The 53881-nt window shown below is 61.9% G+C and carries 59 protein-coding genes, 1 tRNA gene and 1 pseudogene (1 of these 61 cut by a window edge); 35 read left to right on the top strand and 26 right to left on the bottom strand.

Annotation, left to right across the window (positions count from 1 at the left end):
• The 21 genes from AC1D11_RS15785 to AC1D11_RS15685 all read left to right on the top strand — a co-directional run.
• Positions 1-1622, top strand: partial view of an ABC transporter substrate-binding protein gene (locus tag AC1D11_RS15785; RefSeq protein WP_477646617.1) — the 3' portion only. 109 nt of this gene lie to the left of the window's left edge; only the last 1622 of its 1731 coding nucleotides appear in the window; the start codon falls outside the window, past its left edge; the stop codon is at positions 1620-1622.
• Positions 1623-1753: 131 nt separating this feature from the next.
• Positions 1754-3340 carry a glycerol-3-phosphate dehydrogenase/oxidase gene (locus AC1D11_RS15780; RefSeq protein ID WP_477646616.1) on the top strand — a complete coding sequence of 529 codons (1587 nt, stop codon included), beginning with the start codon at positions 1754-1756 and terminating at the stop codon, positions 3338-3340.
• 407 nt (positions 3341-3747) lie between these two features.
• Positions 3748-4116 carry a 50S ribosomal protein L14 gene (gene rplN / locus AC1D11_RS15775; RefSeq protein ID WP_007869247.1) on the top strand — a complete coding sequence of 123 codons (369 nt, stop codon included), beginning with the start codon at positions 3748-3750 and terminating at the stop codon, positions 4114-4116.
• Positions 4117-4125: 9 nt separating this feature from the next.
• Positions 4126-4446: a 50S ribosomal protein L24 gene (rplX, locus tag AC1D11_RS15770; protein ID WP_348045257.1), complete on the top strand. Its 321-nt coding sequence runs from the start codon at positions 4126-4128 to the stop codon at positions 4444-4446.
• A 1-nt stretch (position 4447) separates the two neighbouring features.
• Positions 4448-5020 (top strand): 50S ribosomal protein L5, encoded by a 573-nt coding sequence (gene rplE / locus AC1D11_RS15765; RefSeq protein WP_092130238.1) that lies wholly within the window; start codon positions 4448-4450, stop codon positions 5018-5020.
• An 8-nt stretch (positions 5021-5028) separates the two neighbouring features.
• Positions 5029-5334, top strand: a complete 306-nt coding sequence (gene rpsN, locus AC1D11_RS15760) for a 30S ribosomal protein S14 (RefSeq protein ID WP_188709725.1) — start codon at positions 5029-5031, stop codon at positions 5332-5334.
• A 17-nt stretch (positions 5335-5351) separates the two neighbouring features.
• Positions 5352-5747 (top strand): 30S ribosomal protein S8, encoded by a 396-nt coding sequence (gene rpsH, locus AC1D11_RS15755; protein WP_371436766.1) that lies wholly within the window; start codon positions 5352-5354, stop codon positions 5745-5747.
• Positions 5748-5771: 24 nt separating this feature from the next.
• The gene (gene rplF / locus AC1D11_RS15750; protein ID WP_457281396.1) at positions 5772-6305 is read left to right on the top strand and encodes a 50S ribosomal protein L6; all 534 of its coding nucleotides are present in this window, start codon (positions 5772-5774) and stop codon (positions 6303-6305) included.
• Between the two features lie 11 nt (positions 6306-6316).
• On the top strand, positions 6317-6682 hold the full coding sequence (rplR, locus tag AC1D11_RS15745) for a 50S ribosomal protein L18 (protein WP_457281395.1): 366 nt from the start codon (positions 6317-6319) through the stop codon (positions 6680-6682).
• A gap of 17 nt (positions 6683-6699) precedes the next feature.
• On the top strand, positions 6700-7218 hold the full coding sequence (gene rpsE / locus AC1D11_RS15740) for a 30S ribosomal protein S5 (protein ID WP_457281394.1): 519 nt from the start codon (positions 6700-6702) through the stop codon (positions 7216-7218).
• A 13-nt stretch (positions 7219-7231) separates the two neighbouring features.
• A complete protein-coding gene (gene rpmD / locus AC1D11_RS15735; RefSeq protein ID WP_122954340.1) occupies positions 7232-7414 on the top strand; it encodes a 50S ribosomal protein L30 in 183 nt (60 codons plus the stop codon).
• 13 nt (positions 7415-7427) lie between these two features.
• Entirely contained in the window at positions 7428-7859 is a 432-nt protein-coding gene (gene rplO / locus AC1D11_RS15730) for a 50S ribosomal protein L15 (RefSeq protein WP_122954339.1), read from the top strand.
• Between the two features lie 19 nt (positions 7860-7878).
• Entirely contained in the window at positions 7879-9198 is a 1320-nt protein-coding gene (gene secY, locus AC1D11_RS15725; RefSeq protein WP_348045246.1) for a preprotein translocase subunit SecY, read from the top strand.
• Positions 9199-9216: 18 nt separating this feature from the next.
• A complete protein-coding gene (gene infA, locus AC1D11_RS15720) occupies positions 9217-9435 on the top strand; it encodes a translation initiation factor IF-1 (protein ID WP_007869286.1) in 219 nt (72 codons plus the stop codon).
• A gap of 30 nt (positions 9436-9465) precedes the next feature.
• Positions 9466-9579, top strand: coding sequence for a 50S ribosomal protein L36 (rpmJ, locus tag AC1D11_RS15715; protein ID WP_028820150.1), 114 nt, complete (start codon positions 9466-9468; stop codon positions 9577-9579).
• A gap of 24 nt (positions 9580-9603) precedes the next feature.
• Complete coding sequence (gene rpsM / locus AC1D11_RS15710; protein ID WP_074579313.1) at positions 9604-9969, top strand: 30S ribosomal protein S13; 366 nt, start codon at positions 9604-9606, stop codon at positions 9967-9969.
• A 13-nt stretch (positions 9970-9982) separates the two neighbouring features.
• A complete protein-coding gene (rpsK, locus tag AC1D11_RS15705) occupies positions 9983-10387 on the top strand; it encodes a 30S ribosomal protein S11 (protein WP_007869288.1) in 405 nt (134 codons plus the stop codon).
• Between the two features lie 132 nt (positions 10388-10519).
• Positions 10520-11143 (top strand): 30S ribosomal protein S4, encoded by a 624-nt coding sequence (gene rpsD / locus AC1D11_RS15700; RefSeq protein ID WP_457281392.1) that lies wholly within the window; start codon positions 10520-10522, stop codon positions 11141-11143.
• A 95-nt stretch (positions 11144-11238) separates the two neighbouring features.
• The gene (locus AC1D11_RS15695) at positions 11239-12228 is read left to right on the top strand and encodes a DNA-directed RNA polymerase subunit alpha (protein ID WP_122954336.1); all 990 of its coding nucleotides are present in this window, start codon (positions 11239-11241) and stop codon (positions 12226-12228) included.
• Positions 12229-12313: 85 nt separating this feature from the next.
• Positions 12314-12715, top strand: coding sequence for a 50S ribosomal protein L17 (rplQ, locus tag AC1D11_RS15690; protein WP_122954335.1), 402 nt, complete (start codon positions 12314-12316; stop codon positions 12713-12715).
• Between the two features lie 18 nt (positions 12716-12733).
• A tRNA-Met gene (locus tag AC1D11_RS15685) sits at positions 12734-12810 on the top strand.
• Positions 12811-12954: 144 nt separating this feature from the next.
• On the opposite strand, the gene AC1D11_RS15680 is transcribed toward AC1D11_RS15685, so the two are convergent.
• The 8 genes from AC1D11_RS15680 to AC1D11_RS15645 all read right to left on the bottom strand — a co-directional run bounded on the left by AC1D11_RS15680 (position 12955) and on the right by AC1D11_RS15645 (position 21289).
• Complete coding sequence (locus AC1D11_RS15680) at positions 12955-13350, bottom strand: RidA family protein (RefSeq protein ID WP_477649086.1); 396 nt, start codon at positions 13348-13350, stop codon at positions 12955-12957.
• Positions 13347-13787, bottom strand: a complete 441-nt coding sequence (locus tag AC1D11_RS15675; RefSeq protein WP_477649087.1) for an acyl-CoA thioesterase — start codon at positions 13785-13787, stop codon at positions 13347-13349. The genes AC1D11_RS15680 and AC1D11_RS15675 overlap by 4 nt, the downstream gene beginning before the upstream one ends.
• Positions 13784-15439, bottom strand: coding sequence for a benzoate-CoA ligase family protein (locus tag AC1D11_RS15670; RefSeq protein ID WP_477651100.1), 1656 nt, complete (start codon positions 15437-15439; stop codon positions 13784-13786). Before AC1D11_RS15670 ends, AC1D11_RS15675 begins: the two co-directional genes overlap by 4 nt.
• Complete coding sequence (locus AC1D11_RS15665) at positions 15436-16617, bottom strand: acyl-CoA dehydrogenase family protein (RefSeq protein ID WP_477649089.1); 1182 nt, start codon at positions 16615-16617, stop codon at positions 15436-15438. The genes AC1D11_RS15670 and AC1D11_RS15665 overlap by 4 nt, the downstream gene beginning before the upstream one ends.
• Positions 16618-16667: 50 nt before the next feature.
• Positions 16668-17522 (bottom strand): enoyl-CoA hydratase family protein, encoded by an 855-nt coding sequence (locus tag AC1D11_RS15660; RefSeq protein ID WP_477649090.1) that lies wholly within the window; start codon positions 17520-17522, stop codon positions 16668-16670.
• The gene (locus tag AC1D11_RS15655) at positions 17519-18007 is read right to left on the bottom strand and encodes a MarR family winged helix-turn-helix transcriptional regulator (protein WP_457281386.1); all 489 of its coding nucleotides are present in this window, start codon (positions 18005-18007) and stop codon (positions 17519-17521) included. The genes AC1D11_RS15660 and AC1D11_RS15655 overlap by 4 nt, the downstream gene beginning before the upstream one ends.
• A 37-nt stretch (positions 18008-18044) precedes the next feature.
• Positions 18045-20381, bottom strand: a complete 2337-nt coding sequence (locus tag AC1D11_RS15650) for a bifunctional salicylyl-CoA 5-hydroxylase/oxidoreductase (RefSeq protein WP_477649091.1) — start codon at positions 20379-20381, stop codon at positions 18045-18047.
• Positions 20382-20539: 158 nt separating this feature from the next.
• Positions 20540-21289, bottom strand: a complete 750-nt coding sequence (locus AC1D11_RS15645) for a 2OG-Fe dioxygenase family protein (protein WP_477649092.1) — start codon at positions 21287-21289, stop codon at positions 20540-20542.
• Between the two features lie 143 nt (positions 21290-21432).
• Between AC1D11_RS15645 and AC1D11_RS15640 the strand changes: the two genes are divergently transcribed.
• Positions 21433-21735, top strand: coding sequence for a DUF1840 domain-containing protein (locus AC1D11_RS15640; protein ID WP_436156923.1), 303 nt, complete (start codon positions 21433-21435; stop codon positions 21733-21735).
• Between the two features lie 83 nt (positions 21736-21818).
• Here the strand turns inward: AC1D11_RS15640 and AC1D11_RS15635 are convergent, their stop codons facing one another.
• The 9 genes from AC1D11_RS15635 to AC1D11_RS15595 all read right to left on the bottom strand — a co-directional run bounded on the left by AC1D11_RS15635 (position 21819) and on the right by AC1D11_RS15595 (position 33050).
• Positions 21819-22772: a Bug family tripartite tricarboxylate transporter substrate binding protein gene (locus tag AC1D11_RS15635; RefSeq protein ID WP_477649118.1), complete on the bottom strand. Its 954-nt coding sequence runs from the start codon at positions 22770-22772 to the stop codon at positions 21819-21821.
• 231 nt (positions 22773-23003) lie between these two features.
• Positions 23004-23999: a tripartite tricarboxylate transporter substrate-binding protein gene (locus AC1D11_RS15630; protein WP_457281383.1), complete on the bottom strand. Its 996-nt coding sequence runs from the start codon at positions 23997-23999 to the stop codon at positions 23004-23006.
• 209 nt (positions 24000-24208) lie between these two features.
• Positions 24209-25468 (bottom strand): phenylacetate--CoA ligase family protein, encoded by a 1260-nt coding sequence (locus tag AC1D11_RS15625; RefSeq protein ID WP_477649093.1) that lies wholly within the window; start codon positions 25466-25468, stop codon positions 24209-24211.
• Positions 25469-25613: 145 nt separating this feature from the next.
• Complete coding sequence (locus AC1D11_RS15620; RefSeq protein ID WP_477649094.1) at positions 25614-26423, bottom strand: ABC transporter ATP-binding protein; 810 nt, start codon at positions 26421-26423, stop codon at positions 25614-25616.
• Positions 26424-26610: 187 nt separating this feature from the next.
• On the bottom strand, positions 26611-27945 hold the full coding sequence (locus AC1D11_RS15615) for an ABC transporter substrate-binding protein (protein ID WP_457281380.1): 1335 nt from the start codon (positions 27943-27945) through the stop codon (positions 26611-26613).
• A gap of 126 nt (positions 27946-28071) precedes the next feature.
• Positions 28072-29148, bottom strand: a complete 1077-nt coding sequence (locus AC1D11_RS15610) for a branched-chain amino acid ABC transporter permease (RefSeq protein ID WP_477651098.1) — start codon at positions 29146-29148, stop codon at positions 28072-28074.
• Between the two features lie 24 nt (positions 29149-29172).
• Entirely contained in the window at positions 29173-30102 is a 930-nt protein-coding gene (locus tag AC1D11_RS15605) for a branched-chain amino acid ABC transporter permease (protein WP_477649096.1), read from the bottom strand.
• A gap of 70 nt (positions 30103-30172) precedes the next feature.
• Positions 30173-30955 carry an ABC transporter ATP-binding protein gene (locus tag AC1D11_RS15600; RefSeq protein WP_477649097.1) on the bottom strand — a complete coding sequence of 261 codons (783 nt, stop codon included), beginning with the start codon at positions 30953-30955 and terminating at the stop codon, positions 30173-30175.
• 148 nt (positions 30956-31103) lie between these two features.
• Positions 31104-33050 carry an AMP-dependent synthetase/ligase gene (locus AC1D11_RS15595; protein ID WP_477649098.1) on the bottom strand — a complete coding sequence of 649 codons (1947 nt, stop codon included), beginning with the start codon at positions 33048-33050 and terminating at the stop codon, positions 31104-31106.
• 175 nt (positions 33051-33225) lie between these two features.
• Between AC1D11_RS15595 and AC1D11_RS15590 the strand changes: the two genes are divergently transcribed.
• Complete coding sequence (locus AC1D11_RS15590; protein ID WP_477649119.1) at positions 33226-33939, top strand: Crp/Fnr family transcriptional regulator; 714 nt, start codon at positions 33226-33228, stop codon at positions 33937-33939.
• A gap of 199 nt (positions 33940-34138) precedes the next feature.
• On the opposite strand, the gene AC1D11_RS15585 is transcribed toward AC1D11_RS15590, so the two are convergent.
• From AC1D11_RS15585 to AC1D11_RS15575, 3 genes are read right to left on the bottom strand one after another with little or no spacing between them, the layout of a single operon-like run.
• On the bottom strand, positions 34139-34495 hold the full coding sequence (locus AC1D11_RS15585) for a hypothetical protein (protein WP_477649099.1): 357 nt from the start codon (positions 34493-34495) through the stop codon (positions 34139-34141).
• Positions 34492-35160: an HD domain-containing protein gene (locus AC1D11_RS15580; RefSeq protein ID WP_477651468.1), complete on the bottom strand. Its 669-nt coding sequence runs from the start codon at positions 35158-35160 to the stop codon at positions 34492-34494. Before AC1D11_RS15580 ends, AC1D11_RS15585 begins: the two co-directional genes overlap by 4 nt.
• Before the next feature lie 4 nt (positions 35161-35164).
• A complete protein-coding gene (locus AC1D11_RS15575; protein WP_477649101.1) occupies positions 35165-36106 on the bottom strand; it encodes a LysR family transcriptional regulator in 942 nt (313 codons plus the stop codon).
• A 93-nt stretch (positions 36107-36199) separates the two neighbouring features.
• Here AC1D11_RS15575 and AC1D11_RS15570 point away from each other — a divergent pair, with 93 nt between their 5' ends.
• The 12 genes from AC1D11_RS15570 to AC1D11_RS15515 all read left to right on the top strand — a co-directional run bounded on the left by AC1D11_RS15570 (position 36200) and on the right by AC1D11_RS15515 (position 48625).
• Positions 36200-36985: a sulfite exporter TauE/SafE family protein gene (locus AC1D11_RS15570; RefSeq protein WP_477649102.1), complete on the top strand. Its 786-nt coding sequence runs from the start codon at positions 36200-36202 to the stop codon at positions 36983-36985.
• Positions 36986-36998: 13 nt separating this feature from the next.
• On the top strand, positions 36999-37193 hold the full coding sequence (locus AC1D11_RS15565; protein WP_477649103.1) for a hypothetical protein: 195 nt from the start codon (positions 36999-37001) through the stop codon (positions 37191-37193).
• A gap of 215 nt (positions 37194-37408) precedes the next feature.
• Entirely contained in the window at positions 37409-37507 is a 99-nt protein-coding gene (locus AC1D11_RS15560; protein WP_457281368.1) for a potassium-transporting ATPase subunit F, read from the top strand.
• A complete protein-coding gene (gene kdpA, locus AC1D11_RS15555; protein WP_477649104.1) occupies positions 37507-39306 on the top strand; it encodes a potassium-transporting ATPase subunit KdpA in 1800 nt (599 codons plus the stop codon). Before AC1D11_RS15560 ends, kdpA begins: the two co-directional genes overlap by 1 nt.
• Before the next feature lie 25 nt (positions 39307-39331).
• Positions 39332-41407, top strand: coding sequence for a potassium-transporting ATPase subunit KdpB (gene kdpB, locus AC1D11_RS15550; protein ID WP_477649105.1), 2076 nt, complete (start codon positions 39332-39334; stop codon positions 41405-41407).
• A 24-nt stretch (positions 41408-41431) separates the two neighbouring features.
• Positions 41432-42004, top strand: a complete 573-nt coding sequence (gene kdpC / locus AC1D11_RS15545) for a potassium-transporting ATPase subunit KdpC (RefSeq protein WP_477649106.1) — start codon at positions 41432-41434, stop codon at positions 42002-42004.
• Positions 42005-42015: 11 nt separating this feature from the next.
• On the top strand, positions 42016-42192 hold the full coding sequence (locus AC1D11_RS15540; RefSeq protein ID WP_477649107.1) for a hypothetical protein: 177 nt from the start codon (positions 42016-42018) through the stop codon (positions 42190-42192).
• 33 nt (positions 42193-42225) lie between these two features.
• Complete coding sequence (locus tag AC1D11_RS15535) at positions 42226-44934, top strand: DUF4118 domain-containing protein (protein WP_477649108.1); 2709 nt, start codon at positions 42226-42228, stop codon at positions 44932-44934.
• Between the two features lie 19 nt (positions 44935-44953).
• Positions 44954-45658, top strand: a complete 705-nt coding sequence (gene kdpE / locus AC1D11_RS15530) for a two-component system response regulator KdpE (RefSeq protein WP_477649109.1) — start codon at positions 44954-44956, stop codon at positions 45656-45658.
• Positions 45659-45742: 84 nt separating this feature from the next.
• Positions 45743-46603: a pseudouridine synthase gene (locus tag AC1D11_RS15525; protein WP_477649110.1), complete on the top strand. Its 861-nt coding sequence runs from the start codon at positions 45743-45745 to the stop codon at positions 46601-46603.
• Positions 46604-46713: 110 nt separating this feature from the next.
• A complete protein-coding gene (locus AC1D11_RS15520; protein ID WP_477649111.1) occupies positions 46714-47091 on the top strand; it encodes a response regulator in 378 nt (125 codons plus the stop codon).
• A gap of 199 nt (positions 47092-47290) precedes the next feature.
• Positions 47291-48625, top strand: a complete 1335-nt coding sequence (locus tag AC1D11_RS15515; RefSeq protein WP_477649112.1) for an esterase/lipase family protein — start codon at positions 47291-47293, stop codon at positions 48623-48625.
• Between the two features lie 33 nt (positions 48626-48658).
• On the opposite strand, the gene AC1D11_RS15510 is transcribed toward AC1D11_RS15515, so the two are convergent.
• The 6 genes and pseudogenes from AC1D11_RS15510 to AC1D11_RS15485 all read right to left on the bottom strand — a co-directional run.
• Positions 48659-49180 carry a hypothetical protein gene (locus AC1D11_RS15510; protein ID WP_477649113.1) on the bottom strand — a complete coding sequence of 174 codons (522 nt, stop codon included), beginning with the start codon at positions 49178-49180 and terminating at the stop codon, positions 48659-48661.
• A gap of 295 nt (positions 49181-49475) precedes the next feature.
• On the bottom strand, positions 49476-51569 hold the full coding sequence (locus AC1D11_RS15505) for an SdrD B-like domain-containing protein (protein ID WP_477649114.1): 2094 nt from the start codon (positions 51567-51569) through the stop codon (positions 49476-49478).
• Positions 51566-52393 carry a COG1470 family protein gene (locus AC1D11_RS15500; RefSeq protein WP_477649115.1) on the bottom strand — a complete coding sequence of 276 codons (828 nt, stop codon included), beginning with the start codon at positions 52391-52393 and terminating at the stop codon, positions 51566-51568. The genes AC1D11_RS15505 and AC1D11_RS15500 overlap by 4 nt, the downstream gene beginning before the upstream one ends.
• The gene (locus AC1D11_RS15495) at positions 52390-52881 is read right to left on the bottom strand and encodes a hypothetical protein (protein WP_477649116.1); all 492 of its coding nucleotides are present in this window, start codon (positions 52879-52881) and stop codon (positions 52390-52392) included. The genes AC1D11_RS15500 and AC1D11_RS15495 overlap by 4 nt, the downstream gene beginning before the upstream one ends.
• Positions 52878-53540 carry a hypothetical protein gene (locus tag AC1D11_RS15490; RefSeq protein ID WP_477649117.1) on the bottom strand — a complete coding sequence of 221 codons (663 nt, stop codon included), beginning with the start codon at positions 53538-53540 and terminating at the stop codon, positions 52878-52880. The genes AC1D11_RS15495 and AC1D11_RS15490 overlap by 4 nt, the downstream gene beginning before the upstream one ends.
• Positions 53541-53624: 84 nt before the next feature.
• Positions 53625-53881 (bottom strand): annotated as a pseudogene (locus AC1D11_RS15485) (hypothetical protein); the annotation flags it as partial.

Raw genomic sequence — 53881 nt, 5'->3', positions numbered from 1 at the left:
CCTCTACTCTGAGCAAGGACAAACAGCAGGCGGAAATGAAGTGGTTCATTGACGCGGCCAAGAAGCTGCAGGCGAAGGGAGTGAAGGAAATCTCAGTCGTGTCCGAGACCATCACGACCCACGAGTACGAATCGAAGACGTTGGCAAAAGCCTTCGAGGAAATCACCGGTATCAAGGTCAAGCATGACATCATTCAGGAAGGCGACGTGGTTGAAAAACTGCAGACTTCCATGCAGTCGGGCAAGTCGATTTACGACGGCTGGATTTCTGACTCCGACCTGATCGGCACCCACTACCGCTACGGCAAGATTCTGGCGCTGTCCGACTACATGACCGGTGCGGGCAAGGAATACACCAACCCGGGCCTGGACCTCAAGGATTTCATCGGCACCAGCTTCACCACGGCGCCTGACGGCAAGCTCTACCAGTTGCCCGACCAGCAGTTCGCCAACCTGTACTGGTTCCGTGCCGACCTGTTCGCGCGCAAGGACTTGCAGGACAAGTTCAAGGCCAAATACGGTTACGACTTGGGCGTGCCGCTGAACTGGAGCGCCTATGAGGACATCGCCGAGTTCTTCACTAACGACGTGAAAACCATAGACGGCAAGCCCATTTATGGCCACATGGATTACGGCAAGAAGGACCCCTCGTTGGGCTGGCGCTTTACCGACGCCTGGCTGTCCATGGCGGGAACCGCCGACAAGGGCATTCCCAACGGCATGCCGGTGGACGAGTGGGGCATTCGCGTGGCGGCCGACAAGTGCACGCCGGTGGGCGCTTCGGTTTCGCGCGGCGGCGCCACCAATTCGCCGGCCGCGGTTTACGCACTGACCAAGTATGTGGACTGGATGAAGAAGTACGCGCCCAAGGAGGCCAGCGGCATGACCTTTGGCGAAGCCGGTCCGGTGCCGGCCCAGGGACAGATCGCCCAGCAGATCTTCTGGTACACGGCCTTTACCGCCGACATGACCAAGAAGGGCTTGCCTGTGGTGAACGCCGACGGCACGCCGAAGTGGCGCATGGCGCCCGGCCCCAACGGCCCGTACTGGAAGCAGGGCATGCAAAACGGCTACCAGGACGTGGGCTCCTGGACCTTCTTCAAGGACCATGACCCCAACAAGGTGGCGGCCGCCTGGCTGTACGCGCAGTTCATCACCTCCAAGACCGTCTCGGCCAAGAAATCGGTGGTGGGCCTGACCTTCATCCGCGACAGCGACATCCACCATGAGTACTTCACCAAGAACGCCGCCAATTACGGCGGCCTGATCGAGTTTTACCGCAGCCCGGCCCGCGTGGCCTGGACACCGACCGGCAACAACGTGCCCGACTACCCCAAGCTGGCGCAGCTGTGGTGGAAGAACGTGGCCCAGGCTGTGACGGGTGAAAAGACGCCGCAAGGCGCGATGGACACGCTGGCCGACGAGATGGATCAGGTAATGGGGCGCCTGGAGCGCGCGGGCATGGCCCATTGCGCGCCCAAGCTCAATCCCAAGGGTGACCCGGCCAAGTGGCTGAGCGACAAGGGTGCACCATGGGCCAAGCTGGCTAATGAAAAGCCCAAGGGTGAAACCATCAACTACGACAAGTTGTTGCAGGCCTGGAAAGACGGAAAAGTACGCTGATCGCGTGGCCGTGCAGCGCGCAAGCGCCGTACGGCCCGCTTTTTGCAGGATTCTGGTTATCGCAACAAGCGCCGAGGTAAGCTCGGCGCTCTTTTACCAATGGGTTTGTATGAAAACGGGAAGCAAAGCCCATGACGACTGAATTAGCGCCCGCGCAAACGCGGCGCCAGGATTTGATGGCCCGGCTTGCCGAGCCGCACCACTACGACATCGCGATCATTGGCGGCGGCGCTACCGGCCTTGGAGTCGCACTGGATGCGGCCGCCCGCGGGTTTTCCGTCGTGCTGGTCGAATCGCACGACTTTGCGAAGGGCACATCGTCCCGCGCCACCAAGCTGGTGCATGGCGGCGTGCGCTACCTCGCGCAGGGCAATATCTCGCTGGTGCGTGAGGCCTTGCACGAACGCACCACGCTGCTGGCCAACGCACCGCATCTGGCGCAGCCCTTGCCCTTTGTCATGCCTTCCTACAAGTTCTGGGAGGCGCCGTTCTACGGTATCGGGCTCAAGATGTATGACGCGCTGGCTGGCAAGGCGGGCCTGGGCGCCACTGAATTCCTGAACCGGCAAGAAACCCTTGCCTGCCTGCCGACGGTGCAGGCCCAAGGGCTCAAGGGCGGCGTCAAGTACTGGGATGGCCAGTTTGACGACGCGCGGCTGGCGTTGGCGTTGGCCCGCACCGCGGCACGCCAGGGCGCGTTGCTGGTGAATTACTGCGCGGCAACGGGCCTGATCCATGAGCGCGGCAAGCTGGTCGGCCTGCACGCACGGGACCAGGAAACGGACCGCACATTCGAAATCCGCGCCAACTGTGTGGTGAACGCGGCTGGCGTCTGGGTGGACCAGCTGCGGCTCCAGGATGGGCAAGCCATAGGGCGGGATGCCAAGCCCATGGTGGCGCCCAGCCAGGGTGTTCATATTGTGGTGGACCGCTCGTTTTTGCCTGGCGACCACGCCCTGTTGGTGCCCAAGACGGCCGACGGCCGGGTGCTGTTTGCCGTGCCATGGCTGGGTAAAACCATTTTGGGGACCACGGACACGCCGCGCCACGACCTGGCGCGTGAGCCGTTGCCTTTCCGGGAAGAAGTCGACTTCATCTTGCGCGAATCAGCCCGCTACTTGAGCCGGGCTCCCGGTCCGGCTGACATCAAAAGCATCTGGGTGGGGTTGCGGCCCCTGGTCAAGCCGCCGGATGACGACGCCGGCAGTACCCAGGCCTTGTCGCGGGAACACACGGTGTTGGTCAGCAAAAGCGGCCTGGTCACGGTGACCGGCGGCAAGTGGACAACCTACCGGGCAATGGCTGAAGATGTCCTGGCAAAGTGTTTTGGCGCGGCGTTGCTGTCCTCTCGCCCGGGAGACGCCACCACCCAACTGAAGTTAGTGGGTGCTCAGTCTTCAAGCCGAAAAATCAGCGAAAGTCCCGGTATTCATCTGTATGGAAGCGAATCTGCTGTGGTGGAGGGCTTGCCGGGTGCCGGGAGGGAGCTCGGCGGCGGGCTGACTGAGGCCATGGTGCGATTCGCCGCCCGTCATGAATACGCCCGTACCGTTGAAGACGTGCTGGCCCGCCGTTCCCGTTTGCTATTCCTTGACGCGGCGCTGGCCAGGACGCTGGCGCCCGAGGTGGCAACCCTGCTCCGGGAGGAAAACGGGACCGACCCGCAACTGGAGGATTTTGTCGCGCTTTGTACTCAATACCTAAGTCTGCCAGGCTGAGGGAAGGCCGGATGGGGCGGCAAAAACCATGGGTAACATGGCTAAAGCCTTTTCCTGCTTAGCTTGGCGGTTTGCGGCAATAACGGCCGGGGGCCATCATTTTTGCTATCAAATAAATAGCTGCTTGCGCTTGTCCATATTGGCCCTGAGACATATTTTGTGCTCAATAGAGCTATCTGGCGCGATCCGGTATAAGCCTCGGCTGAGTGGCGTTACCGGTTATTTCGCAACAGTCGGTTGACAGCCAGAAATGATTTAGTGATAATCGTGGGCTTCGCTCTAAAAGGCGAGGAATTCTGCCTAACGGAAGCATTGCAAGTGGTTTGCGGTGTGGACGACGGGCCCAAGACTGATTGGCTGGTAATCCCAAGGGGTTGCCTTCCGGTGCAAGTTGGGAACACATTTAAATGATTCAAACGCAATCCAAGCTCGATGTTGCTGACAACACGGGTGCCAAGTCCGTGATGTGCATCAAGGTTCTGGGCGGCTCCAAGCGCCGGTACGCCAGCGTTGGTGACGTCATCAAGGTGAGCATCAAAGAAGCCGCTCCGCGTGGCCGCGTCAAAAAAGGCGAGGTTTACAGTGCTGTGGTCGTTCGCACCGCCAAAGGCATTCGCCGTGGCGATGGCTCCCTCGTCAAATTCGACGGCAACGCAGCAGTGTTGCTTAACGCCAAGCTGGAGCCAATCGGCACCCGCATCTTCGGACCAGTGACGCGCGAGCTGCGCACTGAAAAGTTCATGAAGATCGTGTCCCTGGCTCCTGAAGTTCTGTAAGGACTCGCCATGAACAAAATCCGTAAAGGCGACGAGATCATCGTGATCGCTGGTCGCGACAAAGGCAAGCGCGGCAAGATTTCGCTGCGTAAAGACGACAGCTATGTGCTGGTGGACGGGATCAATCTGGTGAAAAAACACACCAAGCCCAACCCGCTCAAGGGCACCACTGGCGGCATCGTCGAAAAAAGCATGCCGATTCACCAGTCGAACGTGGCAATTTTCAATGCCGCTACCGGCAAGGCGGATCGCGTTGGCATCAAGCTCCTGGCAGACGGCAAGAAAGTGCGCGTCTTCAAGTCCAGTGGCGAAGAAATCAAGGTTGCATAACATGGCAAAGACCGCACCTGTACAAGCTGCTTCGCAGGCCCGCCTGCAAGCTCAGTACCGCGAAAAAATCGCCCCCGGCCTGATTGAAAAATTCGGCTATACCTCGCCCATGCAGGTTCCCCGCATCACCAAGATCACGCTCAACATGGGTGTGAGCGAGGCTGTTGCCGACAAGAAGGTCATGGACAACGCCGTTGGCGACATGACCAAGATTGCCGGTCAGAAGCCTGTTGTGACCAAGGCCAAGAAGGCTATCGCCGGTTTCAAGATCCGCGAAGATTTGCCTATCGGCTGCATGGTTACCCTGCGCGGCGTGAAGATGTATGAGTTCCTCGATCGTTTCGTCACCGTGGCCCTGCCCCGCGTGCGTGACTTCCGCGGTATTTCCGGCCGGGCCTTCGATGGCCGCGGAAACTACAACATCGGCGTGAAAGAGCAGATTATTTTCCCTGAGATCGAGTACGACAAGGTTGATGCCTTGCGTGGCCTGAATATCAGCATCACCACAACGGCAAAGACCGATGAAGAGTGCAAGGCACTCCTCACCGCCTTCCGTTTTCCGTTCAAGAACTGAGGCGGGACATGGCAAAACAAGCTTTACTGCAACGTGAACTGAAGCGCGAGAAACTCGCCGCGAAGTTCGCCAAGAAATACGCTGAACTCAAGGCGACGTCCAACGACGCCAAGCGCTCTGACGAAGAGCGTCAGCTGGCTCGCCTCGAGCTGCAAAAACTGCCCCGCAATGCGAACCCGACCCGCCAGCGTAACCGCTGCGCGATCACGGGCCGCCCGCGCGGTACTTTCCGTCAATTCGGTCTGGCTCGCGCCAAGATCCGTGAGTTGGCATTTGCTGGTGATATCCCTGGTATCACCAAGGCAAGCTGGTAAGCATAGGAGAACACAAAATGAGCATGAGTGATCCTATCGCCGACATGTTGACCCGCATCCGCAATGCGCAAATGGTTGAAAAAGCCGTTGTGCTGGTGCCTTCGTCAAAAGTCAAAGTTGCCATCGCGCAGGTTCTGAAGGATGAGGGCTACATTGATGGCTTCTCCGTGAAGACCGACGAAGGCAAGTCCCAGCTGGAAATCGCCCTGAAGTATTACGCAGGCAAGCCCGTGATTGAGCGCATCGAGCGCGTCAGCCGCCCCGGCCTTCGTGTTTACAAAGGCCATGGCGCCATCCCCCAGGTCATGAATGGCCTTGGTGTGGCAATTGTCACGACCCCGCAAGGCGTCATGACCGATCGTAAAGCCCGCGCTACCGGTATCGGTGGTGAAGTGCTTTGCTACGTGGCCTAACGGCGGCATTGAGGAGAAACTGAAATGTCTCGTGTAGGAAAAATGCCAGTGACCGTACCTCAGGGTGTGGACGTGGCCATGAAAGCAGACCAGATCAATGTCAAGGGCGCTCTCGGCACCCTGGCGCTGACGCAGAATGCGCTTGTCACCATCAAGAACGATGCAGGCAAGCTGACTTTTGTGCCGGCCAATGATTCGCGTGAAGCCAATGCCATGAGCGGCACGATGCGCCAGCTCGTGAACAACATGGTGACGGGTGTCACCAAGGGTTTTGAGAAAAAATTGAGCCTGGTCGGCGTGGGCTACAAGGCCCAGGCCCAGGGCGCCAAGCTGAACCTGACCGTGGGGTATTCGCACCCTGTGATCATGGACATGCCTGCTGGCATCACCGTTGCAACCCCGACTCCCACGGAAGTGGTGATCAAGGGTTCCGACCGCCAGCGCGTCGGCCAGATCGCCGCTGAAGTTCGTGCTGTTCGTCCTCCCGAGCCTTACAAAGGCAAGGGCATCCGCTATGTGGATGAGAAGATCACGATCAAAGAAACCAAGAAGAAATAAGGAGCTGCATCATGTTGACCAAAAAAGAGCAGCGCCTTCGTCGTTCACGCCAAACCCGCATTCGCATTGCCACGCAAGGTGTTGCCCGTTTGACCGTGAATCGCACCAATCTGCACATCTATGCCAGCGTTATTTCTGGCGACGGCACCAAGGTCCTGGCTGCTGCTTCCACCGCGGAAGTGGAAGTCCGCAAGGAAATCGGCGCTTCGGGTAAAGGTGGAAACGTTGCTGCTGCGCAAGCCATTGGCAAACGCATTGCCGAAAAGGCAAAAGCAGCAGGTGTTGAAAAAGTGGCGTTTGATCGCGCCGGTTTTGCGTACCACGGCCGCGTCAAAGCGCTGGCTGAGGCGGCTCGCGAAGCTGGTTTGCAGTTCTAAGCAGACTGGAATTAAGTATGGCTAAGTTTCAAGCAAAACAGCAAAACGACGCTCCAGACGATGGTCTGAAGGAAAAAATGATCGCGGTCAACCGCGTGACCAAAGTCGTAAAGGGCGGTCGTATCCTCGGTTTCGCCGCGTTGACCGTCGTGGGTGACGGCGATGGCCGCGTCGGCATGGGCAAAGGCAAGTCGAAAGAAGTGCCGGCAGCCGTGCAAAAAGCGATGGAAGAAGCGCGCCGCAACATGACCAAGGTTTCGTTGAAAAACGGCACCATTCACCACAATGTTTTCGGCCACCACGGTGCAGCCAGCGTCATGATGGCGCCGGCTCCCAAGGGTACCGGCATCATCGCTGGCGGTCCAATGCGCGCCGTTTTCGAAGTCATGGGCATCACCGACATCGTGGCGAAGAGCCATGGTTCGAGCAACCCTTACAACATGGTGCGCGCCACCATGGATGCACTGAACAATTCCACGACCGCTTCTGAAATTGCGGCCAAACGTGGCAAATCGGTCGAAGAGATCTTCGGCTAAGGCGGCATTGAAAATGACCAAAGAAACCAAAGTCAAAGTCCAGCTGGTTCGCAGCCCGATTGGCACCAAGGAATCGCATCGCGCCACTGTGCGCGGTCTGGGCCTTCGTGGCGTCAACAGCGTCAGCGAATTGCAGGATACGCCCGCAGTGCGCGGCATGATCAACAAGATCAGCTATCTGGTCAAGATTGTCTGAGCGGAGACTCAAAATGGAATTGAACGGAATCAAGCCTGGCCAAGGCGCCAAACATGCCAAGCGACGCGTCGGTCGTGGCATTGGCTCCGGTCTGGGTAAAACATCTGGACGCGGCCATAAAGGTCAGAAATCACGTGCTGGTGGCTACCACAAGGTGGGCTTCGAAGGCGGTCAAATGCCTATGCAGCGCCGTTTGCCAAAGCGTGGCTTCAAGTCGCATCTGCTCAAGTTCAACGCCGAGGTTACCCTGAGTGCGCTGGAGCAGCTGGGTCTGGCTGAAGTCGATCTGCTGGCACTGAAGACTGCCGGCCTGGTGGGCCAGCTTGCCAAGAACGTCAAGGTCATCAAGTCGGGTGAACTGTCCAAGGCTGTCAAGCTGAACGGTATTTCCGCCACGGCGGGTGCCAAGGCCATTATTGAAGCCGCCGGCGGCTCTGTCGCTTAAATACCTGACTGGAAACTCAGTGGCAACCAACTCAGCTCAAATTGCGAAGACCGGCAAGTACGGTGATTTGCGCAACCGGCTTGTGTTTTTGCTGCTGGCTCTCGTGGTGTACCGCATTGGCGCGCACATCCCGGTGCCGGGGATTGATCCTGGCCAGCTCAAAGAGCTGTTCAAGGGCCAACAAGGCGGCATATTGAACCTGTTCAATATGTTTTCTGGTGGGGCCCTGTCGCGCTTTACGGTTTTTGCCTTGGGCATCATGCCGTACATCTCGGCATCGATCATCATGCAGCTGCTGACGTACGTCGTTCCGACGTTCGAGCAGATGAAAAAAGAAGGCGAAAGCGGCCGACGCAAGATTACGCAGTACACGCGTTACGGCACGCTGGCTTTGGCACTGTTCCAGTCTATGGGCATTGCCGTGGCGCTGGAAAGCTCGCCAGGCCTGGTGTTGGCACCCGGCTTTGGTTTTCGCATGACGGCAGTGTTCAGCCTGACGGCCGGCACGATGTTCCTGATGTGGCTGGGTGAGCAGATTACAGAGCGCGGTTTGGGTAACGGTATTTCGATCCTGATTTTCGCGGGTATCGCGGCCGGTTTGCCGAATGCGATGGGCGGTTTGCTGGAACTGGTGCGTACTGGCGCGATGAGCATTCTGGTGGCCATTGTGATCGTCGCGGTGGTCGTGCTGGTGACCTATTTCGTGGTGTTCGTAGAGCGTGGGCAGCGCAAGATTCTTGTGAACTATGCGCGGCGCCAGGTGGGTAACAAGGTTTACGGTGGACAGTCATCGCACTTGCCGCTGAAGTTGAACATGGCGGGCGTGATCCCACCGATTTTCGCTTCATCGATCATTTTGCTGCCTGCCACGGTTGTGGGCTGGTTTAGCACCGGTGAAAGCATGCGCTGGCTCAAAGACATTGCCAGCACGCTGACGCCGGGCCAGCCCATCTATGTGATGCTGTACGCCAGCGCGATTGTGTTCTTCTGCTTCTTCTATACGGCGCTGGTGTTCAACAGTCGTGAAACGGCAGACAACCTGAAAAAGAGCGGTGCGTTCATTCCGGGAATTCGGCCGGGTGATCAGACAGCCCGCTACATTGACAAAATCCTGGTGCGTTTGACGCTTGCAGGTGCGGTTTACATCACATTCGTGTGCCTGTTGCCGGAGTTTTTGATTTTGAAATACAACGTGCCGTTTTATTTTGGCGGTACGTCGTTGATGATTATTGTCGTGGTGACCATGGATTTCATGGCCCAGGTACAGAACTACATGATGTCGCAACAGTATGAGTCGTTGCTTAAAAAGGCGAACTTCAAGACGTCACTGGGCGGTTAACTGGGTATTTGATGGGATATGTCTAAAGACGATGTGATCCAGATGCAGGGTGAGGTTGTAGAAAACCTCCCCAATGCGACTTTCAGGGTGAAGCTGGAAAATGGACATGTTGTACTGGGGCACATCTCGGGAAAAATGCGTATGCACTACATCCGCATTCTTCCCGGTGACAAGGTAACGGTTGAGTTAACGCCTTACGATTTATCGCGCGCACGAATTGTTTTCCGTGCCAAGTAAGCACAGAGTGAAAGTTTAGGAGTAATAGAAATGAGAGTTTCAGCTTCGGTCAAGAAAATTTGCCGTAACTGCAAAGTTATCCGTCGCAAGGGCGTTGTCCGTGTGATTTGCACGGATCCGCGTCACAAACAGCGTCAAGGCTGATTTCAAGAGTTTTAGAGGACGAACATGGCTCGTATCGCTGGTATCAATATTCCGCCGCAGCAACATGCCGAAATCGGCTTGACTGCTATCTTTGGCATCGGTCGCACGCGCGCTCGCAAAATTTGCGAAGCATGTGACATCGCTTACGCCAAAAAGGTCAAAGATCTGACCGATGGCGACCTGGAAAAAATCCGTGAGCAGATCGCCCTGTTCACCATCGAGGGTGACCTGCGTCGTGAAACCACGATGAACATCAAGCGCCTGATGGACATCGGTTGCTACCGTGGTTTCCGCCACCGTCGCGGCCTGCCCATGCGTGGCCAGCGCACCCGGACCAATGCCCGTACCCGCAAGGGCCCGCGCAAGGCCGCTGCAGCTTTGAAGAAATAATTGAGAGGTCGTCATGGCAAAATCACCAAGCAATAACGCCGCACAACGCGTTCGCAAGAAAGTTCGCAAGAACGTGGCGGATGGTATCGCCCACGTCCACGCTTCTTTCAATAACACGATCATCACTATCACGGATCGCCAGGGCAATGCCTTGTCCTGGGCGTCTTCCGGTGGTCAGGGTTTCAAGGGTTCGCGCAAATCCACCCCTTTCGCAGCGCAGGTCGCTTCCGAAGTGGCAGGTCGTGCCGCCATTGAGCAAGGCATCAAGAATCTTGACGTCGAAATCAAGGGTCCTGGTCCAGGTCGTGAATCATCTGTTCGCGCTTTGGGCGCACTCGGCATCCGGATCAATTCGATTGCCGACGTGACCCCGGTTCCGCACAACGGCTGCCGCCCGCAAAAGCGCCGCCGCATTTAATTCCCCGTGCCCAGGCGTCCGGCGGGTTGTTTCAGCCCGTCAGATACCAGGCATTTTTACCAAGCCCACCGCCGCAGGTTACGACCTCCGGCTCCTGCAATTCATTGCAGCAGATGACAAAAGGACATTCAAGTGGCACGTTACCTAGGCCCCAAGGCCAAACTATCCCGCCGTGAAGGCACCGACCTGTTCCTGAAGAGCGCACGCCGCGCCATCAGCGACAAGGCCAAATTCGACTCCAAGCCGGGTCAACACGGTCGTACCTCCGGTACCCGTACTTCCGATTTCGGCTTGCAATTGCGCGAAAAGCAAAAAGTCAAGCGCATGTATGGCGTGCTCGAAAAGCAGTTCCGCCGTTATTTCGAAGAAGCGGATCGTCGCAAGGGCAATACCGGCGCCAATCTGCTGTTCATTCTTGAGTCGCGTCTGGACAACGTTGTGTATCGCATGGGCTTCGGTTCGACCCGTGCTGAAGCGCGTCAGCTGGTTTCGCACAAGGCCATCACGGTCAATGGCGGATCTGTCAACATTCCTTCGTACATGGTCAAGGCCGGCGACATCATTGCCGTGCGCGACAAGTCGAAGAAGCAGACCCGCATCACGGAAGCCCTTGAGCTTGCAAAACAGGTTGGCCTGCCCGCCTGGGTCGATGTGAATGCCGACAAGGGAGAAGGCACCTTCAAGAAGGTACCCGATCGCGACGAGTTTGCCGCCGACGTCAACGAATCGTTGATTGTCGAGTTGTACTCACGCTAATTTTTCGTTCCTGCGATACGGGGCACCGTATCGCCAGGGTGTGCTTCGCCGGCCTTATCGGTGTAACGAACCGAGGGTATTGAGAGGAAGACTGCATGCAGACCAATTTGTTGAAACCAAAAACCATTAATGTTGAGCAGCTTGGCGCCAACCGCGCCAAGGTGACTCTGGAGCCGTTCGAGCGTGGCTACGGCCATACGCTGGGCAACGCGTTGCGCCGCGTATTGTTGTCTTCCATGGTCGGTCACGCCGCCACCGAAGTCACCATCGCGGGTGTTCTGCACGAGTACTCGTCCATCGACGGTGTTCAGGAAGACGTCGTCAACATTCTGTTGAACCTCAAGGGCGTGGTCTTCAAGCTGCACAACCGCGACGAAGTCACGCTGAGCCTGCGCAAAGATGGCGAAGGCCCAGTCACCGCGGCCGACATCCAGACCCCGCACGATGTGGAAATCATCAACCCTGAACACGTGATCGTGAACCTGTCGCACGGCGGCAAGATCGACATGCAGATCAAGGTGGAAAACGGCCGCGGCTACGTACCGGGCAACCAGCGCCGCTATGGCGATGAGTCGCCGAAATCGATCGGCCGCATCGTGCTGGACGCGTCGTTTTCGCCCGTCAAGCGCGTGAGCTACATCGTCGAAAGCGCCCGCGTTGAGCAGCGCACCGACCTCGACAAGCTTGTACTGGAAATCGAAACCAACGGCGCGGTGACGGCTGAAGATGCTGTGCGAGCCTCGGCCAAGATCCTGGTGGAGCAGCTGGCCGTGTTCGCGCAGCTCGAAGGCAATGAACTGGCCGCGTTTGACGCACCCGTTCAGCGCAGCTCGCAGCAGTTCGATCCGATCCTGCTGCGCCCTGTCGACGAGCTCGAGCTTACCGTTCGTTCGGCGAACTGCCTCAAAGCGGAAAATATTTACTACATCGGCGATCTGATCCAGCGCACTGAGAACGAGTTGCTGAAGACGCCGAACCTGGGCCGTAAATCGCTCAACGAAATCAAGGAAGTGCTTGCATCGCGCGGCCTGACTCTTGGTATGCGCCTGGAAAGCTGGCCACCCGCCGGCCTCGACAAGCGTTAATTTGAACCACAAGATCCCGCCTGAAAGGGGATCTCGCACGGGCAGTACCTGATACGGCTGCCTGGATTTTAAAAAAGGAACCATCATGCGCCACGGACACGGATTACGTAAACTCAACCGCACCAGCGAGCACCGCCTCGCCATGCTGCGCAACATGATGAATTCGCTGCTGCAGCACGAAGTCATCAAGACCACCCTGCCCAAGGCCAAGGAATTGCGCCGCGTGGTCGAACCCATGATCACCCTCGGCAAAGAACCTACTCTGGCCAACAAGCGCCTGGCATTTGACCGCCTGCGCGATCGTGATATGGTCGTCAAGCTGTTCGCTGAGATCGGCCCACGCTACAAGGCACGTCCCGGCGGCTACACGCGTATCCTGAAGATGGGTTTCCGCGTTGGTGACAACGCGCCCATGGCGCTGGTCGAACTGGTGGATCGTCCTGAAGTGTCGGAAGACACTACAGCTGACACGGCCAAGGCAGAGTAAGCTACAATACACACATACCGCGCGGTGGAGCAGCCTGGTAGCTCGTTGGGCTCATAACCCAAAGGTCGTAAGTTCAAATCTTGCCCGCGCAACCAACACGTTAGCCTCTCAAGGCCAACAGCAAAACGCCTGCATCAAGCAGGCGTTTTGCTTTCCGGCCTTCATTCGGCGTTCAGCGGTTCTGCTGCCAGTAGCATCACTGGCAGTCATTGCTTGGGGCTGGCCTGTATAGCGGTTGCTCAGTCCGGCACAACTGCTGTCACTTCAATTTCGACCTGGGCGCGGTCTTCAACCAGCGCCGCAACCTCGACACATGTCATGGCCGGAAAATTCTTTCCCATGACTTCGCGGTAAACGCCACCCAGTTCCTTGAGCCTGGCCACGTACTCGACGCGGTCCACTACATACCAGGTCATGCGGACCATATGTTCGGGCCCGGCGCCACCGGCCTTCAGCACGGCCGCAATGTTCAGCAGCGCCTGGCGCGTCTGTGCGATGAAATCGTCGCTCTCGAACTGTTGCTGCGCATTCCAGCCAATCTGGCCGCCCACAAAAAGCAGGGCGCCGCGTGCAAGGATGCCGTTGGCATAACCTTTGGGCTCGGCCCATCCGGGTGGTTGTAGTTTCTTGATCATGAGCTTCCTGAGGATGTTTTCAAATAAGGTAACAGGGCGTTGCGCATTCGTTCGGGAAGCGGCAGGGGTTTGCCATGGGGAAGCTCTGAATAGACCACCACGCCATGCGCTTTCAGCTTGATGGCCACGGCGCCGTCTGGCGAGGCTGGGCTGCCATGGATTTCGTACTGCATACCCATGCTCGCGTTGCCAAGGCGCGTCAGTTCCAGCGTAATTGTCAGTGGGTCGCCGTGGCGGCACATACCCAGAAATTCGACCTTCAAATCCACAATCGGTACACCCGTGCCTCCGGCAATCAGGACATGCTCGGGAAAGCCGATGTGCGCCAGGAAGTCTTCCTGCACCTCATGCAATAGATAGAGAAACTGCGGGTAAAAAACAATGCCGGCCGGATCACAATGGTGAAACCTGACGAGCTTTTGCGCGGTGAACTTCATGATTCGCGCAGCTTGAAGCGTTGCAGCTTGCCGGTTTCGGTGCGCGGGAGTTTGGTCACGAATTCGATCTGCCGGGGATATTTGAAAGGCGCAAGCGCCGCCTTGACATGGTCTTGCAGGGCTTTTGTCATGGCGTCATCTGCTGCGTGGGCAGGCTTGAGCACCACAAAGGCTTTGACGACCATCCCCCGGTCGTCGTCGGGCAAACCCACCACGCCGCATTCAGCTACGGCAGGGTGCTTGAGCAGGGCATCTTCCACTTCCGGGCCCGCCACGTTGTAGCCGGCGGTGATGATCATGTCGTCGGCGCGCGCCTGGTAGAAGAAATAACCGTCGGCGTCCTGCATGAAGGCGTCGCCCGGATAGTTCCAGCCGTCCTTCACATAGTTGCCCTGGCGCGCATCATCGAGGTAGCGGCAGCCGGTCGGGCCCACCACAGCCAGCTTACCTATGGTGCCGCGCGGCACTTCCGTGCCGGTGTCGTCCACCACCCTGGCGGTGTAGCCTGGCACCACCTTGCCGATGGCGCCGCGGCGCACGTCGGCGCCGGCAGCGGAAATAAAGATGTGGAACATCTCGGTCGCGCCTATGCCGTCGATCATTTCAATACCGGTGGCGTCCTTCCATAGCTGCCGCGTGGCGTCAGGCAGGCTCTCGCCGGCACTCACGCACATCCGTAAGCCGGGCACGCCGTGCTGTTTGGCGAACGCAGCCATTTGCCGGTAAAACGTCGGTGCCGTGTAGCAGACCGTTGCGCCGACCTGGTTGATCAGCTTGACCATGGCCTCCGGCGTATAGGCGATGGAGGGGTAGTAAACCGAGGCGCCGGCCCACATCGGGAAAATCAGCATGCCGCCCAGGCCGAAGGTGAAGGCCAACGGCGGCGAACCGATGACGATGTCGTCCGGCCTTGCCTTGAGCACGTGGCGCGGCCAGGCCTCGCAGGCGGCCAGCACGTCGCGATGCGTATGTACCGCGGCTTTGGGCTTGCCTGTGGTGCCCGACGTGAAAGCCATCAAGGCGATGTCGTCGGCGGCAACCGGGCAGGGCGTGAACTTGCCGTCCTTCTGCGCCGACAGCACTGCGAGCGAGCCCGGTGCGTCCATCAGGTTGAAGGGCACGATGGTGGGCAGCGTATCGCTCTGCACCTGCGCCGCCTGTAACTCTTCCAGCAGGCCGGCATCACACAAAGCCAGCGCGGGCCTGGCTTTCTCAATGATCTCGCCCAGCTCCTTGGCGCGCAGCAGCGGCATGGTCGCCACCGCTATCAGCCCGGCCTGCACCACGCCCAGCCAGGCCAGTGCCATGCCGATCGAGTTGCCGCCGCGTAGCAACACCCGGTTGCCGGGCTTCAGGCCGAAGTTTTCCGTCAGCACCTGCGCGATGCGGTTTACGCGATCCAGTGCATCTGCATAGCTCAGCGTGATTTTGTCCGAGCGCAGCAGCGGCTTGCCCGCGTGCCCCTGCCGAAACGCCTTGTCGAACAGGGCCTGCACGAGGTTGGCCTGCGCCGGTATGCACAGCTCGGGTAGCGCGTACACCATGCGCGGAAGCTGTTCGTACGGCGGCAAACGGTCATGTACAAAGCGGTCCGTCTGTGCGGACGATACCGCGGCAACGCTTTCGATGGAGTCGGAGACAGAGGTGCTCATGATTGCAATACGGCCTTTCCAATGATGAGTTGCTGCACTTCGGTCGCGCCTTCGTAGATGCGCAACGAGCGTATGTCGCGGTACAGGCTTTCCACCTTGGTGCCAACCTTCACGCCCAGGCCACCATGCATCTGCAGCGCCATATCGATGACCTTCTGGGCGTTCTCGGTGGCCGTCATCTTGGCCATGGCCGCTTCGGCAGTGATGCGCGCACCGCTGCCCAGGCGTTCGCTTTCGTCGCGCATCCAGGCGGCGCGATAGGTTAGCAGCGCGGCCGCATCGATCAGCGCTGCCATCTCGCCGAGCTTGGCCTGCGTGAGCTGGAAGTCGGCCAGCGTCTGGCCGAACATCTTGCGCTCCTTCGAAAAATGCACTGCCTCGGCCAGGGCACGGCGCGCCATGCCCAGCGCGGCGGCGGCCACGGAGGCGCGGAAGATGTCCAGCGTCTGCATCGCCAGCTTGAACCCGCCATGCAGCGTGCCCAACTGCGCGTCCCGCGGCAGCTTGCAATGCGCAAACTTCAGCGTGGCCAGCGGGTGTGGCGCCATGACGGCGATGTGTTCGCTGCTGTCCAGACCCTTGTTTTCCGCATCGACGATGAAAGCCGTAATGCCGCGCGTTCCGGCCTGCGGATCCGTCTTGGTGAAAGTGACGTAAAAATCCGCGATGCCGCCGTTGCTGATCCATGTCTTGCTGCCATTCAAGGCCCAGCCGTCGCCCGTGTCTGCGGCGGAGGTCACCATGGCACCGGCGTCCGAGCCAGCGTCGGGTTCGCTCAAGGCGAAGGCCGCGATTTTCTTTCCACTGGCCACCAACGGCAGGTAAGCCGCTTGCTGTGCCGGCGTCCCCGCCAGCGTGATCGCGCCGCTGCCCAGCCCTTGCATCGCGAACGCGAAATCGGCCAGCGGCGAATGAAAGGCCAGCGTTTCGCGCAGGATGACGAGCGCGCGGGAATCCAGTTTTTCAAGTGCGCCGCCCAGGGCTCCGTCCTTGCCCGCGGGCACGCAGTAGCGCAGCCAGCCGTTGGTGCCCAACAGGCTCACCCACTCCTTGCAGGCCTTGCGGTCGTCGCTCTCGTCGATGTGCTGCTGCGGCATCCAGTCGGCGACGCGCTGGCCCAAGTCGCGGTGAACTTCGTCAAAAAAAGGCAGCGCCAGATGGGCGGTGGTCGATCTCATGCTTGAAACATCCTTGCCTGGTTGGCTTGCTGACTCGTCGAGCGTGTTCTTCAGTCGCCGCGAAACACGGGCTTTTGCTTGGCCGAAAACGCCTCGTAGGCGCGGGTGAAATCCTGCGTCTGCATGCAGATAGCCTGTGCCTGTGCTTCGGCCTCTATCGCCTGGTCCAGCGTCATCGCCCATTCCTGGTGCAGCATGGTTTTGGTCATGCCGTGCGCAAAGGTCGGGCCGTCAGCCAGCTCTTGTGCCAGCTTTTGCGCCTGTGGCAGCACATCTTTCGGCTCGTGCAGCGCGTTGAAGAAGCCCCACTGCAAGCCTTCCTGCGCGCTCATGGATCTGCCGGTAAACAGCAGTTCCGATGCGCGCCCCTGTCCGATCAGGCGCGGCAGCAACGCGCAGGCCCCCATGTCGGCACCGGCCAGCCCCACGCGCGTGAAGAGGAACGCCGTCTTGGCCTGGGCCGTGCCCAGGCGCATGTCGGCGGCCAGCGCCATCATGGCACCGGCGCCGGCGCAGATACCGTCAATCGCCGCGATGATGGGCTGGGGGCACAGGCGCATGGCCTTGATCAGGTCACCCGTCATGCGCGTGAACTCCAGCATTTCCGGCATGGTCATCTTGGTGAGCGGCCCGATGATCTCGTGCACGTCGCCGCCCGAGCAGAAATTGCCGCCGGCGCCGGTGATGACCACCGCCTTTACGTCGGTGGCGGTGTTCAGCGTGCGGAACAGGTCGCGCAGCTCCGCGTAGGAGTCGAAGGTCAGCGGGTTCTTGCGCTCGGGCCTGTTCAGCGTCAGCGTCGCGACGCTGGCGTCGAAGGCGTAAGCGAAATGCTCCGCCTGGTGATGGGCCAGCGCATCAAACTGCGCGTGCATGGGGTTACCCAGCTTGATGTAGTGCTTCATGTCGTTTCCAGTTTGCTGTCGGCCAGCAGGGCGTTGTGGTGTTGCTTGACCTTGCCCAGCAGTTTGTGCAGGGACTCCACCTCGCGTGGTGACAAAGCCTCAAAGGCCGCGACGATCCAGGCTTCATGCTCGTTTGCCATTTCGTCGAACAGTTTTCGCCCCCGCGGGGTCAGGCGAACGCGATAGGCCCGGCGGTCACCCTCCACATCCACGCGCTCCACCAGCCCTTCATTCACCAGCTGGTCGGTAATGCCCGTGACGTTGCCGCCGGTCACCATCATGCGGCGCGACAGCTCGTTCATCTTCAGCCCTTCCGGGCTGCGCTCAAGTTGCGCCATCAGGTCAAAGCGCGGCAAGGTGGTGTCGAACTGCTCGCGCAATTGGGTACGCACCTGCTTCTCGACCAGTTGTGTGCAGGTCAGCATGCGCAGCCAGAGCCGCAAGGCCTCGGGGTGTTCGCTGTGCCCTCTTGCTTCCATGTCCATGGCTTGTCTCCTTGATGGTGTAATTCGTTGGCGCTATCTATTTGATAGCTGCTTGCGCCCGATCTTCCTGGGTTGCAAGCTCTTTTTTCTTTGAGAGTTCACGGTAGAGCTGGTCGCGCCCGCTCAGGTAGGGCAGAGGCCAGTCCACATGCCGGCTTTGCAGCCTGGCGGCCTCGTGCAGCGTCCAGGCGGGGTCGGCCAGGTGCGGCCGGGCAATGGCGCACAGGTCGGCACGGCCGGCGGCGATGATGCTGTTGACATGGTCGACTTCCGAGATCGCGCCCACGGCGATGGTCTGTATGCCCACCTCGTTGCGGATGCGGTCGGCAAACGGCGTCTGGTACATGCGGCCGTAAACCGGCCTGGCCGCGCGCGTGGTCTGGCCCGACGAGACGTCGATGAAGTCGCACCCTGCTGACTTGAACATCCGTGCGATGGCCACAGCGTCATCCGCCGTGTTACCGCCCGGCGCCCAGTCGTGCGCCGAAATGCGCACGCTCATCGGCAGATGCGCCGGCCACACTTCACGCATGGCGGCAAACACCTCCAGCGGAAAGCGGCAGCGGTTTTCCAGGCTGCCGCCGTAGTCGTCCGTGCGCTGGTTGGTCAGCGGCGTGATAAAGCTCGACAGCAGGTAGCCGTGGGCGCAATGCAGTTCCAGCCAGTCAAAGCCCGCTTCGGCTGCGTAATGCGTGGACTGCACGAACTCCGCCTTGACGCGGTCCATGTCGCCGCGCGTCATGGCTTTCGGCACCTGGTTGGTGATGCCGTAAGCCACAGCGCTGGCCGCCAGCAGCGGCCAGTTGCCGGTGGCGAGCGGCTCATCGGGTTGCTCCCAGCCGACTTGCGTTGAGCCCTTGGGGCCGCTGTGGCCGAGCTGCATGCCAATCCTGGCGCCAGCGCCCGAGGCGTGCACAAAATCCACGATGCGCTTGAACGCCTTGGCTTGCGTTTCGTTCCAGAGGCCCGGGCAGCCGGGGGTGATGCGGCCCTCTGCGCATGGCGCGGTCATTTCCACAAACACCAGTGCAGCGCCGCCCAGCGCGCGTGCGCCAAGGTGCACTAGATGGAAGTCCTGCGGCACGCCGTCTACCGCGCTGTAGGTAGCCATGGGAGAAACGACGATGCGGTTCTTCAGATTCAGTTCGCGGGTCTTCAAAGGCAGCAGCATGGGCGGCGGCGCATGCGGTGCGCTGCTTTTAGCCAACCATTGCTCATAGCCCTGCAGCCAGGCGGCATCGCGCACGCGCAGGTTCTCGTGGCTGATGCGCTGCGAGCGTGTGAGCAGCGAATAAAAGAACTGCTCGGCTTCCATGCCGCTGTAGCGGTCCACATTCTCGAACCACTCGGTCGAGTTGCGCGCCGCGTTTTGTATCTTCAGCACCTCGACCGAGCGCAGCGCTTCATAAGCCTGCAGCGCCGCGGTGGCATCACCGTGCTGGGCAAAGCAGTTGGTCAGCTCAATCGCGTCTTCCAGTGCCAGCTTGGTCCCGCTGCCAATCGAGAAATGCGCCGTGTGCGCCGCATCGCCCATCAACACAATCGGCACCTGCTTGCCGTTGATAGCGGCCTCATGCACCCATCGCTCGCACACCACACGCGGGAAACGTATCCAGATGGCCGAGCCGCGTACATGCGTCGCGTTGTTCATCAGCGGGTTGCCGTCCAGGTATTTGGCAAACAGACGTTCACAAAATGCGATGCCGTCTTCCTGGCTCATCTGGTCCAGGCCGTGCGCCTTCCACACGGCCTCGGGTGTCTCGACGATAAAGGTCGAAGTGTTCTCGTCAAACTTGTAGGCATGCGCGGCGAACCAGCCATGCTCAGTCTGCTCGAAGGCAAAGGTGAAGGCGTCGAACGTCTTGTGCGTGCCCAGCCAGACAAAACGGCAGGCGCGAAGCTCCACGTCGGGCTTGAAGGTTTCCGCATACCGGTTGCGGATGCGGCTGTTCAGACCGTCGCTGGCGATCACCACGTCGGCGTTGTATTGCGCAGCGATAGCCTGGTCGTCCTGCACGTCGGTTTCGAACACCAGGTCCACGCCCAGCGCGATGCAGCGCTCCTGCAGGATGTTGAGCAGGCGCTTGCGGCCGATGCCGCAAAAACCGTGGCCACCGGAGCGCACCGAGCGCCCCTTGAAAAACACCTCCACGTCATCCCAGTGGTTGAAGGCGTCGCCGATCAGCTGCGCGCTGACCGGGTCGGCCACGCGCAGGTTGCCCAGCGTCTGGTCCGACAGCACCACGCCCCAGCCGAAGGTGTCAAAAGGCCGGTTACGCTCGACCACCGTCACCTGATGCGCCGGGTTTTGCAGCTTCATCAGCAGGGCGAAATACAAGCCTGCGGGACCACCGCCCAGGCAAAGAATGTGCATGAATGCGTACTCTCTGGATTAGTTTAACCTTAATTGTTTAGGTTTAAACTAAATCCGTCAAGCGGGTTTTCCGATGTTTTTCGCAACACCGGAAAACGGGTGTTACCGCAGCGGGAAGAGGCCGCGGGGATATTTACGGCCGTTGCGCGAACTGCGTTTCAGGGTGCCTGAAAGCCTGCTGCCCGGTAAGTGAGCACCAGCGTATCCCGAAAACTACCGCCGGCCCGATCGTCTGCCGGCAGTATGGGCGTGGTCTCGTGAATGACCCGGGCATCGTCCAGCAGAAGCGCCGTCAGGGGCTCCTGCATCACAAAGCGCACACCGTGCGGGCCGTTTGCATCGAACACCCGGGTTTCGCCGCCTTTGACGCCGTGCCGCGCCACCATCATCACCACCACGAAGTCCACACCGTCGCGATGTGCGCCTTCAGGTGTGGGCCGGCCTACCCCGCCCGCGGTATCGATGCGGAACTGGTGCGCTTCAATATGCCAGCGCCCGGCGGGTTGCACTTGCGCAAACAGCTTGCCCAGGTTAGCCAGCAGGTCCGTCCATGCCGGGGCTGTGGCTACCGCTGGCTCGACCGGGTCGAACCAGCGCTCGAAGCCACCGTGCAGGGCGTTGTAGTCGGTGGGTTGCCAGTGGGCGCGGTGCGGGGTTTGCGTGAGCGTGCCTGCGGCCAGCTCCTGGACGAAGCAGGAATGACGGCGTTTGCGGTAGTGGCCGCCGTCCTTCAGATGGGCGTCAGGCGGCAAGCGGTTCCAGGAGTCTGTCAGCGCCTGCCAGCCTGATGTCCATGCCGGCGTCGGCAGTTCCAGTGTGGCTGTCAGCTCGGCAGGGTTGAGCAGGCTCAGCCCATCCTGGCTGAGCGCCTGGCGAGCCGACTTGGGGACAGTGGCGATATTGAACATGGGCCCTATTTTGCTTGAGCCGCGCGGCCGGTCCCGCACCCGGGCCCGCAAAGCCCCTCGGCCCCAGGAAGTGAAACCTGCCTACATACATGGGCCCGAAAACTTTCCATAATGGCTCGTCTGTCCAACTTGAGGAGCTATCCATGCTTTACAAATTCAAATCCAAAGATGCCGGCGATGTGATCATGCTCGAAGCCAACGGCCGCAAGGTCCTCGAAATCATCGGCAAAGACCCCGCCCCCAAAGGCATCATCCTGCCCGAGCAAATGCCCGCCGCGATCGCCGCCCTGCAGGCAGCGATCGCGCATGAAGAAGCCCACGACGCCAATGCCGAAGACGGCGTCGTCCCCGGCGACGGCCTGGGCCTGCGCCAGCGCGCCGTGCCCTTTATCGACATGCTGCAGCGCAACCTGAAGTCGGGGCATGAGGTGGTTTGGGGCGTTTAGGCTCTGCAGGCCCAGCGGTCGCGCCGACCCATATTAAAAAAGCCCTGGTGACAGGGCTTTTTGCGTGGTGAGTTGATATGCACTCAGTCCACCTTCGCCCCCGAAGCCTTCACCACCTGCGCCCACTTCTTGTGTTCGGCGTTAATAAAAGCCGTGAACTGTGCCGGCGTATTGCCGCTCGGAATTGCACCCTGTGCCAGCAGTTTCTCTTTCATCGCAGGCGTACCCAGCGCCTTGGCGGTTTCCTGCTGGATGCGGTTCACGATGTCGGGCGGCGTGCCGGCGGGGGCAAGCAGGCCGAACCAGGAGCTCGCATCGAAACCTTTCATGGTCGGGCCACCGGCCTGCTCTATGGTGGGGACGTCGGGCAGGGCGGCCGAGCGCTCGGAACTGGTCACGGCCAGGGCTTTGAGCTTGCCGGACTTGATGAGCTGCATGGAAGACGGCAGGTTGTCGAACATCACATCCATGTCGCCACCCACAAGCGCCAGCAGTGCCGGGCCGGAGCCGCTATAGGGGAAATGGGTCATGTAAGTGCCGCTCATGGTCTTAAACAGTTCACCCGCCAGGTGGATGGACGTGCCGTTGCCGCTGGAGGCCATGTTGAAAGTGCCGGGCTTGGCTTTGGCCGCGCGTATGAAGTCCGTGACATTGTTGATGCCGGCGGCTTTCGCCTTTTCGGTATTCACCACCATCACGTTGGGTACGCCCGCGACCAGCGTGATGGGCGCGAAGTCCTTTTGCGGGTCGTAGGCCATCTTGCTGTACAGCGACTTGTTGATGCCATGCGTGCCCACGGTGCCCATCAGCAGGGTGTAGCCGTCAGGTGTGGATTTGGCGACCACGTCTGCGCCAATGTTGCCGCCGGCACCGGCACGGTTCTCAACCACAAAGGGCTGCCCGAATGCCTTGGAGAGTTCAGGTGCCATGGCGCGGGCCAGGATGTCGGTGGTGCCGCCTGGCGCGAAGGGCACGACGATTTTGACGGGCCTGGTGGGCCAGCTGGCGCTTTGCGCCCAGGCGGAGGGCGTGGCCATAAAGGTGGCGACGGCGGTCAGTGCGGTGGCCAGGAAAGCGCCGTAGCGATGGGAAAGAAAGGGCTTGCTGTTGTTGTTCAAGAGGGGCTCCAGGGATGGCCGGCGCGGCCGGGGGTCACATGAAGATAGCGTGCGTGGGTCCATGCTTCAAGAGGGTTTCAACCCAGCCACCCAAAAAAAGAAAAGCCGCCCGGCGTGAACCGGGCGGCTGGCAATCAAACGGTCAACGGATCAGTCGGCGAACTTGCCGGCGGCGTCGATCACGGGCTTGAGCTTGTTGATCTCGGCCGATACAAAAGCCTTGTGGGCGGCGGGTTCGACGCGCTTGTCGGTCACCACCACGGCGCCAAGGCCTTCCTGCTTCTTGATGAAGTCGGGGTCTTTGAGCGCCACTTTCAGGGCGTTGTTGAGCTGGGTCATCACGGCCGGCGGCGTTCCCTTGGGGGCGTACATGCCATGCCAGATCGTCAGGTCAAAGTTTTTGAGGCCCATTTCCTGCAGCGTCGGGTAGTCCTTGAGCAGCTTGTTGTTCTTCAGCGGTTTGGCGGTCGTGACCGCAAACGCCTTGACGCGGCCGGCTTCAATCTGGCCGGTGGTGTTGGTGGTCTGGTCACACATCATGTCGACCTGTCCGCCCACCAGAGCATTCATGGCCGGCGCCGTGCCGCCGAAGGGGATGGTGGTCATCGCGTCCTTGGCGTTGATGGCTGCCTGCCACATCAGGCCGCACAGGTGCGATGCGGAACCCAGGCCGGCATGGGCGATGTTGAGTTTGCCGGCATTGGCGCGAATGTAGTTCTCGAAATCGCGGTAGTTGTTGGCCGGCAGCTGCGGTTTGCCGATGATGGTCATGGGCACTTCGTTGATCATGCCCAGGAACTCGAAGTCGTCCAGCACCTTGTAGGGCAGCTTGCGGTACAAGGCCGGCGCAGCCGCCATGCCGATGTGGTGCACCAGCAAGGTGTGGCCATCAGGTGTTGCGCGGGCTACCTTGGCCGCACCGATAGTGCCGCCGGCGCCGTTGACGTTTTCCACCACGAAGTTGGCGCTGCCTCCCATGGCTTTGCGCATGGCTTCGGCCAGGTCGCGTGCCACGCGGTCGGTTGGGCCGCCGGCCGCGAAAGGCACCACCAGGGTGACAGGCTTGGAGCCGGGGAAGGCAGGGGCTTGCGCGTGGGCTGCAAACATGGCCGTTGCAGCGGCGGCGAGGACTAACAGGCGTTTCATGAGCGTCTCCTTGTGATGAACGCGCCAAGTTTACGGTCCGCTTACTGCGCAAACATCGCGGGAACTACGTAAGGGCAAGCCCCCGGTCCCTTTGCAGAGTGGCTTAGGCGTTCAAGCCAGCAGGGGCCGCGGAACCGGCTTTGCCGGGCCGCAGGCGCAGCGCCCCTAGGGGGGACAGCGCAGTACGCGTAGCGACAAGCGTGGGGGCTCTATTTGTAACTCCGTGCGTCCTCAATAACCTTTCCGTCGTTGGGGAGGCTTCCCGGAGCCAATAGCTGTACCGTTCCACGCAGTTTGGTGACGTCACGGATGGCGTCGCCGATACGCTGGTCCAGGCCATCCGGGGCGCAAGCGGTTTCGACCTGGAAGTGCATGTTGTCACTCGCCATCTCTCCGCTGACCACCAGCCTGGCCTTGATCACTTCAGGAAAGCGCCGGGCAATGTCAGCGACCTGCCCGGGGTGTACAAACATCCCTCGGACCTTGACGGTCTGGTCGGCCCTTCCCATCCATCCCCTGATGCGCGCATTGGTGCGTCCCGTGGGGCAGGTGCCTGGAAGGATGGCGGAAAGGTCGCCCGTGCCAAAGCGAATCAGCGGGTAGCCGGGATTCAGGGTGGTCACCACCAGCTCTCCCACTTCGCCTTCGGCCACCGGGTCACCTGTTCCAGGGCGCACGATTTCCACGATCACGCCTTCATCCAGAACCAGGCCTTCACGCGCTTCGGTTTCGTAGGCAATCAGGCCGAGGTCGGCCGAGGCATAACACTGGTAGCCGGCAATGCCGCGCTCACCCAGCCAGTCGCGCAGGCTGGGGGGAAAAGCCTCGCCTGAAACCAGGGCACGCGTCACGGTCGGCAGTTTCACCTTCATTTCGGCGGCCTTCTCCATGATGATTTTCAGGAAGCTTGGTGTGCCGATGTAGCCGGCCGGCCTGAGTTCCGCCATGGCGTGTACCTGCTGCTCCGTCTGGCCGGTGCCGCCCGGGAACACGGTGCAACCGAGGGCATGTGCGCCGGTTTCCATCATGGAGCCTGCTGGCACGAAGTGGTAGCTGAAACTGTTGTGAATCAGCTGGCCGGCGCGAAAGCCCGCGGCATACAGGGCCCTGGCCATGCGCCAGTAGTCCTTGCGCTTGCCTTCCGGCTCGTAAATGGTGCCCGGGCTGGCAAAAACATGGGGCATGTGCGCGCCGTAGCGCAAGGCGCTGAAACCGCCAAATGCGTTGCCACTGCCACCGGGCGCGCGCTCGGCCTGCTGGCGCTCAAGGAGCTCATGCTTGCGCGTGACGGGCAATCGCGCCAGCTCTGCACGTGATGTGATGGCTTGAGCGTCAACGTCCTTGAGAATGGCGGTGAAGGCAGGCGCCCGCGTCTTGGCATGCGCGATCTGCTGCGGCAAGGCCGTCAGCAGGGCCGCTTCGCGTTCCGCAGGGCTTCGCACTTCCAGTGAGTCGTAATGTGTGGTCATTTGAGATCTTCCAAACCTTGTCAATACCCTCGGTGCAATGCGGAGATTTCAAGCCAGCAGGGGCCGCGGAACCGGCTTCGCCGGGCCGCAGGCGCAGCGCCCCCTCGGGGGGCAGCGACCCGCGCAGCGGCGGAGCGTGGGGGCCTTACGCCAGCCACCGTTTGCGCCGCTTGTAGCTCTTCACATCCTTGAAGCTCTTGCGCTCGCCGCCGCCCACGCCGAGGTAAAACTCCTTGACATCTTCGTTGTTGGCCAGGTCGGCGGCTGCACCGTCCATCACCACGCGGCCGCTTTCCATGATGTAGCCGTAGTCGGCGTATTTGAGCGCCATGTTGGTGTTCTGCTCGGCCAGCAGGAAGGTGACCTGCTCCTTCTGGTTCAAGTCCTTCACGATGTTGAAGACCTCCTCCACGATCTGCGGCGCCAGGCCCATGGAAGGTTCATCCAGCAGCACCATCGATGGGCTGGCCATGAGCGCGCGGCCGATGGCGCACATCTGCTGCTCACCGCCCGAGGTGTAGGCCGCCTGCGAGGTGCGCCGGGTTTTCAGCCGCGGAAAGTAGTTGTAGACCTTTTCGAGGTTGGCCGCCACTTCCGCCTTGCTGCTGCGCGTGTAGGCGCCGGTCAGCAGGTTTTCCTCGATGGTCAGGTGGGCAAAGCAGTGCCGCCCTTCCATCACCTGCACCACGCCGCGTTGCACCAGGTCGGCCGGCGAGAGGTTTTCAATGCGCTCGCCGCGCAGCTCGATGGAGCCTTTGGTGACTTCGCCGCGCTCACCCCTGAGCAGATTGGAAATCGCGCGCAGTGTGGTGGTCTTGCCTGCGCCGTTGCCGCCCAGGATGGCCACGATGCGGCCCTGCGGAACCTGCAGCGAGACGCCCTTGAGCACCAGGATCACATGGTTGTAGATGACCTCGATGCCGTTGACGTTGAGAACGATGTTAAGTGTGTCCATATTTTTCCTGACCAATCTTGAGGGCTGCTGGCAAGGCGATCAGCCCTCAAGGCTGGCGGCTCGCGAGAGCCGCACCCCTCCCGCCATACGGGAGGATTTCAAGGCAAGGGCACCGTGGATCCGGCTTTGCCGGTCCGCCAGTGCCGCCCCTTGAGGGGGAGGCGGCGCAGAGCGCCGCCACGGGGGCCTAGCTTTGGCAGTCGGCGGGTGTGCGTGCTGTCAGTTTTTTCTCTGTTGCGTATTTGGCGGCGGTGGACTTGACCAGGGGTTTGATCACCTGCTCATCAGCCTGCAGCCAGTCGGAAGTGAACTTCCACTCCTTGCCGTCCCAGGTATGGATGCGCGCCCATGCCGAACCCATGTGGTCGGTGCAAGAGGTGCTGATCGGGCGCATTACGCCGGCAAAGCCCAGCGCATCCAGCTTGGCCTGTGTCAGGTTCAGGTTTTCCAGGCCCCAGCGCACTTGCTCGCCTGTCATGATTTTCCCCTTGCCGAAACGATCTTGTGCAGCGCGAAGGCCTTCCACGCCCAGCATCGCGCTCATGGCGCCACGCATGTAAAGCACCTGGCCGACTTCTTCCTTGGGGCCCGTGCCCTGGCCTTTGCCGTGCACCAGGGTCAGCATGTCTTTGGCCAGCTTGGAGTTCGGCTCGGCGCCGTGCTGCATCGTCACGGCGTTGTAGCCCTTGGCGCCTTCAGCCACGTCTTTCACGTCAGGCTCTGCGCCTGCCCACCACACGCCGTACATCTTCTCGCGTGGGTAGCCGGTGGCTTGCGCTTCCTTGATGGCGGTGGTGTTCATGATGCCCCAGCCCCACAGTGCAACGTAGTCTGGGCGCGACTGGCGAACCTGCAGCCAGGTGGCTTTTTGCTCGACGCCGGGCGCGGTAACAGGCAGCAGTTGCAAGGTAAAGCCGTGCATGGCGGCGCGTTCCTGCATCAGCGGGATCGGTTCCTTGCCAAACGGCGAGTCGTGATAGACCAGCGCGATCCGCTTGCCCTTGAGTTTGTCGAAGCCGCCTTCCTTCTTGGCGATGGCCTGGAGGATGGCGTCGGCGGCAACCCAGTAGGTGCCGGCAATCGGGAAGTTCCACTTGAAGATGGAGCCGTCCGCGCTCTCGCTGCGGCCATAGCCCACGGTCACCACAGGAATTTTGTCGACGGGGGCTTTTTCTGTGATGGCAAACGTCGCACCGGTAGACAGCGGTTGCACCAGCGTGGCGCCGCCGTTCTTGCCTTTCAGGCGTTCGTAGCATTCGACACTGCGCGCTGTGTCGTAGCCGGTCTCGCATTCTTCAAACGAGATCTTCACGCCGTTGATGCCGCCGCGCGCATTGACCAGCTTGAGGTAGTCCACATAGCCGTTGGCCCAGGGCACACCGTTGGGCGCGTAAGGCCCGGTGCGGTAGGACAGCACCGGGAAGAACTGCTCCTTCGCCTGGGCGAATGCGCTGGTCGCCACGAGGGACGAAGCGCCGGTGGCGAGGATTGCCACCGCCAACATCACATTACGAATCTTCATTGTTGTCTCCTGGAAAATTTATAAACACCGTGAAAAAACTGACACCTCAGTAAACGACCTAACTATCCATTGCGCATTGGTGATTTCGAGTAATTCTTAACCCTAGGCCGGGCGCATCGGAACGCTTTAGTGGGGGAATGGCCATAGCCGTAATTTCTGCTTTCCAACTGCCCACAGCTTGGCCAACCCGTGCGGTTCGACAATCAAAAACCACACAATCAAACCGCCGAAAATCATCAGTTCGGCATGCGAGATGCCCGCCGTCGAGATCGATATGCCCAGCCAGCCCGCCAGCACCGGCAGCAGCTGGCTCAGCACAATCGGCAGCACCACAATGAAGGCTGCACCGAAGAAGCTGCCCATGATGGCGCCCATGCCGCCAATGATCACCATGAACAGCAGGCGGAAGGAGTAGTCCACCGAAAAAGCAGCAGGCTCCCAGGCGCCCAGGTAAATGAAGGCCCACAGGCCGCCGGCGATGCCGATGATGAAAGAGCTCACCGCGAACGCGCTGAGCTTGGCGTACATGGGGCGGATCCCAATCACCGCGGCGGCGACGTCCATGTCGCGAATGGCCATCCACTCGCGGCCGATCGCGCTGCGCACCAGATTCTTGGCCAGCAGGGTGATTACCACCACGATGGCCAGGCAAAACAGGTATTTGCTCAGCGCGCTTTCAATGGGCAGACCAAACACCTGCAGGTTGGACACCGACACCGAACCCGAAGGCGTGTCCATCGTGAACCACTTGATGCGCAGGAACATCCAGTCGCTGAAGAACTGCGCGGCCAGCGTGGTCACCGCCAGGTACAGGCCTTTCACGCGCAGGCTGGGCAGTCCGAACAAAATTCCGAACAACATGGCGCACAAGCCGCCCAGGATCAGTGCCGGAATCAGCGGCATGCCGGGAATGCGCACAAAGAAGTTGTAGGCGCCATAAGCGCCGACGGCCATGAAGGCGCCTGAGCCCAGCGATATCTGGCCGCAGTAGCCGACCAGGATGTTCACCCCAACGGCTGCCAGCGAGAAGATCAGGAAGGGAATCAGGATCGCGCGGAACAGGTAGTCGCTGGCCAGCAGCGGCACGACAACAAAGGCAGCCGCCAGCAGCAAGCCGATGGCGATCCTGTCCTGCAGGATCGGGAAGATCTGCTGGTCTGCGCGGTAGTTGGTTTTGAACTGGCCGTTTTCTCTGTAAAACATGATTTTTCTTTAGATAAAACGGCGTCAGACGCGGTCAATGATCTTCTCGCCGAACAAGCCCTGAGGCCGAACGAGCAAGACACAAAGCGCAAGCACATACGCGAACCAGATTTCAATACCGCCGCCGACATAGGGCCCGAGAAAGACCTCGGCCAGCTTCTCGCCAACACCCAGAATCAGCCCACCCACAATCGCGCCAGGCACCGAAGTCAGGCCGCCCAAAATGACCAGCGGCAGCGCCTTGAGCGCCAGCACCGAGAGCGAAAATTGCACGCCCAGCTTGCTGCCCCAGATGACGCCGGACACCAGTGCCACGAAGCCTGCAACACTCCAGACAATGACCCAGATGCGGTTCAGCGGAATGCCGATGGATTGCGCGGCCTGGTGATCGTCTGCCACGGCGCGCAGGGCACGGCCTGTGCTGGTGTATTGGAAGAAGGCGGCCAGTGCCGCCACCAGGGCGGTGGCGATCAGCGCGGCGACCAGGTCTTCCTGGTTCACCAGCAGGCCACCCTGGAAGACACCCTCTAGCAGGAACATCGGATCCTTGGGCATGCCCACGTCGATCTTGTAGATGCTGGAGCCGAAGATGGTCTGGCCGAAGCCGTCCAGGAAATACGAAATGCCCAGCGTCGCCATCAGCAGCGCCACGCCTTCCTGGTTCACGAGCTTGCTGAGCACCAGCTTTTCAATCAACCAGGCCACCACTACCATGATGGCCAGCGCGACCGCAAAGGCCAGTGCGTTGTTGATGAACTTGTTGTCCAGGCCCGTCCATTGCGGTATCCATTCGGAGAACCGCGCCATGGCCAGCGCCGCGAACAGTACCATCGCGCCTTGCGCGAAATTGAAGACGCCCGACGCCTTGTAGATCAGCACAAAGCCAAGCGCGACCAGCGAATACAGCATGCCCGACATGAGGCCGCCGATGATGGTTTCGAGAAAAGAACCCATCACGAGGCCCCCCCTGTTGCGGGCTCGCTGCGGCCGCTTGAAGAATTCAACTGGGATTTTTTGTTCATAGTTAGTGGCTCGTTCCGAGGTAAGCCTTGATCACGTCCGGGTTGTTGCGTACTTCGTCGGGAGTGCCGTCGCCGATTTTTTTGCCGTAGTCGAGCACCACGACGCGGTCGGAGATGTCCATCACCACGCCCATGTCGTGCTCGATCAGCACGACGGTGGTGCCGAACTCGTCGTTCACGTCGAGCACAAAGCGGCACATGTCCTGCTTTTCTTCCACGTTCATGCCGGCCATGGGTTCGTCGAGCAGCAGCACTTGTGGCTCCATGGCCAGGGCACGCCCCAGGTCCACGCGTTTTTGCAGGCCGTAGGGCAGCTGGCCTACGGGCGTCTTGCGGTAGGCCTGGATCTCCAGGAAGTCGATGATTTTTTCGACGGCCTCGCGGTGCATGATTTCTTCTTTTTCGGCAGGGCCGATGCGCAGCGCCTGCAGCAGCAGGTTGCTTTTGATCTTGAGGTTGCGGCCCGACATGATGTTGTCGAGCACGCTCATGCCCTTGAAGAGCGCCAGGTTCTGGAAAGTGCGCGCCACGCCCATGACCGCCACCTGGTGGCTGTTCATATGCTTGAAGGTCTGGCCGCGAAAGGTGATGGAGCCTTGCTGAGGCGCATAGACGCCGTTGATGCAGTTCAGCATGGAACTCTTGCCCGCGCCGTTGGGGCCGATGATGGCGCGGATCTCATGCTCCTTCACATTGAAGGAAATATCGGACAGCGCTTTCACGCCGCCGAAACTCAGGCTGATGTTGTTGACGTCCAATATGACGTCGCCGATCTTTTTGCTCATGCTGCCGCCTTCACAGGTGCAAACTTTGCCCCCACGCTTGTCACTGCGTGTACTACGCTGCCCCCCGAGGGGGCCGCCCGCCTGCGGCCCGGCAAAGCCGGTTCCGCGGCTCGAGCTGGTATCTGGGGGACTTGCTGTTGCTTGTTGTTCATGCTGCCGCCTTTACTGGCGCAAAAGTCTGGGTGTCGCTGATCTTCAGCGTCGCACTGACGCTGCCTGATCGGCCGTCTTCAAATTTCACGACGGTTTCAATGAACTGTTCGGTCTTGTCGCCATAGAGTGCGTCGATCAGCGGCTGGTATTTCTCGGCGATGAAACCGCGCCGCACCTTGTTGGTTCGGGTGAGTTCACCGTCATCTGCGTCCAGCTCCTTGTGCAGCACCAGGAAGCGGCTGACCTGTGAGCCGGCCAGCAGCGCATCCACGCTGAGATCGGCGTTGACTTTTTCGACACATTCCTTGATGAGCTGGTAGACCTCGGGCTTTTGCGCCAGGTCGGTGTAGCCGGCGTAGGGCAGGTTGCGGCGTTCGGCCCAGTTGCCCACGGCGTCGAAGTCGATGTTGATCATCACGCAGACTTTTTCGCGGCCGTCGCCGTAGGCCACGACTTCCTTGATGTGCGGGAAGAATTTGAGCTTGTTTTCCACGTACTTGGGCGCGAACATGGCGCCGTCGTTGGCGCCGCCCTTGATGCGGCCCACGTCTTTCACCCGGTCGATGATCTTGAGATGGCCGCTGGCATCGATAAAGCCCGCGTCGCTGGTGTGATACCAGCCGTCGGCACTCAGCACCTCGGCCGTCGCCGTGGGGTTTTTGTAGTATTCCTTGAGCAGGCCGGCGGACTTCACCAGGATTTCCCCGTTGTCGGCCACCTTGATTTGCACGCCGCTGATCGGCACCCCTACCGTATCGGCGCGTGCTTCGTTGTCCGGCTGCAGGCACACAAACACGGCGGTCTCAGTCGAGCCATACAGCTGTTTCAGGTTGATGCCGATGGAGCGGTAGAAGGTAAAGAGGTCCGGTCCAATCGCTTCACCCGCGGTGTAGGCCACGCGAACGCGCGAAAAACCCAGCGTATTGCGCAGCGGGCCATAGACCATCAAGCTGCCCAGCGCATACAGCAGGCGGTCGAACCCGCCCACCGGTTTCCCGTCCATCAACGAGGGGCCGGCACGTTTGGCCACGCCCATGAAATAGTTGAACATGCCGCGCTTGATGCGGCCCGCGTCTTCCATGCGGATCATCACGGTCGTCAGCAGGCTTTCGAAAATCCGCGGTGGCGCAAAGTAATAGGTCGGGCCGACTTCTTTCAGGTCGATCATCACGGTGCTCGCGCTTTCGGGGCAATTCACCACATAGCCGCAGGCCAGCCATTGCGCATAGCTGAAGATGTTCTGGCCGACCCACGCGGGTGGCAAGTAGGCCAGCACTTCCTCGCCGGAGGTGAGCTTGTCGAAGTCGGCACCGGCCTTGGCGCGGTCCAGCAGGGTGTTGTGGGTGTGGACCACACCCTTGGGGTTGCCCGTGGTGCCCGAGGTGAAAAACATCGCGGCCACATCATCCGGCCGGGATTTTTCGACTTCGCTCTTGAAGAAGCCGGGTTGTTTCGCGGCAAAGGCTTCACCCTTTTCCAGCAAGGCGTCCAGCGATTGCAGTCCGGCCTCGGCATAGTTGCGCAGGCCGCGCGGGTCGTCATAAATGATCTGGTCCAGTTGCGGGCACTGGCTGCGTATCTCCAGCAGCTTGTCGACCTGCTCCTGGTCTTCCACCAGCGCAAAACGTACGTCGGCATTGTTGATGGGAAAGACACACTCGGCGCCCACGGCGTCCTGGTAGAGCGGAATGGGTATGGCGCCCAGCGACTGCGCGGCCAGCATGGTGGCGTACAGGCGCGGCCGGTTGGCGCCGATGATGACCATGTGCTCGCCACGCTGCAGCCCGGCTTCATGCAGGCCGCAGGCGATGCACTCCACCAGCTGCGCCATGCCGGCCCAGCTGTGCGCCTGCCAGATGCCGTACTCTTTTTCGCGCATGGCCGGGGCGCCGGGGCGCTCAGCCGCATGTTTGAGCAACAGTCTCGGAAAAGTGGTCTGCATGGTCCTTGTCTCGCGGTCGTTATGCCTTCGGGGAGTCGCTCGCTTGCCGGCTAGCCCGAAAGTTGTCTTGTGAATGCATCGTAGGCATGCGTTTGACGTTAGGTTGTCGTTCGGACGACAATTCAAGGGTGATTACTCCCCCGGACTTTCCCTTAGGGCGGCGCGCATGGTGACGATGACAGGCCAATCGATGCAGATCCGTGCCCGCATGCCCGACGCACAGGAGCTTGCCGGCATCCATTGGCTGAACGAGCTGTTGCCGGCCGAACGCGAGCGCGCCGTAGCCAGCGTGCGCGTCGGCGACGCCAACATCGGCGACTACGTGTGCCGTGTCGGCAAGCCGGTGACCTACTGGTTCGGCGTTGTCGAGGGCTTGCTCAAGATGAGCACCGACAGCGAGCAGGGCGCCACCATGACTTTTACCGGCCTGCCGCCGGGCGCCTGGTTCGGCGAAGGCACAGTGCTCAAGCGCGAGCCCTACCGCTACAACATCCAGGCCCTGCGCAAGACGGTGGTGGCAGGGTTGCCGGTCGACGACTTCCACTGGCTGCTGGACCATTCCATCGGCTTTAACCGCTTTGTGATGAACCAGCTCAATGAGCGCTTAGGCCAGTTCATCGTGGCGCGCGAAATCGACCGCATGAACAACCCCGACATCCGCGTGGCGCGCAGCCTGGCCACGCTGTTCAACCCGGTGCTGTACCCGGGCGTGGGTGAAGTCCTGCGCATCACGCAGCAGGAAATGGCGTACCTGGTGGGCCTGTCACGCCAGCGTGTGAACGAGGCGCTGAGCACGCTGCAGACCCAGGGCTTTATCCGTATCGAATACGGCGGCCTGCGCGTGCTCGACCTGGGCGCCCTGCGTTCCAGTGTTTTCTCAAGCAAATAAAGGCTGCAGGCCAATAGGGACGAGCGCAAGCAGCTACTGAATTAATAGCAGGCCGTTGAATGGGTTGAATTGCCGGGAACCATTTGGGGCGTGGTTTTTGTCGTTTTTGAATATCAAAAATGCCTGAAACCAAATCAGGACGGGCGCGGGCAGCTATGAAATCAGGAGCGATGCGGCGTGACGAGTACAGCCGCCGTCCTCAGGAAAGAAACAAAATAAAGAAGGAAACCGCGGTGAATATCCAATTGGCACGGTTGGCAGCCTGGGTGTTTTCCTTGAGGATCGGCCAAAGCACTTCGCGCTGCCATGCCCACAGGTTGTAGGCCGCTGCCAGCAGTCCACCCGACAACCCGGCCAGCCATGAGTTGGTCAAGAAGCCGGCAAGGACGGCAATCACCAACAGGACGGATGTGAGGACAAATGTGCCGCCCGCAGCGCTGGCCAGAACATGCGAGAGCCCTCCGCACAAGGTACAGGTGGCGGGGTTGCCGCGGCTGGAGAGACGTTTTTCCCAGGTTTTGATTCCGGCCTGGTGGCAATGGGGGCAGATGTTCATGGTGCTGAAGGGCTGGTTGCCGAAGTCGTGCCGGCAATCGCCTTGCGCAGGTTCTCGCGCGCACGCGCTTCCAGCGTCTCGCGGAAATGCGCCGTGCTGTAGATCACAGGCCGGTCCAGGAAACCGTGCAGGATTTCGCGCCGCTTTTGCTGGAACAGGGCGGCGGGCACAAAAGCGTATTCGTCCCGGATCTGCTGCTCGTACTCGGCAAACCTGCCGGGGCCGGCGCCCAGGATGGACAGGTCGATATCGACCAGCAGCTGTTCGTCAGGCGAGGCTGGCAGCGCCGTATGGCGGGTGGCCATGACCAGGTCGTGAACGCGCTGCGCGGCGGCCGTGGCAGTGCCGTGCGCCAGCAGCACCTCGCGAGCCCAGTCGGCGCTTGTTTCCTCGTTGTCGTGGCGCTGCGTGTCATAAATCGCATCATGGAACCACAACGCCATCTCAACTTCTGCGGACTGTTCGGCCAGGTCGCGGACGGCCTCGAAATGCGCGAGGCATTCCGTGAGGTGCTGCAGCGTGTGGTACTTGCGGTGCGGTTCCGAATAGCGCGCCACCAGTTCATCAAACACCAAAGGCCCGATCGGCCGGACGGCAAGGGCGCCCGCGCAACGCCGCCAGGATCTGGCCAGCAGGTCTGTGGGTTCAGGGATTTGCATGGGCATGACTTTATCGTGTGGGTGCTTGGTGCGTGTGTGGGCGCTCCGGCAGCGCGGCAGGTGCGCACAGGGACTCGACCAGTCTAAGCGCCGGCAGCGACAGCTGGTCAAAGCGGCGCGCGCAGATCAGCAATTGCCGGTCGGCCCAGGTGTCGGTCAGCTTGAGGATGCGCAGCTTGCCCGCGCCCGCATGGCGTTCGGCCGCGACGGCCGGCACTACGGCCACACCGACCCCGGCCTCCACCATGCGGCAGACTGCCTCAAAGCTGCGAAGCCGTATGCGGGTCCGCATCCGCAGCCCCAGGCGTTCGGCCTGCAGGTTCAGGTGCTGTTGCAGCGCGCTGTCTTCCCCCAGGCCGACGAAGTCATGGCCCAGGGCTTGCTCAAACTGAATCTGGCGCTGGCGGCCGAATCCGCTGCCAGGCGGGACTGCCAGCACCAGCCGGTCGCGCCGGAAGGGTTTGGATTCAAGGCTGGAGATGTCGGCGGAGTCGGCCACGATGCCAATGTCGGCCACCTGGCCCAGCAACTGCGACACGATCAGGTGGCTGGGACGCTCCTCCAGGTCGACGTCGATGGCCGGGTGGGCGTTGAGGAAATCCGCCAGCGCCTGCGGCAGGTAGTCGGTGATGGCGGCGGTGTTCGACAGCAAACGCACCTTGCCCGCCAGCCCGCCGGCATAGTCGCCGATCTCGCCGTGCATGCGCTCAAGCTGCTGCAGCATAAGCCGGCTGTGGTGGGCGACAGCCTCGCCGGCTTTCGTCAATGTCACGCCGGAGCGCGAGCGCTCCAGCAGGCTGACGCCGAGCACGTCTTCCATGCCGCGGATGCGCGCGCTCGCCGAGGCGAGCGCCAGGTGTGAAAGCTTGCTGCCCGCCGTGATGCTCCCTGTATCAACGGTGTGCAGAAACAGCCGAAGGTCGATGAGGTCAAAGCGAAGGGGGGCGGGCATGGGCTGCAGGCGTTTTAGCCTTCGGCAACGGCGAAGGCTGTGAACGGATATTACCGCTTGAGCGCCAGCGCGCCGCTGCGCAGAATCGGCGACATGAACTCGATGAACAACTTCGTGAGCGCAGGGAACGACACCTTCTTGATGGCCGCCGTCGCCGGCGTATTCCTGCTGGCCGGCCTCGTCAAGGGCGTGGTGGGCCTGGGGTTGCCGACGCTCTCCATGGGCTTGCTGGCCGGCGTGATGCCGCCTGCGCAGGCAGCCGTCATCCTGATCCTGCCTTCGTTGCTGACGAATGCCTGGCAAATGTGGGACGGCGCCGCGCTGGAAAGCCTGTTGCGGCGCCTGTGGCCGCTGCAGGCTGGGGTGGTCGCGGGGACGCTGTGGGCACCGGTCAGCCTGGTCACCCTCGATGCAGACCTCGCCTCGGCAGGCCTGGGCGCCGCGCTGATCATTTATGCGCTGCTGGGGCTGTGCGCGCTGCCGCTGGTGGTCCCGCCCCGCGGTGAGCGGGTTTTTTCCTTCGCTGCCGGCCTGGCGACCGGCGCCATCACCTCGGCCACCGGCGTGTTTGTCTTTCCGGCCGTGCCCTACCTGCAGGCCTTGTCGCTCAAGAAAGACGAGCTGGTGCAGGCGCTGGGCCTGTCTTTCACCGTTTCCACCGTCGCACTCTTTCTGCGCCTGGTGATGGAGGGCTCCTTTGCCATGGGCAGTATGCCGGGTGGCTGGAGTTTGCTGCTGCCATTGCCCGCTGCCTTGCTGGGCATGGCCGCCGGCCAGAAGCTGCGCGGGCGGGTGGGGGAGAAGGGTTTCAAGCGCCTGTTTTTCACCGGTCTGCTGCTGATAGGCGTTTACATGGTTACCCGCAGCGCGATGCGATAGCCACGCCGGTGCGATGGAAAACCACAGCGAGGTTTCGCAGGCGATGGAGGCGCTCCATGCCAAGGCCGCGCGTCTGGTCTTGCTGTTGGAGGAAGCGGGCGATCAGGGTGATCCCTTGCTGCCTTTGGCCTCGTCCCTGCTGGACGACATTGACGCCCTGCGCGCGCTGCATCTGCGCGTGGTGATGCGGTCTCACGCATCGGCTTGAACAGGGGTAAACCCCTGATTTTTACGCTTTCTTTATACCGGCTACCGGTCTTTCATCCCCGTTTTTACACGCCGAATCCGAAACTTCTTCCATCGTTTGTTGTTGGAGAAAGTCATGGATCTCGCGTTTATTCTTGGCGCCGCCGCCCTCTGGGGTGTGATGGTCTTGCTGGTCTGGGGCTTCCAGAAGCTTGAAAAATCCGAAGGAGGCCGTTCATGATCAGCCTCGACGTTTTGTACGGCTTTGGCGGCGTCTGCGCCGTTCTGCTGCTCACCTACCTCGTCTATGCGCTGATCTGCGCCGAGGAGTTTTGATGAGCAACTCGTCTTGGGGTCTGCTGGCCCTTTTTCTGGGTGTGTTGCTGCTCACCGCCTGGCCGCTGGGTATCTGGCTGGCCCGCCTGTATTCCGGCAGCCTCCCCAACTGGATGCATAAGGCGGAAGCGCCGCTGTACCGCCTGGCCGGTACATCGGCCGATACCAACATGAAGTGGTCGCAGTACGCGCTGGCCTTGCTGGCCTTCAACGCGCTCGGTGTGCTGGCCGTTTATGCCCTGCAGCGCCTGCAGGTCTGGCTGCCGCTCAACCCGGCTGGCATGGCTGCGGTGACGCCCGACTCGGCCTTCAACACCGCCGTCAGCTTTGTCTCCAACACCAACTGGCAGGGCTATGCCGGTGAGTCCACCATGAGCTACCTCACGCAGATGCTGGTGCTCGCGGTGCAGAACTTCTTCTCGGCCGCCACCGGCATTGCGGTGGTGTTTGCGCTGTTCCGCGGGTTTGCGGCGCGGGCGACCGGCGCCATCGGCAACTTCTGGGTGGACGTAACGCGCATCACGGCCTGGCTGCTGCTGCCGCTGTCGCTGGTGTTTGCCGTCTTCCTTGTGGGGCAGGGCGTCATCCAGAACTTTGATGCCTACAAAGACGTGAGCACGCTGGAAGTGACCAGCTACCAGCAGCCGAAAAACGGCCCTGATGGCCAGGCGCTGAAAGACGACAAGGGCAATCCCGTCATGGAAGACGCCAAAACCGACAAGCAAACCCTGGCCATGGGCCCGGTTGCTTCGCAGGAGGCTATCAAGATGCTGGGCACCAATGGCGGCGGCTTCTTCAACGCCAATTCAGCGCACCCTTACGAAAACCCGACGGCGCTGAGCAATTTTTTTCAGATGCTGTCCATCTTCCTGATTCCGGCGGCGCTGTGCTTCGCCTTCGGCCGCGCGGTGGGCGACCAGCGCCAGGGCTGGGCTGTGCTGGCCGCCATGACGGTGATGTTTGTCATCGCGGTGGTGGCCATCACGCCCGCCGAGCAGGCCGGCAACCCGTTGCTGCCGCCTTTGGGCGTGGACCAGACGGCCAGCGCGCTACAGGCCGGCGGCAACATGGAAGGCAAGGAAACCCGCTTCGGCATCAATGCGTCCAGCCTGTTCGCGGTCATCACGACGGCGGCCTCCTGCGGCGCGGTCATTGCCATGCACGACTCCTTCACGCCGCTGGGCGGCATGGTGCCCATGGTGATGATGCAGCTGGGCGAGGTGGTGTTCGGCGGCGTTGGCACGGGCCTCTACGGCATGCTGATCTTCGCCATCCTGGCGGTGTTCATCGCCGGCCTCATGATTGGCCGCACGCCGGAATACCTGGGCAAGAAGATCGAGGCGCACGAGATGAAGCTGACTTCGATCGCCATCCTGGTCACGCCTGTCCTGGTGCTGGCCGGCACCGCCATCGCCGTATTGGCCGGCGCCGGCAAGGCCGGCATTGCCAACCCCGGTGCGCACGGTTTTTCTGAAATTCTTTACGCGCTGAGCTCGGCCGGCAACAACAACGGCAGCGCCTTCGCGGGGCTGTCGGCCAACACGCCGTTCTACAACACGCTGCTGGGCATCGTCATGTGGCTGGGGCGCTTCGGCTTCATCGTTCCGGTGCTGGCCATTGCCGGTGCGCTGGCCGCCAAGAAACGCCTGCCGGTCACGGCCGGCACCATGCCCACGCACGGCCCGCTGTTCGTGACGCTGTTGATAGGCACCGTGCTGCTGGTAGGCCTGCTCAATTACGTGCCTGCCCTGGCGCTGGGCCCGGTGGTCGAGCACCTGATGCTGTGGCCAGGCAAATAACCGCAAGGCTCAAAGAGAAACCCATATGAGTACCCAAAAAACTTTAGTGCTGCTGGATCCCGCGCTGCTCAAGCCGGCCATCGTGGCTTCGTTCACCAAGCTGAGCCCGCGTGTGCAGTGGCGCAACCCGGTCATGTTTGTCGTCTACATCGGCAGCATTCTCACGACCTTGCTGGGCCTGCAAGCCTTGCAGGGCCAGGGCGAAGCACCGGCCGGATTCATCTTTGCCGTGGCCGTCTGGCTGTGGTTCACCGTGCTGTTCGCCAACTTTGCCGAAGCGCTGGCCGAGGGCCGCAGCAAGGCCCAGGCGGCGTCGCTGCGAAGTCTGAAAAAAAGCACCTGGGCCAAGAAGCTCAAGGAGCCCCGGCATGGCTCCACGTTCCTGCCGCAAGAAGCTGAAAATCTCAGAAAAGGAGACGTGGTGCTGGTCGATGCCGGCGACATGATTCCGCTGGACGGGGAAGTGATTGAAGGCGTGGCCTCGGTCGACGAAAGCGCCATCACCGGTGAATCGGCCCCGGTGGTGCGCGAGTCGGGGGGCGACTTCTCGGCCGTGACCGGTGGCACGCGCGTGCTGTCCGACTGGCTGGTGGTGCGCATCACCGTCAACCCCGGCGAGTCCTTCCTGGACCGCATGATCAGCATGGTCGAAGGCGCCAAGCGCCAGAAGACGCCCAATGAAATCGCCTTGACGATTTTGCTGGTGGCGCTGACCATTGTTTTCCTGGTGGTCACGGTCACCTTGCTGCCGTTCTCCGTGTTCAGCGTGGGTGCGGTGGGAGCCGGCACGGTAGCGAGCATCACTGCATTGGTGGCGCTGCTGGTCTGCCTGATCCCGACCACGATTGGCGGCCTGCTGTCGGCGGTGGGTGTTGCCGGCATGAGCCGCATGATGCAGGCCAACGTCATCGCCACGTCGGGCCGCGCGGTTGAGGCTGCCGGCGACGTGGATGTTCTGCTGCTGGACAAGACCGGCACCATCACCCACGGCAATCGCCAGGCTTCGAGTTTTTTGCCCGCGCCCGGCGTGTCTGAAAAAGCGCTCGCCACCTGCGCCATGCAGGCCTCCTATGCCGATGAAACGCCGGAGGGCCGCAGCATCGTGGCGCTGGCCCTGAAGCTGGCCGTAAGCCAGTCGCCCATGCAGGCCGTGACCGAGGTTCCCTTTACTGCGCAAACCCGCATGAGCGGAATGGACGCCTTGAATCCCGATGGAAGCAAGCGGCAATTGCGCAAGGGCGCGGTCGATGCGATTCGCAAGCATGTGGAAGCACTGGGCGGCAGCGTGCCGGCCGAGGTGCTGCGCGCCTCCGACGAAGTGTCGCGCCGCGGCAGTACGCCGCTGGCCGTGGCCGACGGCAGCACGGTGCTGGGCATCGTGGAGCTGAAAGACATCGTCAAGGCCGGCATCAAGGAACGCTTCGGCGAGCTGCGCCGCATGGGCATCAAAACGGTGATGATCACCGGCGATAACAGGCTCACGGCCGCTGCCATCGCCGCCGAGGCGGGTGTTGACGACTTCCTGGCCGAGGCCACGCCGGAAGACAAGCTCAAGCTGATACGCCAGTACCAGGCTGAAGGCCGGCTGGTGGCGATGACGGGCGACGGCACCAATGACGCGCCGGCCCTGGCCCAGGCCGACGTGGCGGTGGCCATGAACAGCGGCACCCAGGCTGCCAAGGAGGCCGGCAACATGGTGGACCTCGATTCCAACCCGACCAAGCTGCTGGAGATTGTGGAAACCGGCAAGGCCTTGCTGATGACGCGCGGCTCGCTCACTACGTTTTCGATTGCCAACGACGTGGCCAAGTATTTCGCCATCATCCCGGCGATCTTTGTGACCACCTACCCGCAGCTGGCTGCGCTTAACGTGATGCGCCTGGGCAGTCCGTCGTCAGCGATTTTGTCGGCGGTGATTTTCAACGCCCTGATCATCATGTTCCTGATTCCGCTTGCGCTCAAGGGCGTCAAGTACCGTGCTGTGGGCGCCGCCACGCTGCTGCGCCGCAATCTGCTGATTTACGGCCTGGGCGGTCTCATCGTGCCCTTTATCGGAATCAAGGCGATTGACCTGCTGCTGGTAGCACTGAACCTCGCCTGAACACCTGCATATCAAGGAATCCTCATGACAAATATTCTTCGCCCCGCAATTGTGATGTTCACCGTGCTGACCCTGGTCACCGGTGTGGCCTACCCGCTGGTGGTGACCGGCGTCGCGCAATCGTTGTTCCCGTCGCAGGCCGGCGGCAGTCTGATCCAGCGTGATGGCAAGGCCGTCGGTTCTTCGCTGATCGGGCAGAACTTCAGCGATCCCAAACACTTCTGGGGCCGTCCGTCGGCCACGGGCCCCATGCCTTACAACGCCGCAGCTTCCAGCGGCTCCAACCAGGGCCCGCTGAATCCCGCGCTGGTCGATGCCGTCAAGGGCCGTGTCGAGGCGCTGAAAGCGGCCGATCCCGGTAACACGGCTCAGGTGCCGGTGGACCTGGTCACGGCTTCTGCCAGCGGGCTGGACCCGCACATCAGCCCGGCTGCGGCTCGTTACCAGGTGGCCCGCGTGGCTAAAGCACGCGGCCTGCCGCTTGAGAAGCTTCAGGCCCTGGTCGGGCAGCACACAGAGCAGCCCTTGCTGGGCTTTCTGGGCGAGGCCCAGGTGAATGTGCTGCAACTCAACTTCGCGCTGGAAGCGCTTCGGTAAGAGAAATTTCCATGGACTCTGATCTTTTGCGGGTCTTGTGTGCGTTGGCCGCCTTTGGCGTGCCGCTGGCGGTGGCCTGGTGGATCGCGGGCCGTAGTGAAAGGCAGGAGTCCGGCATGCCAAAAGATGGCGAGTCAGGCGAACAGGAAAAACACACCCGGTGTTACCCTTTGCGAGGCGATCTTTGAAACTTTTGAATCACCCAGTAACAGCGCAACGGCATGGCCAGTTTTCCCGACTCCCGCCCTGACCCCGACGAGCTTCTCGACCGCCTGCGCGGCGAGGAGGAAAAAGCGCGCCGTGGCCGTTTTCGCATCTACTTCGGCGCCAGCGCCGGCGTGGGCAAGACCTACGCCATGCTCAGCGCCGCGCAGCGCGAGCGCAAGACCGGGCGGGATGTGCTGGTCGGCGTCGTCGAAACGCATGGCCGCAGTGAAACCATGGAACTGCTGGCCGGGCTTGAGCAGTTGCCCCTGCAGGAGGTGGCCTACCGCGGACACAGGTTGAGAGAGTTCAACCTGGACGCGGCGCTGGCGCGCAAGCCGTCGCTGCTGCTGGTCGATGAACTCGCCCACAGCAATGTAGAGGGCTCGCGCCACGCCAAACGCTGGCAGGACGTGCAGGAGCTGCTGGAGGCCGGCATCGATGTCTGGTCGGCGGTCAATGTGCAGCACCTGGAAAGCCTCAACGGCACGGTGGGCGCCATCACCGGCATACGCGTGCATGAAACCGTACCGGACACGGTGCTGGACGGCGCCGATGAAATCATCCTGGTTGACGTTACGCCCGACGAGCTGATGGCGCGGCTGAAGGCCGGCAAGGTCTACCTGCCGCAGCAGGCTGAGCGCGCGGCGCAGAATTTTTTCCGCAAGGGCAACTTGATCGCGCTGCGCGAAATTGCCCTCAGGCGCACGGCCGAGCATGTGGAAGACGACGTGCGCAGCTACCGCGTCGAGAAATCCATAGCACCGGTCTGGAACACCGAAGGCGCCATCCTCGCCTGCATAGGCCCGCGCGAAGGGGCTGAGCAGACCGTGCGCACGGCGGCGCGCCTGGCCGGTCAGCTCAATGTGCGCTGGCACGCGGCTTATGTTGAAACGCCGCGCCTGCAACTGCTGGAGGTCGCCAGGCGCGACCGCATCCTGGCCGTCATCCAGCTGGCCGAAGAACTGGGCGCGGCCACAGCCGTGTTGACCGGCAGCGATGCCGCGGCCGAACTGGTGGCGCAAGCACAGCAGCTCAATTGCGCCACGTTGGTGGTGGGGCGCCCGCAGCTGCCGGGTTGGCGCGCGCTGTGGGCCGGCTCCACCATGACGCGCCGGCTGGCCACGCTGGCGCCTACCCTGGACATCGTGGAAGTGGGCCATGCCGACAGTGCGCGGCGGCTGACGCGCGCCGTGCAGCGTTCTGCGGACGATGATGCCGCCGCGGCCTGGCAGGAGAGCCTGCCGCGATACGCATGGGCTGCGGCCGGCAGCGCAGCCGTCACCGTGCTGGCTTTGCCCTTGCTCAGTTTTTTTGACCTCGCCAACATCGTGATGCTGTTTTTGCTCTGTACGGTGCTGGTGGCGTTGAAGTTCGGGCGTGGGCCGGCGGCGCTGGCGGCTTTCCTCAACGTCGCGGCGTTTGATTTTTTCTTTGTGCCGCCCCAGCTGTCGTTTGCCGTCAGCGATGTGCAGTACCTGTTGACATTTTCCGTCATGCTGATGGTTGGCCTGCTGACCGGGCAGCTCACGGCGGGCCTGCGTTTTCAGGCGCGCATCGCGGCCAGCCGCGAGCGCCGCGCGCAGTCGCTGTTCGAGCTCACCCGCGACCTGTCGGCGGCGCTGCTGAGTGAGCAGGTCATGGAACTCGGCGAAGCGGCCGCGCAGCGCAACTTCGGCGGGCAGGCGGTGGTGATGGTGACCGACAGCCACGACCAGTTGCTGCCGCCCGCCAAACCGCCCGCGGATTTCGATGCCAGCGTGGCCGACTGGGTGTTCCGCAACGAACAGCCGGCGGGGCTGGCCACCGCCACCTTGTCGGCCCAGGCATGGCATTACATCCCGCTCAAGGCGCCGATGCGCGTGCGTGGCGTGCTGGCGCTCAAGCCTGCGCAGGCGCGCTGGCTGCTGATTCCCGAGCAGATGCAGCAGCTCGAAACCCTGGCGCGGCAGATCGCCATCGCGCAGGAGCGCGTGCACTATGTGGAGGTGGCCCAGCAGGCGGTGGTGCAGATGGAGTCCGAGAAACTGCGCAACATGCTGCTGGCGGCGATTTCGCACGACGTGCGCACGCCGTTGACCGCGCTGATCGGCCTGGCCGACTCCCTGCAGCGCACGGCGCCGCCACTGAGTAGCGAACAGTCGCAGGCGGCGCGCGCCATCGGCAGCGAAGCGCGCCACCTGAGCGCACTGGTCAACAACCTGCTGGACATGGCGCGGCTGCAAAGCGGTGCCGTTAACTTGCGAAGTGAGTGGCAGTCGGTCGAGGAAATCGTCGGCTCGGCGATCCGCCAGGCACAGCACGCGCTGGCCGGCAAGGCTGTCACGGCGGCGCTACCCGCCGATCTGCCGCTGGTCGAATTTGATGCGGTGCTGATGGAGCGCGTGTTGGTCAACCTGCTGGAAAACGCCGCCAAGTACGGGCGGGCGCCCATAGAAGTCAGCGCAGAGGCGACGGAGCAGGCGCTGACGCTGGCGGTGCGTGACCACGGGCCCGGCCTGCCCGCGGCCCTCAAGGGTCGGGAGCATGAGCTGTTCGAGAAGTTCACGCGCGGCGAGGCCGAGTCGGCCACGCCGGGCGTGGGGCTGGGCCTGGCCATCTGCCAGGCGGTCGTGCAGGCGCACCGCGGGCAGATCACGGCCGCCAATGCGCCGGGTGGTGGTGCAGAATTCACCATCACCCTGCCGCGGCGCCCGCCGCCGCAGGGCCTGCCCGAAACCGCCTGACCTTTCTTCCTCTTTGCCCATGTCCCACTCCGCACCCGTTGCCGTTGTGATTGAAGACGAGCCGCAGATACGCCGCTTTGTGCGCGCGGCGCTGGAAGCCGAAGGCTGGCAGGTGTTCGAAGCGGACACCGGCAAGCGCGGGCTGACCGAGGCCGGCACGCGCAAGCCCGACCTGCTGGTGCTGGACCTCGGCTTGCCTGACGGTGACGGGCTGGAGGTGATTCGCGACGTGCGCGGCTGGTCGGCCGTGCCGATTGTGGTGCTGTCGGCGCGTGCCGACGAGGCCGACAAAATTGCCGCGCTGGACGCCGGCGCCGACGACTACCTGACCAAGCCCTTCGGCGTGGGCGAACTGCTGGCCCGTGTGCGTGCCAACCTGCGCCGCCCGCGGGCTGCCAGCGCTGACGGAACGCCTGACGAGCCGCTTTTTACCTTTGGCGATGTGGTGGTGGACCGCCAGGCGCGGCTGGTGCGCCGCGGCGGCGTGGAGGTGCACCTCACGCCGATTGAATACCGCCTGCTCACCGTGTTGACGACCAACGCCGGGCGGGTGCTGACGCATCGCCAGCTGTTGCGCGAGGTGTGGGGCCCCGCCCATGCCGGGCAAAATCACTACCTGCGCATCTACATGGGCCACCTGCGCCAGAAGCTCGAGGCCGATCCGGCGCAGCCCAAACACCTGCTCACGGAAACGGCGGTGGGTTATCGCCTTTGGGTGGCCTGAGGGTCTTACCAGGCAATATTTAAGTGCCAAATACGGCTGCAGCCCAGGAATAACCTGCGCGAGCAGCTATAAAATAGATAGCAAATGACTGAACCTCTCAAACCCGGCCCGAGGCCTGTCGGCGCCGCCGTACGAATCCAGAAAGCAGCGCAAGCGGCGACTGCACCAGGCGCACCGGCCCCCACCGTGCGGTTGAACAAGCGCATGGCCGAGCTGGGCCTTTGCTCTCGCCGTGAAGCCGATGACTGGATCGCCCGCGGCTGGGTGCGTGTGAACGGTGCACCGGCCGTCATGGGGCAACCGGTGGCCGTGGATGCACGCATCGAGATTGACCGCCAGGCCGAGCAGCAGCAGCGCCAGCAGGTCACCATCCTGATCAACAAGCCGGTCGGTTATGTCAGCGGCCAGGCCGAAGACGGGCATGAGCCGGCCGTGGTGCTGGTGCAGCCGCAAAACCGCTGGCGCGAATGCAACAGCCGCATGCGCTGGGGCCACGAGCAGTTGCGTGGCCTGGCGCCGGCCGGGCGGCTGGACATCGACTCCATCGGGTTGCTGGTGCTGACACAGGACGGCCGTGTGGCGCGCCAGCTCATCGGCGAAGACTCCGAGATCGAAAAAGAGTATCTGGTGCGTGTCAGCTACAGAACCGAAAAGGGGGACGAAACGGCCAACGTGCAGGCCTTGTTCCCGCGCGAAAAGCTGGCGCTGCTGAATCACGGCCTGAGCCTGGACGGCCAGGCGCTCAAGCCCGCACAGGTGTCATGGCAAAACCCCGAGCAACTGCGTTTTGTGCTCAAGGAGGGCAAAAAACGCCAGATTCGCCGCATGTGCGAGCAGGTGGGCCTGTTTGTTACCGGCCTGAAGCGCGTGCGCATCGGCAATGTCAATCTGGGCCACCTGCCGGTCGGCCAATGGCGCTACCTGGCGCCGCACGAGCACTTCTAGTCTGCCCTGTCAGGCTCTGACCGTCCTGTGGGCCGTGCGTCCCTCTGTCCTACCCGGATGCGCGTCAACGGATGGCAGTTTCCCGTAGGCCAAAGCCTAAAGTGGGTTGTATGGCACTAATTACTTACCTGGTAGAAGACAACGAAATCGTTCTTGAGAACCTGATAGAGGCGCTCAAGGAGATTGCCGCTGTCCAGGTAACAGGCCACGGTGCCACCCAGACCGAGGCCACCCGCTGGCTGAAGCTCCACGACGGCGAGTGGCATCTGGCCATCGTGGATCTTTTCCTGAAAGAAGGCAGCGGGCTGGGCGTGCTCGCTGGTTGCCGCAATCGCGAGCCTTACCAGAAGGTGGTCGTCCTGAGCAACTACGCAACGGATGAAATCCGCAGGCGCGCCGCCGAACTCGGGGCCGATGCGGTGTTCGACAAATCCAGCGAGCTCGAAGGCCTGTTTGATTATTGCCAGGAACAAACGATCTTGCACTAGACAAACCGGCACGCTGCAATGCGGCACTTTGCTGTCGCACGGCCAGCCTCTGTTAACAGTGTGTGCTGAAACCTGTTGCTATTAATTTGGTAGCTGGTTGCGCTCGCTCTGCTTGCCTTAACACCGCTTTTTATCTGTAGAACTGCCGCTACAGCACTACCCGCTGGCGCATGGGCGCCTATGGCGCCACAATCGCGCCATGAGCACACCAGAACGGCTTGACGCCACGGCAACCATCCCCAAACCCGGGTCTTTCAGGTTGCCGACCTGGCTGCATGTGTCCGACATCCAGGGGCTGGCCCAGCTTGCCACGCAGGCCACCCTGGGCGTCACAGGCCTGGCGGAAACCGTGCAGGGCAATGTGTACAAAGCCGTTGCCGCACCGTTTGGCCTGCTGGGTTCAAGGTTCGTCGACAGCGCGCCGGGAAGCAGCGGCGTCAGGCCTTCCGGCATCACGGGCTGGGTCTACGGCAGCATCAGGGGCGTCACGCGGCTGGCGGGGGGGGCGGCCAATGTGGTGTTGTCGCGTGCGGTCCCGCTGGCCGGCGCGCAGGCTTCTTCACCGCAGCGCGAAGCCATGCTTTCGGCCCTGAGCGGCGTGCTGGGGGACCTGTTGCTTGACACCGCCAACCCGCTGGCCATCCGCATGAGCCTGCGCCATGAAGGCCAGCCGCTGGTGCTGGACCCACAGGCGCTGGCCGCGCGACTGCCGCACGCGACGGGAAAGATCCTGGTGATGGTTCACGGGCTGTGCATGAATGACCTGCAGTGGTGCGGCAACAGCGCGCTGCCGCAGGGCCATGGCGGCCAGCTGGCGCGCGAGCTGGGTTACACGCCGGTGTACCTGCACTACAACACGGGGCTGCATACCTCGGCCAACGGAGAGCAATTGGCCGGCTTGCTGCAGCAGCTGGTCAAGGCCTGGCCGCAGCCGGTGCAGGACGTGACGCTGCTGGTGCACAGCATGGGCGGCCTGGTTGCGCGCAGCGCCTGCCACCATGCCGCCCAGACGGGCCACAGCTGGCTGCAGCAGCTCAAAGCCATGGTGTTTTTGGGAACACCCCATCACGGCGCGCCGCTGGAGCGATTGGGCAGCTGGGTCGACGGCGTGCTGGGCAGCAACCTGGTGACGCGGCCCTTTGCCCGGATCGGCCAGGTGCGCAGTGCCGGCATCACTGACCTGCGCCACGGCAATGTGCTGGAAGCCGACTGGCGACAGGCGGGACGTTTTGAGCGCGGCCCCGACGTGCGAGAGGTCGTGCCCCTGCCCGGGGGCGTGGATTGTTATGCGGTCGCCGCGACCACGCTGTCAGCCGGCCGTGGCCCGCTGGTCCCGGTCAGGGAGGCGCTGGCGCGCAAGATGGTGGGTGATGGGCTGGTGTCCCTGGAAAGCGCCCTGGGCCTGCACGAAGAGGCAGCTCGCACGCTGGCGTTTGCGCCGGAAAACCAGTGGGTGGTGCAGGGCATGAACCACATGGAACTGCTGGGCCGCCCCGAGGTGACGCGCCAGCTGGTGCAATGGCTGGGCCGCTAGCCTTCCTGGCGGCCGGGAGTTTACGCAATCTGGTCAGGGGGTGACCAGGCTCACACTGACGGGCCAGCTGAAGTTGGAGGCCGAGGCGTCTGCGCCGGGTTTGCGTTCTTTCAGGCTGAAGGCGTGTTGCAGTGCCAGTTCAAAACGGCCTGGACGCAATGCGCAGACCCGGTAGCCGCCATCGGCTGCCTCGACCCGTGTGCCCGCGCTGCCGCTGACGTTCAGCTGCCAGCCCGCTACCTGCTGCTGGTTGAGCTGCAGGTCCATGCAGAAGCCCTTGCCCAGGGTCGATACCAGCACCATGCGCTGCGTGGCTGAAATGAGGGAGCCGGTTGTGTCGGCAGAGAACAGGGCGGCCGGGTGGCTGTTTTCCAGAATACGAAGCACAGCCGGAATGACGATGGCGAAATCCAGCTTCGTGCTGGCCTGGGGTTTGTCAACACTCAGCATCTCGCCTGCACGTGAAATCTGCGGTATGCAGAACATGGCCACCAGCAGCGCCGACAGCGCCATGAGGCGGCTGAAAGACGTTGGGTAGGTGCGGCAGGAGGACATTGGGGCTGAACCAGGAAATGATTAAGTACGCCCTCATAGTAACTAAATTGATAAAAGTGATGCAAGATATTAATGGCGGTAAACATGTGACTTATTTACCGGTTTATCTGGTTTTTCAGCAAATTTCAGTTTGTTTTTGATTGTTTTATCAAATTTCGGCCGATTGGCGCCGTTGATTTGTCAATTTTTGAGTTGCAGGGGGCCGTCGCTGCTCCCGATCCCGGACGCTCAGAGCTTCGCGCCGCCGGGCATCTCCGCCCACGTGGGCGCTCCATGGAGCGCGGAGGCGGTGTTTTCAGCGTTCGCGCTGCACGGCGAAATCGAGTGAGTTGGTTTGGCGCACCAGAATGACGGTCTTCGCAGGATCGCGAAGAACCGGGCTCCAGGGCAGCGGGACGTTGTCCGGAGAAACTTCGATCAAATGCTCTCCGGCTGCCACGTAGGGAAACTCGTAGCGGCCCTGGCTGTCGGTTCGCGTCACGTAGCGCCTGTCCAGGATAACGGTGACGCCAGGCACGCCGCCCTCAGAGGCTTCCCTGCGGCCATTGCTGTCTGCGTCAAAAAACACTGTGCCGGTGAGCCCGCCGGAGCCGGTTCCGGGCAAGCCGCCTAGCGGTGCGGTGGATGTGCCGGCACGGTCTTCGTAGCGCAGCAGCAGCTGGATGCTGCGGTTTGTCTGGGTGGTTGCAATGGCCTGCTGCGTTGCTGCCGTCAGGGCCGAGACCACCAGTGCTGGAAGCGGTTCCTGCCCGCGCGACTCGGTGTACCGAAGGGAGAGCGACCAGCCGCCGTAAGGTTGCCAGGTCACGCCGACATTGGCATTGACCGACTCGCCGCCGTCGCTGCGGCGGGCACCCCGCACCGACCCATCCAGCGACCATTGCGACCACGGCGACAGTGTGCCAAGAATGCCCCAGATCAGCCCGGTAGTGGGGCTGACGTTGCCGCTCATCCGCTCCCATGCCAGCGAGGTGCCGAAAGTGGCCGGCAAGACAACCGGCCAGCTTTGGTCTACCCCGAGCCGGGTCGTCCGGACGCCGGATGCATTGGCCAGGTCGGCGCGCCATTGGGTTTGGCCCCAGTCGCCGGCGCGGCTCCAGGACAGCTGCGCGGACTGGCCGGGGCTGGTGATGGTGCGAAAGCTCAGGGCTGCGCCCACCGAGTTGCGCGAATCGAGCAGGTAGCGGCCGTTGACGTTGATGAAGGCACTGCGTCCCGACGCACCGCTGCCTGCGCCGGCACGGCTCACGCTGTCGCTCAACTCGACTGCATACCCGGCTTGCCACTGCCGGGTGGAGGTGTCGGCTTGCCAGTAGACGCCTTGCAGGTCGCTGGCGAGGACGGTGGTGCCCCAGCGCAAATTGGGTTCAAAGCGGAAAACACCGGCTGTGGTACGCCAGCGTTCGGTGCGCCACGCGGCATCCAGCCAGAAGCCGGTTGCAACGCCCCCCTGCGTGCTGTCACTGCGTACCACGTTGGCCTGCATACGTAAGCCGCCGATGCGTTCGCTGGGTGAGCCATAACCGGTAGCCAGACCTGAGCCCCACGGCGCTGCGCCTTCCCAGGACGCCGCGGCAAAATAAGCCCGGGTGTTGAGGGAGTTGCCGAAGCCTCCGCTGTCCGAAATGTTTTTGCCGTCGATCAGCTGGAATGCGGCGTCAGTGCGGCTTCCTGCTCCCAGTGCGTCACCGGTGGGCAGGCGAAATTGCGCACCGGCAGACCCGATGCTGCCGCCGGAGGTCTGGAACCCTGCAGCATCCAGCCCGCTGAAGAGGCCGGTACGTCCCGCGGCTGCGTTCAGGTCTACGGTGTCGTTCAGGTACCACTGTCCGCCAACACCCCGGATGGGTGTGGCAGGCACCGATACGCGCCCCGTACCACGGGCGAGCCGGGTGCTGACGGTATTGATGTCGCCCGCGTTGTGGTTGGCAAACCAGCCACCGTCCAGCGGCAGGGCGCGCTGGTCAATGCGCCAGGTGCTGCCGCTGCTTTGTGCCTGATTGCCCGGCGCATTTGATTGCTGCTGGACCAGGTTGGCATTAACCGAGAGCGCGCCGTGGTTCGGTGTGTCCAGGAAGCCGCCTATGCCCAACGCGCGGGATGTGCTGTCGCCGCTACCGCTTTGTTTGAACAGGGAGTAGTCAACACGCCAGCTTCGCGGCCAGCCCGCTTCGTTGTATTCACTGGCCTTCAGCTGGAGGCCGCCGTCCGGGTCCGGCAGGCCCTCCATGACGCGGTCCACATAAGGCTGGCCCTCGGCGGGAGGGGCCGGTGCCTGGGCCAAGGCCGCAGCCGTTGCAAAACCGGCCCCAAGTCCCGCAAGGCCGAAGCGCCACCACTTGAGTGGCCAGGAAGAAGGGATGATCGGCGTGTGCGCCCGTCGCGTCATGGGGCGAAGCGCTGCTCAATACTTTGTGTTTGGCCTTTGCCCCACTCGAGCTTGCCGCGCACCGTGACGGGGTAGCGGATTTGCACTGCCGTGTCCTGGTCGCCCGGCCGTGTGGCGCTCAGTGAAATGGTGCGCGTCTCCCCAGGCAATATGGGGGTATTGGCGGGTGAGAATTCCAGTGACGTGTTGGATGCATCGGTGCCGTTCAGAAAGCCGGTAACGCGGCCGTGGGCCGTGCCGCTGTTGCGGATCTGCAGGACGGGTGTGGGCTTGCCGTTCACGATCTGGACGCCCGAGCCGGCGACGCTCAGCTCCGGTGTTGCGCCGCCGATGGTGACGTACACCACCACGCCGAGACGCGCGGAAAACGGGATGGGCGGACCTGACTCCATGCGGGTGACCTGCTCCTGGCCTTCCAGCATGATGGCAAAGCGGCATTCACCCGGTTTTGCATCAGGCGGCACATTGACTTCAAAGCGAAACCGGTAAGGACGCCCACCCGCAACAGTGAGTTCGCGCCGCTCAATGGACACCCAGGGGCGGCAGCTGCCGGGCCCCAGTTCATCGTTAAAAGTGACGGAGTTGTCCATGCCAAGCCGCCAGTCCGCCGTCTTGATACTGAACGTTGAGGCAGCTGACGATGCATTGGTGATTTCCATGACCTGGCGGGTGCGCTCGCCTGGTTTGACTTCAAGTTCGAATCGGGGAGGGGACACTGCCAGCGCAAATTCGCTGGCCGTCGCGACAGGTGCAATCAGTGCAAAGGCCAATCCAAGAACGCCGGTGGCATACCGCGGCATGGCAGGCAATCGGAGACGGGTCATGGGGTATCTACCTCGAAATAAAACTGCAGGGCCTGGGATGACGTCAACGCGCGCCCATCTGTTTTGACAAGCAACTCAACGGTTTCTTCCAGGGAAGCCGCGCTGACGATGCCGTCAAAGATCAGGGTGCGCCCGCCAGACCGCAACGAGCCCGGCAACAAACGGCCCTGGGTTCGCCAGGTGACAAAGATGGGCTCGCCCGGGACAGGAGCCAGCCCCATGTAAAGCCTGACCGGCTGGTTCAGCCAGCGCGACAGGTTCAGGCGAAGCGCGACCCGCAGGCTGGCTTCTACCGAATTGTCGGCTCCGCGGCCGGGAACCAGTTGTCGCCAGCGCATGGGAACGACGCTCTGAGTGGCTACCGTGCCGGTGTCATCCACACGGGTGGTGGCGGCCGACGCATGTTGCGCCGTCAGCACGTTGGCAAGCAGCAGGAGGGCGGAAAATCCGATGAGGTGTGACAGGCCGACCGGTCTTTTCATCATCATGGGGAGGTCAGGGTGTAGCTGACGCGGCCGGTGAAGGTGCCCGAACCCACCATTTGAGTATTGGCGTAGTTGAACTGCAGACAGCTTTCAAACCAGGTGTTGCGTGTAACGCTGAGCAGCGTTTGTGATGCACCGCCCACAAACGTTCCGCTGGGAATGGTGGCCGTCGCGTCTTGCGCGCCACCCGAAACCCAGGAGATGGTATTGAAGGGAATCGTGTTGCCAGTGGCGTTGACCAGCGAGGCCGGCGCGGTGGCGGTGAGTGTGGCGTTTGCGCCCGTGCCGGGCGTGCGGTAAAAGCCACCGACATAAACCTGTGAGGGCACTGTGCAATATGCAAAGCCGTCCCAAGGGCTGGCTGTGACAGTGCTGTCGGTCGTCATGGCGCTGGTGCCGGCTCCGATGTTGGCTGCTGGAATGGTGACCGAAACACGGTTGATGGTGGAGTTGTTGCCGGGCGTGCCCCCGGAATTGAAGTTGCCGCCGGTCATGGTTCCGGCGCCTACCTGCAAAAACAATGACTTGGTGCCTGCTGTGATGGTGACGACAAAGGCCTGCGCGCCTGCGCAGGCTAAGGCACCCCCCATCAATGCGGCGACGCGCAGCATCGGCAACACGCTGTTGCAAGTGGGCAAGAAGAGCTGGGATGGTGCACGCATAAGTGTCACTTTACGCTAACTGACAAATATCAACAAAAATAAAAATGGCCCCGCCAGGCGGGGCCATTTGTAGAGCGCGCGTGATTAGACCTGGGTGGCGGTATAGGTAATGCGGCTGTTTCTGGTGTTGACGCCGCCGTAGGTGCCGGCTGCGGGCACCGTTGTATTGAGGTAGGTGTAAGTCCATTTGCCTTCGACGCGGACCACGCGGTTGGTGGCGGTCAAGGTGGTGGCCGTGCCCGCATTGGGGCCTGCCCCGGTGGCAGCGCTGAATGCGGGGTGGGTGATGGCGGCATTGGTGAAGCCGGCGGTGCCGGTGGTGAGCGCTGCGCCCGTCCGTC

It is taken from the genome of Polaromonas sp. P1_E11, from assembly GCF_056405995.1.
This window is presented reverse-complemented; position numbering and strand designations above follow the sequence as displayed.

Bases quoted from the DNA above. Each gene is read 5' to 3' on its own strand.
- AC1D11_RS15560 (WP_457281368.1), top strand. From the start codon at position 37,409: ATGATCAGCCTCGACGTTTTGTACGGCTTTGGCGGCGTCTGCGCCGTT.
- AC1D11_RS15665 (WP_477649089.1), bottom strand. From the start codon at position 16,617: ATGAGATCGACCACCGCCCATCTGGCGCTGCCTTTTTTTGACGAAGTT.
- rplR (WP_457281395.1), top strand. From the start codon at position 6,317: ATGTTGACCAAAAAAGAGCAGCGCCTTCGTCGTTCACGCCAAACCCGC.
- AC1D11_RS15565 (WP_477649103.1), top strand. From the start codon at position 36,999: ATGGAAAACCACAGCGAGGTTTCGCAGGCGATGGAGGCGCTCCATGCC.
- AC1D11_RS15515 (WP_477649112.1), top strand. From the start codon at position 47,291: ATGAGCACACCAGAACGGCTTGACGCCACGGCAACCATCCCCAAACCC.
- AC1D11_RS15620 (WP_477649094.1), bottom strand. From the start codon at position 26,423: ATGGACACACTTAACATCGTTCTCAACGTCAACGGCATCGAGGTCATC.
- rpsM (WP_074579313.1), top strand. From the start codon at position 9,604: ATGGCTCGTATCGCTGGTATCAATATTCCGCCGCAGCAACATGCCGAA.
- AC1D11_RS15540 (WP_477649107.1), top strand. From the start codon at position 42,016: ATGGACTCTGATCTTTTGCGGGTCTTGTGTGCGTTGGCCGCCTTTGGC.
- AC1D11_RS15635 (WP_477649118.1), bottom strand. From the start codon at position 22,772: ATGGCCACGCCCTCCGCCTGGGCGCAAAGCGCCAGCTGGCCCACCAGG.
- AC1D11_RS15655 (WP_457281386.1), bottom strand. From the start codon at position 18,007: ATGGACATGGAAGCAAGAGGGCACAGCGAACACCCCGAGGCCTTGCGG.
- infA (WP_007869286.1), top strand. From the start codon at position 9,217: ATGTCTAAAGACGATGTGATCCAGATGCAGGGTGAGGTTGTAGAAAAC.
- rplE (WP_092130238.1), top strand. From the start codon at position 4,448: ATGGCAAAGACCGCACCTGTACAAGCTGCTTCGCAGGCCCGCCTGCAA.
- AC1D11_RS15670 (WP_477651100.1), bottom strand. From the start codon at position 15,439: ATGAGCACCTCTGTCTCCGACTCCATCGAAAGCGTTGCCGCGGTATCG.
- kdpC (WP_477649106.1), top strand. From the start codon at position 41,432: ATGACAAATATTCTTCGCCCCGCAATTGTGATGTTCACCGTGCTGACC.
- AC1D11_RS15650 (WP_477649091.1), bottom strand. From the start codon at position 20,381: ATGCACATTCTTTGCCTGGGCGGTGGTCCCGCAGGCTTGTATTTCGCC.
- AC1D11_RS15610 (WP_477651098.1), bottom strand. From the start codon at position 29,148: ATGTTTTACAGAGAAAACGGCCAGTTCAAAACCAACTACCGCGCAGAC.
- rplQ (WP_122954335.1), top strand. From the start codon at position 12,314: ATGCGCCACGGACACGGATTACGTAAACTCAACCGCACCAGCGAGCAC.
- AC1D11_RS15490 (WP_477649117.1), bottom strand. From the start codon at position 53,540: ATGCGTGCACCATCCCAGCTCTTCTTGCCCACTTGCAACAGCGTGTTG.
- AC1D11_RS15605 (WP_477649096.1), bottom strand. From the start codon at position 30,102: ATGGGTTCTTTTCTCGAAACCATCATCGGCGGCCTCATGTCGGGCATG.
- rpmJ (WP_028820150.1), top strand. From the start codon at position 9,466: ATGAGAGTTTCAGCTTCGGTCAAGAAAATTTGCCGTAACTGCAAAGTT.
- AC1D11_RS15615 (WP_457281380.1), bottom strand. From the start codon at position 27,945: ATGAAGATTCGTAATGTGATGTTGGCGGTGGCAATCCTCGCCACCGGC.
- rplN (WP_007869247.1), top strand. From the start codon at position 3,748: ATGATTCAAACGCAATCCAAGCTCGATGTTGCTGACAACACGGGTGCC.
- AC1D11_RS15505 (WP_477649114.1), bottom strand. From the start codon at position 51,569: ATGACGCGACGGGCGCACACGCCGATCATCCCTTCTTCCTGGCCACTC.
- rpmD (WP_122954340.1), top strand. From the start codon at position 7,232: ATGACCAAAGAAACCAAAGTCAAAGTCCAGCTGGTTCGCAGCCCGATT.
- AC1D11_RS15780 (WP_477646616.1), top strand. From the start codon at position 1,754: ATGACGACTGAATTAGCGCCCGCGCAAACGCGGCGCCAGGATTTGATG.
- AC1D11_RS15495 (WP_477649116.1), bottom strand. From the start codon at position 52,881: ATGATGATGAAAAGACCGGTCGGCCTGTCACACCTCATCGGATTTTCC.
- AC1D11_RS15660 (WP_477649090.1), bottom strand. From the start codon at position 17,522: ATGAAGCACTACATCAAGCTGGGTAACCCCATGCACGCGCAGTTTGAT.
- rplX (WP_348045257.1), top strand. From the start codon at position 4,126: ATGAACAAAATCCGTAAAGGCGACGAGATCATCGTGATCGCTGGTCGC.
- rpsN (WP_188709725.1), top strand. From the start codon at position 5,029: ATGGCAAAACAAGCTTTACTGCAACGTGAACTGAAGCGCGAGAAACTC.
- AC1D11_RS15640 (WP_436156923.1), top strand. From the start codon at position 21,433: ATGCTTTACAAATTCAAATCCAAAGATGCCGGCGATGTGATCATGCTC.
- kdpA (WP_477649104.1), top strand. From the start codon at position 37,507: ATGAGCAACTCGTCTTGGGGTCTGCTGGCCCTTTTTCTGGGTGTGTTG.
- AC1D11_RS15570 (WP_477649102.1), top strand. From the start codon at position 36,200: ATGAACTCGATGAACAACTTCGTGAGCGCAGGGAACGACACCTTCTTG.
- AC1D11_RS15600 (WP_477649097.1), bottom strand. From the start codon at position 30,955: ATGAGCAAAAAGATCGGCGACGTCATATTGGACGTCAACAACATCAGC.
- AC1D11_RS15580 (WP_477651468.1), bottom strand. From the start codon at position 35,160: ATGCCCATGCAAATCCCTGAACCCACAGACCTGCTGGCCAGATCCTGG.
- AC1D11_RS15510 (WP_477649113.1), bottom strand. From the start codon at position 49,180: ATGTCCTCCTGCCGCACCTACCCAACGTCTTTCAGCCGCCTCATGGCG.
- kdpE (WP_477649109.1), top strand. From the start codon at position 44,954: ATGTCCCACTCCGCACCCGTTGCCGTTGTGATTGAAGACGAGCCGCAG.
- rpsH (WP_371436766.1), top strand. From the start codon at position 5,352: ATGAGCATGAGTGATCCTATCGCCGACATGTTGACCCGCATCCGCAAT.
- AC1D11_RS15625 (WP_477649093.1), bottom strand. From the start codon at position 25,468: ATGACCACACATTACGACTCACTGGAAGTGCGAAGCCCTGCGGAACGC.
- AC1D11_RS15675 (WP_477649087.1), bottom strand. From the start codon at position 13,787: ATGAAGTTCACCGCGCAAAAGCTCGTCAGGTTTCACCATTGTGATCCG.
- AC1D11_RS15680 (WP_477649086.1), bottom strand. From the start codon at position 13,350: ATGATCAAGAAACTACAACCACCCGGATGGGCCGAGCCCAAAGGTTAT.
- AC1D11_RS15535 (WP_477649108.1), top strand. From the start codon at position 42,226: ATGGCCAGTTTTCCCGACTCCCGCCCTGACCCCGACGAGCTTCTCGAC.
- AC1D11_RS15525 (WP_477649110.1), top strand. From the start codon at position 45,743: ATGACTGAACCTCTCAAACCCGGCCCGAGGCCTGTCGGCGCCGCCGTA.
- AC1D11_RS15595 (WP_477649098.1), bottom strand. From the start codon at position 33,050: ATGCAGACCACTTTTCCGAGACTGTTGCTCAAACATGCGGCTGAGCGC.
- rplF (WP_457281396.1), top strand. From the start codon at position 5,772: ATGTCTCGTGTAGGAAAAATGCCAGTGACCGTACCTCAGGGTGTGGAC.
- AC1D11_RS15585 (WP_477649099.1), bottom strand. From the start codon at position 34,495: ATGAACATCTGCCCCCATTGCCACCAGGCCGGAATCAAAACCTGGGAA.
- AC1D11_RS15520 (WP_477649111.1), top strand. From the start codon at position 46,714: ATGGCACTAATTACTTACCTGGTAGAAGACAACGAAATCGTTCTTGAG.
- AC1D11_RS15575 (WP_477649101.1), bottom strand. From the start codon at position 36,106: ATGCCCGCCCCCCTTCGCTTTGACCTCATCGACCTTCGGCTGTTTCTG.
- AC1D11_RS15590 (WP_477649119.1), top strand. From the start codon at position 33,226: ATGACAGGCCAATCGATGCAGATCCGTGCCCGCATGCCCGACGCACAG.
- rplO (WP_122954339.1), top strand. From the start codon at position 7,428: ATGGAATTGAACGGAATCAAGCCTGGCCAAGGCGCCAAACATGCCAAG.
- AC1D11_RS15500 (WP_477649115.1), bottom strand. From the start codon at position 52,393: ATGACCCGTCTCCGATTGCCTGCCATGCCGCGGTATGCCACCGGCGTT.
- AC1D11_RS15630 (WP_457281383.1), bottom strand. From the start codon at position 23,999: ATGAAACGCCTGTTAGTCCTCGCCGCCGCTGCAACGGCCATGTTTGCA.
- AC1D11_RS15695 (WP_122954336.1), top strand. From the start codon at position 11,239: ATGCAGACCAATTTGTTGAAACCAAAAACCATTAATGTTGAGCAGCTT.
- kdpB (WP_477649105.1), top strand. From the start codon at position 39,332: ATGAGTACCCAAAAAACTTTAGTGCTGCTGGATCCCGCGCTGCTCAAG.
- rpsE (WP_457281394.1), top strand. From the start codon at position 6,700: ATGGCTAAGTTTCAAGCAAAACAGCAAAACGACGCTCCAGACGATGGT.
- rpsK (WP_007869288.1), top strand. From the start codon at position 9,983: ATGGCAAAATCACCAAGCAATAACGCCGCACAACGCGTTCGCAAGAAA.
- AC1D11_RS15645 (WP_477649092.1), bottom strand. From the start codon at position 21,289: ATGTTCAATATCGCCACTGTCCCCAAGTCGGCTCGCCAGGCGCTCAGC.